Source organism: Streptomyces sp. NPDC052701, assembly GCF_040678355.1.
Lineage (GTDB): Bacteria > Actinomycetota > Actinomycetes > Streptomycetales > Streptomycetaceae > Streptomyces.
The window spans coordinates 59,504-115,538 of the sequence record NZ_JBFATO010000005.1; the positions used below are offsets into that span (position 1 = coordinate 59,504).

Here is a 56,035-nt window from a genome sequence, read left to right on the forward strand (position 1 = left end):
CCCCGCGCGCGGGCCGCGGCTGTAGGCCGCTCCACCTCCTCCCGGGGGGGCGCGGCGGGGGCCCTCCCCCCCCCCGGGCGGGGGGGGTGGCGCCGGGGCCGGCGCATCCCCCCTCGCACGTGCCCGGGCACCGGCCGGCGCGCGGTCCCGGCCGGTGCCCGGGTACCCGCGAGTCCGCCCTCCCGGCCGGAGGCGCTACGCTCGCGCGCCATGAGTGGACGCCCTGATTCCGACACGCACGCAGAAATACCCGGGGTCATGGACGCGGAGCCCACCGGGGCCGGGGAGGCCGAGGAGGCGGGGGCTGCCGGGGGCCCGGACGCGCGGGCCGACGCCCCGCGGGAGGCACGGGACGCGCGGGACGCTCAGGACGCGGAAGACGCACAGGACGCTCAGGACGCTCAGGACGCGGAAGACGCATACGAGGCGGAGGAGCTGGCGCGGGAGGCGCGGCGGGCCCGCTGGGCGGCGGTCGGAACCGGGGCCGTCCTGGCCCTCGCGGGCCTGGCCGCGGCGCTGCTCCGCCTCACCGGCTCCGCTCCCGCCCTCGTCCCGTTCGCGTACGCCGGCGGGGCCGCCGTCTGCGTGTTCGCCGCCGTCCTCGGCGCCCGGGGACGCACCCGGCGGGCGTTGTGGCTGCTGATCGCGGGGGTGATGGTGATGGCGCTGGGAGACCAGTTCGACTGAGGGAGGCCGAGGGGTTCCCGGCTCCGGACGCCGTCCGGTCGTCGTCCGGCCGTGGCTCCTCGTCTTCGCCGGGCTCGCCGTCGCATCCCCCGCCGGTTCCGCCCTCCCGCCGGTCCCGCCTGCTTTGCCGGTCCGACCGGCGCCTGCCGCGCACCGGCGGCGGGCCGCCCGGGTCCCGTGCCGCCCATGAGAGGCTGGCCGCCGCGACGGACGCCGGGACGGCGGACGTCCTGGCGGGAGAGGAGCACGAGCGGGATGTACGCGATATCCCTGGGTGACGACGGCGCGCAGTTGCGGCCCCTGGAGCCCTGGCACGCCGGGGAGTTCCTGGCGCACCTGGACCGGGGGAGGGAGTTCATCAACCGGTACGTCCCCTTCGGCTCCGCGGCCACCGACGAGGCCGGGGCGCGGGAGGTGCTCCAGCGGTACGCCGACTGGCGCGCCGCCGACACCGCCTCCCTGCACGGCCTGTGGCTGGAGGGGAAACTGGTGGGCGGGGTGCTCTTCCTGAACTTCGACGCGGCCAGAGGCACCTGCGAGGTCGGCTGCTGGCTGGAGCCCGCCGCCACCGGGCGCGGCCTCGTCACGCGTGCCATGCGGGTGCTGGTCGACTGGGCCGTCGAGGAGCGCGGCATCCACCGCGTGGAGTGGGTCGCCGCGTCGGGCAACCGGCCCAGCCTGAACGTCGCCCGGCGGCTCGGGATGACCCGGGACGGCGTACGGCGCGAGGCCCATCTCCACCACGGGGTACGGCACGACCTGGAGGTGTGGTCCGTACTGGCCCCCGAGTGGCGCGCGGCGGCTGCGGCGCACAGCGATCATTAAGCAACCTCTCAGACAGCGGCCGTACGGTGCGGGGCATGGCAACGAACGCAGTGGACGAGACCGAGGCCGCCGAGACCGGGACCGGCGGGGAGACGGTGGACACCGCCGGGTCCGACGCGGACACCGCCGGGTCCGACGACAGTCCCGCGACCGGGCCCACGACCGGGCAGGGCCCCTCCGGCACCGGGCAGGGCGCCGGTGCCGTCGTCTCCGTGGCGCTGGGCGTCGTCTCGCTGACCGGCAGCTGGGTCGGCACGGTGGCCGCCGCGCGCGAGACCCTTGTCGGCCAGTTGCGGACCGCGTCCTCCGCGGGCGTCGCCAAGCAGGTTGAGGAGGTGTACGGGGACGCCTGGCACACCAGCGCGCTGTGGGGCGGCCTGTTCGCGCTGGCCGCGCTGATCACCGGTGCCGTGGTGCTCGCCCGGCCCGCGTTCGGGACGCCCGGCCGGCCGCAGGCCCCGTGGATCAGGTCGGTCGCCTGGGGCGGCGTCTGGCTCGGCGTCATCGGCCTGTTCCTGGCCGTCCTCAAGTACACCGACGTCCTGCTCGGACTGCCCTCCACGGGCTGAGCCACCGCAGAACCCCGAGGGGTCTTAGATCCTCCGTGAGCACCTTACGGAGGACCTGGGACCCCTCACGCACGTCTAAGGCCCCGGCCACCGCCGAAGATGCGGAACTCTCCCGATGCGGCCGTCCCGCCTGGGAGACGAAGGTGGAGGCATCGCGGCGAGCGATGCCGGAAACCGACCTCTCACCACGGAGACGCCATGTTCGAGTACCAGCTCCACGCGTTCCGCCACGCCGACCTCGTCCGCCGGGCCGAGCGCGAGCGGCTGGCCCGCGAGGCCGTCCGGGCCCGTCGCGCCGCCCGCCGCGACGCGGCGCGGCGCGCCCCGGAGGCCGAGAGCCATACCCGCCGCTTCCGCAGGCACCGGTCCCCCCGGGCGGCGTGAACACCCGGGCGGGCAAGGGCGGCCGTACGGGGGGCGGCCGCCCTTGCGCGGGCGGTGCCCGCGCAGCCCGCAAGGACGCCGGGCACGCGCCGGAGGCGGTGCGTCCCGCGTACGCCCCGGCTGTGCCCGGCCTCCCCGCGGGCCCGGCCGCCGGCCCGCCGAAAACCGGTGCCGCGCCGTCGGCGCCGCGTGCGATGCTCGGGCCCGTGGAGACCAGGTCCGTCAGTCCCGTGTTCGTGGGCCGCGCCGACGAGTTGGGCACGCTGAACGACGCGCTCGCCCGCGCCGCCTCGGGCGAGCCGCAGGCACTGCTGATCGGCGGCGAGGCCGGCGTCGGCAAGACCCGCCTCGTCGAGGAGTTCGCCGGTGCCGCCCGCCGCGGGGGCGCGCTCGTGGCGCTCGGCGGCTGCGTCGAGATCGGCGCCGACGGGCTGCCCTTCGCCCCCTTCTCCACCGCCCTGCGCGCCCTGCGCCGTGAACTGCCCGACCAGCTCGCCGCCGCGGCCGCCGGCCAGGAGGAGGAACTCGCCCGGCTGCTGCCCGAACTCGGCACGGCCGCCGCCCGGGACGCGGCCCGGCACGGCGAGGAGGGCATGGCCCGCCTCTTCGAACTCACCGCCCGCCTGCTGGAGCGCGTCGCCGCCGACCGCACCGTCGTCCTCGTCCTGGAGGACCTGCACTGGGCCGACGCCTCCACCCGCCACCTGCTCGCCTACCTCCTGCGCACCCTGCGCACCGGCCGCCTCGTGGTCCTCGCCACCTACCGCTCCGACGACATCCACCGCCGCCACCCGCTGCGCCCCCTGCTCGCCGAACTCGACCGGCTGCGCACGGTCCGCCGCGTCGAACTCGGCCGTTTCACCCGCGACGAGGTGGGCCGCCAGATCGCCGGCATCCTCGCCCACGAACCCGACCCGGACCAGGTCGACGAGATCTTCGAACGGTCCGACGGCAACGCCTTCTTCGTCGAGGAACTCGCCGTCGCCGCCCACGAGGGCTGCCGCACCGGCCTCACCGACTCCCTGCGCGACCTGCTGCTGGTGCGCGTCGAGCGCCTGCCGGAGGGCGCCCAGCGGGTCGCCCGGATCGTCGCCGAGGGCGGTTCCACCGTGGAGTACCGGCTGCTGGCCGCCGTGGCCCGGCTCACCGAGGACGACCTCATCGAGGCGCTGCGGGCCGCCGTGAACGCCAACCTCCTCCTCGCGGCACCCTCCGGCGACGGCTACCGCTTCCGCCACTCGCTGGTGCGCGAGGCCGTCAGCGACGACCTGCTGCCCGGCGAACGCTCCCGTCTCAACCGCCGCTACGCCGAAGCCCTGGAGGCCGACCCGACGCTCGTGCCCCCGGACGAGCGGGTGATGCGCCTGGCCAGCTACTGGTACCACGCCCACGACGCCGCCAAGGCCCTGCCCGCCGTCCTGGACGCCTCCGTCGAGGCCCGCCGCCGCCACGCCTACGCCGAGCAACTGCGGCTGCTGGAGCGGGCGATGGAGCTGTGGGACGCCGCCCCCGACGAGGTGCGGCAGAACCTGCGCCCGGCCGACTACACCGAGATCTACCCTCCCCCGCCGCCCGCACGGCGCGGGGCGGCCCCCGGCGGCCGCGACCCGGCCACCGCCCCGCTGCGCTACCTCGACCTGATGGCCGAGGCCGCCGTCGCCGGACGGCTGTGCGGGGAGCGCGAACGCGCCAAGAAGATCACCCGGCGGGCGCTGCGCCTGCTGGAGGAGGACCCGGACCCGGTGCGCGCCGCCTGGTTCTGGGTCCAGCTCTCCCGGCTGACCCAGGCCCTGGCCCGCGGCGACGGCTGGACGGAGCTCGCCACCGCCCAGGAGCTGGTGCGCGGGCTGCCCCCGTCCGAGGTGCACGCCGAGGTGCTCGCCACGGCCGCGGGCTGGTCGATGCTGCACGAACCGGGGCCCGAGGCGATGGCCGCCGCCGAACGCGCCGTCGAGTACGCGCGCATGGTCGGCGCCGACGACATCGAACTCAACGCCCGGCTCACCCTCGGCGGCCTCATGGTCGACGCCGGCGACATCGAGACCGGGCTCGCCGCGATGTACCAGGTCCAGGAGCGGGCGGCGGAGCTGGGCGCGACCGGCGTGCTGAGCCGCAGCTACATCAACCTGCCCTCGGCGCTGGAGAGCGTGGGCCGCTCCAGGGAGGCGGTCGGCATCCTGCGGGAGGGCGTCCCGCTCACCCGTACCCTCGGCCTGCTGGACTCCGAGGGCTGGGTGTGGGGCAACCTCGCCGAGTCGCTCCACTCGCTCGGCCGCTGGGACGAGGCCGCCGAGGCCGCGGCCAACGCCCAGCGCCTGGAGCAGAGCGCCAAGCCGCGGACCGGCGGTCTGCTGCGCCTGGCCCACCTCGCCTTCGACCGGGGCGAGTCGGCCGAGGCCGCCCGCCTGCTGAGCGCCGCCCGCTCCTGCTTCGGCACCCACGACCTCATGCCGCAGTACGCCCTGCCGATGAGCTGCATCGCCATCGGCGTGGCCGCGTCCGAGGGCCGCCTGTCCGACGCCCGCGCCGAGCTGCGCACCGTCCTGGACGCCGGGTTCCCGCCCGGCACCCACCGCTACGGCTGGCCGCTGCTGCTCACCGCCGCGACCGCCGAGGCCGACGCCTTCGGGCTCCCGGCCGCCGAGCCGGGCCGCGCGGAGCTCCTCGAGCGCATCCGCGGGGCGGCGAAGACCCTGGCCGCCGCCGTGCCCGTGTGGCAGGCGCACGACCGGTGGCTGCGGGCCGAACTGCTGCGCGCCGAGGGCCGGGCGGCACCCGGGCCGTGGTGCGAGGCCGTCGCCGCCGTGGAGCCGCTGGAACGCCCCTACGATCTCGCGCGTGTCCGGTTCCGCCTGGCCGAGGCACTGCTGGCCTCCGGCGCGGGCGAGGACGAGCGGGCCCGGGCCGGGGAACTGCTGCGGCTGGCGCACGCCGTCGCCGGCCACCTCGGCGCCCGCCCGCTCGCCGACGCCGCCGCCCTGCTCGCCCAGCGCGCCCGCCTCCCGCTCGCCCGCGACCCCGAGCGGGCCCCCGTACCCGCCGACCCGGCCGGGGCCCTCGGCCTCACCAGCCGGGAACGCGACGTCCTGCGCCTGGTCACCGCCGGCCGCACCAACCGCCAGATAGCCGGGGAACTGTTCATCTCCCCGAAGACGGCGAGCGTCCACGTCAGCAACATCCTCGCCAAGCTCGGCGTCTCGGGCCGGGGCGAGGCGGCGGCGATGGCCCACCGGCTGGGCCTGTTCCCGTCCGGGACGCCCACCTCCCGGACGGCGGACTGAGGCTTACGCTGTGGGGGACGCCGCGGCCGAGGGAGGCCTTGTGTTCAACGTCTTCGAGGAACTGTTCGCACCCGGCCGCAAGCACACCCGCGACGAACAGAACCGGCTGGAGCTGACCCGCGAGGACACCGGGGACGGCGACCCCGGACGCGGGCCGATAGACCTCGCGTCCGGAAAGGTCGTCGTACGGCCCCCCGCCCAGCAGTCCGGGGAGCCCGACGGGGCCGCGGAGCCGGGCGGGGCCGCCGGGCCCGGGGCGGCGGCCGCCGCGGACTGACACCGGGCTGCCGCGTCACCGCCCCCGGACCCCCGGGCTACCGCACCCGCACCTCCAGGATCCGGTCGTCGCCGTCCCCCGGGTCGCCCCGGCCGTCCGTGTTGCTCGTCGTCAGCCACAGCCTGTCGCCGCCCGCCGGGACCACCGTGCGCAGCCGGCCGTACTCGCCCTCCAGGAAGGACTGCGGATCGGCCGAGGCCCGGGTGCCCTGGAGCGGGACGCGCCACAGGCGCTCGCCGCGCAGGCCCGCCATCCAGATCGAACCCTCGGCGTAGGCGATGCCGCTGGGGGAGGCCTCGTCCGTGCTCCACTGGGCGACCGGGTCGCGGAACCGCGCGTCGCCGGACCTGCCCTCGGCCTCGGGCCAGCCGTAGTTGCCGCCCGGCTCGACGGCGTTCAGCTCGTCCCAGGTGTTCTGGCCGAACTCCGCGGCGAACAGCCGCTGCCGGGTGTCCCAGGCCAGGCCCTGCACGTTGCGGTGGCCGTAGGAGTACACGGGGGAGCCGGGGAACGGGTTGCCGGGCGCCGGCTCGCCCTCCGGGGTCAGGCGCAGGATCTTGCCGCCCGTGGACTTCCGGTCCTGGGACAGACCGGTCTCGCCGCTCTCGCCCGTGCCCACGTACAGCATCCCGTCCGGGCCGAAGGCGATCCGGCCGCCGTTGTGGATCACGCCCTTGGGGATGCCCCTGAAGACCGTGTCGGGCGCGCCCAGCTGCTCGCCGGACGGCTTCTTCCCGTCGTACAGCATGCGCACGACGCGGTTGTCCGAGGCGGAGGTGAAGTACGCGTAGACCATGTGGTCGGAGGCGTAGTCGGGGGAGAGCGCGATGCCGAGCAGGCCGCCCTCGCCGGCCGGGGACACGCCCGGCACCTCGCCCAGCTCGGTCGTGCGGCCCGTGCGGTCGTCGACACGGACGACCGTGCCGTCGTCCCGGGAGGCGACGAGCAGGTCGCCGTCCGGCAGCGGGGCCAGGCCCCAGGGGGTGCTCAGGCCCGTGGCGACCGTGCGGACCACCTTCACCGACCCCTCGGCGGGCGGGGCCTGCTCGGCGGCCCGCCGGGTGGGCGAGGGCGACTGCGGTGCCGTACGGCCCGGGGAGGCGCTGTCGCCCCTGCCCGGCGATCCTCCTCCGTCGGAGGAGCAGCCGGCCGTCAGCAGGAGCGTGGCGGCGGCCAGTACGGCCGTCACGGCTCGACGTTGCACGATCGTGGTCCCTTCGACGTGGCGGGTCCTACCTGTCTTACACCGCTCGCGCCCTCCGGGTGCCCGGTCACCGGATCCCGGACCGCCCCCCGCCCCGGGACCTCAGTCCCACGACCCCTGCGCCGGCGGCAGTTCCGCCACCTCCTGCAGGTCCTCGGCCGTCAGGCGCAGCCCCGCCGCGCACGCGTTCTCCGTGACCCATCGCTCCTGCTTGGCGCCCGGCACCGGGATCACGTGGCGGCCCTGGGCCAGGACCCAGGCCAGTGCCACCTGGGCCGGGGTGACGTGCTCGCCGTGCCGGGACGCGATCCGGCGCAGTCCCACCACGATCGGCTGGTTCGCGGCCATCATCTCGGCCGTGAAGCGGGGGTGCCGGGCCCGCAGGTCGTCCGCCTCGAAGCCCTGGCCGGGCGTGAGCGTGCCGGTGAGGAAGCCGTTGCCGAGCGGCATCGCGGCCAGGAAGCCGATGCCGCGGGCCTCGCACCAGGGCAGCAGCGTCTCCAGGGCCTCCGGCGACCACACCGACAGCTCCGCCTGCACCGCGCTGACCGGGAAGACCTGCTGCACCCGCTCCAGCTGCCGGATCGTCGCGTCGTGCAGCCCCGCACCCGGCCGGCGCGCCGAGCGCGCGCCCACCGCGCACAGCCCCAGCGCCCGCACCTTCCCGGCCCGCACGAGCTCCGCCATAGCGCCCCAGGTCTCCTCGACCGGCACCTCCGGGTCCGCCCGGTGCAGCTGGTAGAGGTCGATGACGTCCGTCTGCAGCCGGCGCAGGGAGGCGTCGCAGGCCCGCCTGACGTACCCGGGGCGGCCGTTGGCCACGATGTGCTGGTCGCCCACCAGCAGACCGACCTTCGTCGACACGAAGGCGTCGGCCCGTCGCTCCTTCAGCACCCGCCCCAGCAGCAGCTCGTTGGTGAACGGGCCGTACATGTCGGCCGTGTCCAGCAGCGTCGAGCCCAGGTCGAGCGCCCGGTGCACCGCCCTGAGCGACTCCTCGCCGCGCTGCCGCGACGTGCTGTACGCCCAGCTCATCGGCATGCACCCGAGTCCGACGGCCCCCACCGCGAGTGCCGCCGCCCCGATCGTCCTGCGCTCCACCTGGTCGTGACCTTCCCCTGTTTCGGCCACCCCAACCTAACCTCTGCCGTCACACGCTCCTGACATAGCCTCCGACCATGACTGCTGACGTGTGGCTGCCCATACCGCCGGACGAGATCGAGGGCCTTCCCCGGGGACCTCGCTACCACTTCTGGGACGGCGCCGAGGAGTTCCCCGCGGACCCCGCCGACTGCGCCTTCTACGTCGTCCCCTACATGAAGCCCGGCCCGGTGTGCGTCCGCCCCCTGCCCGGGATGAGCTCCGTGCGGGTCGTGCAGACGCTGTCGGCCGGCACCGACCACGTGGAGCCCGGACTGCGGCACCTGCGTCCGGGCGTGGTGCTGTGCAACGCGCGCGGGGTGCACGAGGCCAGCACCGCGGAGCTCACGCTCGCGCTGATCCTGGCGTCGCTGCGCGGCATCCCGGACTTCGTCCGCGCCCAGGAACGGGGGGAGTGGCTGGGCGGGTTCCGGCCCGCGCTGGCCGACAGGAACGTGCTCATCGTGGGGTACGGCTCGATCGGCGCGGCGATCGAGGACCGGCTCGTACCCTTCGAGGTGGCGCAGGTGGCGCGCGTCGCGCGCTCCGAGCGCACCACGGCGCGCGGGCCGGTGCACCCGCTCACCGAACTGCCCTCCCTCCTCCCGGAGGCGGACGTCGTCGTCCTGTCCACACCGCTCACCGAGGACACGCGTGGCCTGGTGGACGCCGGCTTCCTGGCGCGGATGAAGGACGGCGCGCTGCTGGTGAACGTCGCCCGGGGCCCCGTCGTGGACACCAAGGCCCTGCTCACGGAGGTGGAGAGCGGCCGCATCACCGCGGCCCTGGACGTCACCGATCCGGAGCCGCTGCCGCGCGAACACCCCCTGTGGCGTGCGCCGGGCGTGCTCGTCAGTCCGCACGTCGGCGGACCCACCTCGGCCTTCCTGCCGCGCGCCAAGCGGCTGCTGGTCGGTCAGTTGAACCGTTTCGTGAACCGGGAGCCGCTGCGGAACGTGATCCTGACGACGGGCGCCACCAGCGCCTAGCCCGATGCGAGTACCGTCCGCGACCTTCCGGGCGCGGTGGGTACTCGCACACCAATTGATCGTTACGGAGAGTAGAGAACCTATGTCCCTGAGTGACGAGACTGGTGTATCGTCCCGACAGGGGCTGCGCCGTGCACCGTTCGGCGCCGGGGATGGACTTCAGACTGTGAGGGGGGCGACGGGCGATGCACGGTCTATGGACGAGCGATCCGACGCGGCGGAGCCACCGGCTGCGACCCTGGCGGACGGCCGCGCGCAGACGCGGTCGGCACGACGGCCACCACACCCATCACCGTGGCCGTCACACCGCCCACAGCCATCACCACCACAGGCCCGGCGACCGCGGGGGGCATGCCCGACCGGTGCACCGGGACCCACGGGACGTGGGAGCGACGCGGACCGGGAGGACACGGTGAGCGCCCCCTCTTCCACGCCGACCCTCGACGGAACGCTGCGACGACAGCCTTCGGCGGGGGCGTTGCTGCCTTGTCCGCCGGTCGCCGGCCACCGGCCGGGCCCGGTCCCCCAGCTCTTCCTGATCCTGGCCTGCGCGGCCTACGCCGTCGGTGCCGCGGTCGGCTGGGGCTCGGAGCGTCTCGCGCTGGTCATGGGCGACTTCGGACTGAGCGCCGCGGCGGGCGCCGCCGCGGTGTCCTGCTTCCTCTACGCCCGGAACCGCCGCGTCCGCTTCCGGTCCGCCTGGCTGCTGTTCGGGCTCTCCTCGACGATGGCGGCCCTGGGCAACCTGGTCTGGGGATGGTACGAGGTCGTCCTGGGACGGACCGTGCCCAGCCCCTCCTACGCCGACCTGTTCTTCCTGTGCTTCGCGCCGCCCGCCATCGTGGGGCTCCTGGTGCTCGCCAAGCGGCCCGTGAACAGGGCCGGCTGGGTGTGCCTGACACTGGACGCCTGGCTGATCGGCGGCTCGCTGCTCACCCTGGCGTGGAGCCTGGCGCTCGCCCAGGCCGCGAAGTCCGAGGGACCGGGCGTGGCGCACACCGCGCTGTCGCTGGCGTACCCGCTGCTCGACATCGCCCTGGTCAGCATGGTGCTCGCGCTGCACTTCCGGCGTTCGGCGGTGAACCGCTCCGCGGTCAACACCGCGATCGGCGCCCTCGCGCTGACCGTGATGTGCGACGCGCTGTTCACCTCGCCGCTGATGCACGACACCTACCGTTCCGGGCAGCTGCTGGACGCGGGCTGGTTCGCGGGCTCGCTGCTCCTGGCGTACGCCCCCTGGGCCGCGCCCCGGAGCGGGCAGCCGGAGGACGAGGGGCGCACGCGCGTGGTCCACGAGCACATCCCCGGGCAGCGCAGCGGACCTCACCCGCACCCGCCGGTGCCGGGAGGCGAGCAGAGCCGCTGCCCGACGACCCGGCCGATCGCGGGCTCCCTCGCCGCCCTCACGCCGTACCTCGCGGCCGCCGTGTGCACGCTGGGGATCCTCTACAACGTCCTCAACGGCCGCAGCGTCGACCGCGTGGTGCTGATCACCGGCGGCACGGTGGTGCTCGCGCTCGTCGTGCGGCAGGGGATCATGCTGCTCGACAACATCACCCTCACCCAGGAACTGGCGCAGAAGGAGAACCACTTCCGCTCCCTGGTGCAGGGCTCCAGCGACGTCATCATGATCGCGGCGCCCAGCGGCATCCTCCGGTACGTCTCCCCGGCCGCCGCCGGTGTGTACGGCCGCTCCGCGGAGGAGCTGGTGGGTACGGAACTGGCCCATCTCATCCACCCGGAGGACCTGGGCTGCGTCGTGCACGAGGTGCGCCGCTTCCTGGCCGCCGACCCGGCCGAGGAACCCACCACCCGCATCGAGTGCCGCTTCCGGTCCGGCAACGGCGGCTGGCTGAACGTCGAGTCGACCGTCAACCGCCACCACGGCGGCCTCATCTTCAACAGCCGGGACGTGACCGAAAGGGTGCGGTTGCAGGCACAGCTGCAGCACAACGCCGAGCACGACCCGCTCACCGACCTGCCCAACCGCGCCCTGTTCACCAAGCGCGTCCAGCAGGCGCTGTCCGGCCGGCGCGCCTCCGACCGGGGGCTCGCCCTGCGCAACACGGCCGTGCTCTTCATCGACCTCGACGGCTTCAAGGCCGTCAACGACACGATCGGGCACCAGGCCGGGGACGAACTGCTCGTCCAGGCCGCCCGCAGGCTCCAGGACGCGGTCCGGCAGGGCGACACCGCCTCCCGGCTGGGCGGCGACGAGTTCGCGGCCCTGATCGTCGGGGACAACACCCGCGACCGGTCCGCCCGCGAACGGCACATCCTGGAGCTCGCCGACCGCCTCAGGGCAACGCTGTCACAGCCGTACCTCATCGACGGCAACGATGTCCGCGTCAACGCCTCCATCGGCGTCGCCTTCGCCGAGCCGGGCCTCGGCGCGGGAGAACTGCTGCGCAACGCCGATCTCGCCATGTACCGCGCCAAGGCGGGCGGCAAGGGGCGCGTCGAGCTGTACAAGCCGCAGATGCAGCAGGACGTCGTACGCAAGGCGGAGCTGGCCACGCGCCTGCGGGCCGCGCTGCACGACGGCGAGTTCGCGCTGCTGCACCAGCCGGTGGTGTGCCTGGAGGACGGCCGGATCTCGTCGGTCTGCGCGCAGGCGCGCTGGCGCTCCTCGCAAGGGGTGCTCTTCACGCCGGCGGAGTTCCTGCGGGTGGCCGAGGGTGGCGACAAGACCGCCGAGCTGGGCCGGTGGGCGCTGGAGGAGGCCGTGGAGCAGGCCGCCGAGCGGCACGCGGCGGGCCTGTCCGTGCCGGTGGCCGTACGGACGAGCGCGCGCGGGCTGCTGGACCGGTCGATGCCGCTCGGCTCGATCGAGGCGCTGCTGACCCGGCACGGGCTGCCCCCCGGGTCACTGATCATCGAGCTGACCGACACCGACTCCCGGGCCGGCCTGGACGAGCTGGAGCGCCGCCTGAACGCCCTCAGGCGGGTCGGCGTCCGGATCGCGCTGGACGGGTTCGGCGGCGGCTGCGCGGCGATCGTCGCGCTGCGGCGGCTCCCCGTCGACGTGCTGAAACTGGACCGCAGCCTGGTCGAGGGCGTCGTCGAGTCCGCGCGGCTGCACAAGATCACCAGTGGGCTGCTGCGCATCGCCGCCGACCTGGGCCTGCAGTCCGTGGCCGACGGGGTGGACCAGCCCGAGCAGGTCGTCGCGCTGCGCGCGATGGGCTGCACGCACGGGCAGGGCATGGCCTTCTCCGGGCCGCTGGACGAGTACCGGCTGCGCCGGGTGCTCGGCACCGGCCGCTACCCGGTGCCGCACGGACCGGTCGCACCCGCGTTCGCCGGCGGCTCCCCGCGGGTGTACACCGGAGGCGTGACCGGCACGAACGTCTCCACCGTCTTCGGTGGTGGCACGGCCCTCCGCTCACATGATGAGACTCCCGTCCCACCCACTTGACAGTGAGTGCGTGCCGGGGGGAGGGTCAGTGCCATGCGCACCCGAATTCTCGTACTTGGAAAGCGCGTCGGCTGACGCTGAGCCCTCGATCGCTCAGCGACCCCACCCGGCGCGCTCCCCTCGCTTGCCCTACGGCACGAGGGGTTTTTTGTTGCACAGGCAGCAGCCGCACTTCGCCCGAACCTCGCAAAAACCCTCAGCATCGAGAAGAGAATGCCGATGACCGAGCAGGCCACCGGGGCCCATCACCCGCAGCCGCGGCCCCGATCCTCAGGACAGCACTCCGCCCCCGAGCAGGTCACGGGCGCGCAGTCCCTCATCCGCTCTCTCGAGGAGGTCGGCGCCGACACGGTATTCGGCATTCCCGGCGGTGCGATCCTCCCGGCGTACGACCCGCTGATGGACTCCACCAGGGTGCGCCACGTCCTGGTCCGCCACGAGCAGGGCGCCGGCCACGCGGCCGAGGGCTACGCCCTGGCCACCGGCAAGGTCGGGGTCTGCATGGCGACGTCCGGCCCCGGCGCGACCAACCTCGTCACACCGATCGCCAACGCCCACATGGACTCCGTGCCGCTGGTGGCGATCACCGGCCAGGTCGCCTCCGCGTCGATCGGCACGGACGCCTTCCAGGAGGCGGACATCGTCGGCATCACCATGCCGATCACCAAGCACAACTTCCTGGTCACCAAGGCCGAGGACATCCCGCGGGTGATCGCCGAGGCGTTCCACATCGCCTCCACCGGCCGCCCGGGCCCGGTCCTGGTCGACATCGCCAAGGACGCCCTGCAGGCGCGGACCACCTTCTCGTGGCCGCCCACCATGGACCTGCCCGGCTACCGCCCGGTGACCAAGCCGCACGCCAAGCAGATCCGCGAGGCCGCCAAGCTGATCACCTCCGCCCGGCGGCCCGTGCTGTACGTCGGCGGCGGTGTCCTGAAAGCCGGTGCCACCGCGGAGCTGAAGGTCCTCGCCGAGCTCACCGGAGCGCCCGTCACCACCACCCTGATGGCGCTCGGCGCGTTCCCCGACAGCCACCCGCTGCACGTGGGGATGCCGGGCATGCACGGGTCGGTCACCGCCGTCACCGCGCTGCAGAAGGCCGACCTGATCGTCGCCCTCGGAGCCCGCTTCGACGACCGCGTCACCGGCAAGCTGGACAGCTTCGCCCCCTACGCCAAGATCGTCCACGCCGACATCGACCCGGCCGAGATCGGCAAGAACCGCGCCGCCGACGTGCCGATCGTCGGGGACGCCCGCGAGGTCATCGCCGACCTGATCCAGGCCGTGCAGAAGGAGCACAGCGAGGGCCACCGGGGCGACTACACCGCCTGGTGGAACGACCTCAACCGCTGGCGCGACACCTACCCGCTCGGCTACGACCAGCCCGCGGACGGCTCCCTCTCCCCCCAGCAGGTCATCGAGCGCATCGGCCGGCTCGCCCCCGAGGGCACGGTCTTCGCCGCGGGCGTCGGCCAGCACCAGATGTGGGCCGCGCACTTCATCCAGTACGACAGGCCCGCCACCTGGCTCAACTCCGGCGGCGCGGGGACGATGGGCTACGCGGTCCCGGCCGCGATGGGGGCCAAGGCCGGCGCCCCGGACCGCACGGTCTGGGCGATCGACGGCGACGGCTGCTTCCAGATGACCAACCAGGAGCTCACCACCTGCGCCCTGAACAACATCCCGATCAAGGTCGCCGTCATCAACAACGGCGCCCTCGGGATGGTCCGCCAGTGGCAGACCCTCTTCTACAACCAGCGCTACTCCAACACCGTGCTGCACTCCGGCCCCGAGGCCGACGGCAGGTCGCCGAGCGCCGGCACCCGCGTCCCCGACTTCGTGAAGCTGTCGGAGGCCATGGGCTGCTACGCCATCCGCTGCGAGGACCCGGCCGACCTCGACAAGGTGATCGAGGAGGCGAACGCCGTCAACGACCGCCCGGTCGTCGTCGACTTCATCGTCCACGAGGACGCGATGGTCTGGCCGATGGTCGCCGCCGGCACCTCCAACGACGAGATCATGGCCGCCCGCGACGTCCGCCCCGACTTCGGCGACAACGAAGACGACTGAGAGCCGTAGGAAAAGGAACGAGACCCATGTCCAAGCACACGCTCTCCGTCCTGGTGGAGAACACGCCGGGCATCCTCGCCCGGATCGCCGCCCTGTTCTCCCGCCGCGGCTTCAACATCGACTCGCTCGCGGTCGGCGTCACCGAACACCCCGACATCTCCCGCATCACCATCGTGGTGAACGTCGAGGACCTGCCGCTGGAGCAGGTGACGAAGCAGCTCAACAAGCTCGTCAACGTGCTGAAGATCGTCGAGCTGGAGCCGTCGCAGGCCGTGCAGCGCGAACTCGTCCTGGTGAAGGTGCGCGCCGACAACGAGACGCGCGGCCAGATCGTCGAGATCGTCCAGCTGTTCCGCGCCAAGACGGTCGACGTCTCCCCGGAGGCCGTGACCATCGAGGCCACCGGCTCCGGCGACAAGCTGTCCGCGATGCTCAGGATGCTGGAGCCGTACGGCATCAAGGAACTCGTCCAGTCCGGCACGATCGCGATCGGCCGCGGCGCCCGCTCGATCACGGACCGGTCGCTGCGCGCCCTCGACCGGTCGGCGTGACGACGGATCCGGGCGGCCGGGCGACGCCGGCCGCCCGGATACCGAGACCCCGAACCCCGCCTTCCGCCCGCCGTCATACGGTGGGACGCAACACCTGCACCCAAGGAGAGAACCCAAAGTGGCCGAGCTGTTCTACGACGCCGACGCCGACCTGTCCATCATCCAGGGCCGCAAGGTCGCGGTCATCGGTTACGGCAGCCAGGGCCACGCCCACGCCCTGTCGCTGCGCGACTCGGGCGTCGACGTGCGCGTCGGCCTGCACGAGGGCTCCAAGTCCAAGGCCAAGGCCGAGGAGCAGGGCCTGCGCGTGGTGACCCCGTCCGAGGCCGCCGCCGAGGCCGACGTCATCATGATCCTCGTCCCGGACCCGATCCAGGCCCAGGTCTACGAGGAGCACATCGCCCCCCACCTGAACGACGGCGACGCCCTCTTCTTCGGCCACGGCTTCAACATCCGCTTCGGCTTCATCAAGCCCCCGGCCGGCGTGGACGTCTGCATGGTCGCCCCGAAGGGCCCGGGCCACCTGGTGCGCCGTCAGTACGAGGAGGGCCGCGGCGTGCCCTGCATCGCCGCCGTCGAGCAGGACGCCACCGGAAGCGCCTTCGCCCTGGCCCTGTCGTACGCCAAGGGCATCGGCGGCACCCGCGCCGGCGTCATCAGGACGACCTTCACCGAGGAGACCGAGACCGACCTCTTCGGCGAGCAGGCCGTGCTGTGCGGCGGCACGGCCGCGCTGGTCAAGGCGGGCTTCGAGACGCTGACCGAGGCCGGCTACCAGCCGGAGATCGCCTACTTCGAGTGCCTGCACGAGCTGAAGCTGATCGTGGACCTCATGTACGAGGGCGGCCTGGAGAAGATGCGCTGGTCGATCTCCGAGACCGCCGAGTGGGGCGACTACGTCACCGGCCCGCGGATCATCACCGACGCCACCAAGGCCGAGATGAAGAAGGTCCTCGCCGAGATCCAGGACGGCTCCTTCGCGCGGCAGTGGATGGACGAGTACCACGGCGGCCTGAAGAAGTACGAGGAGTACAAGCAGCAGGACTCCGAGCACCTGCTGGAGACCACCGGCAAGGAGCTGCGCAAGCTCATGAGCTGGGTCGACGAGGAGGCGTAGGCCTCCCGCCCGAAGGGGCCGGAGCGCACCGCTCCGGCCCCTTCGGCGAACCCCGGGTAACGCCTGGCAGGACGGCGTCGTCCACCCCGTCCGGCCACGGACGGGTGATCCTTCCGCGGAGGCGTGAGACGATCCGCGCCGCGCCACTACACTGCTGCACAACATACGCGTCAGGCCCACAGCGTCGTGCGTCTTCCACGCGGCCACCACCCCTGCACCGCCTGCGGCCGTCGGGACGGCCGTCCGCAACGGACATGCGAGGACTCACGTGAGCTCGAAACCCGTCGTACTCATCGCCGAAGAGCTGTCACCCGCCACCGTCGACGCACTCGGGCCGGACTTCGAGATCCGCCACTGCAACGGGGCGGACCGGGCCGAACTGCTCCCGGCCATCGCCGACGTGGACGCGATCCTGATCCGTTCGGCCACCAAGGTCGACGCCGAGGCGATCGCCGCCGCCAACAGGCTCAAGGTCGTCGCGCGAGCCGGCGTCGGCCTGGACAACGTCGACGTCTCCGCCGCCACCAAGGCCGGCGTGATGGTCGTCAACGCCCCCACCTCGAACATCGTGACCGCCGCCGAGCTCGCCTGCGGTCTGATCCTCGCCACCGCCCGCAACATCCCGCAGGCCAACGCGGCACTGAAGAACGGCGAGTGGAAGCGCAGCAAGTACACGGGCGTCGAACTGGCCGAGAAGACCCTGGGTGTCGTGGGTCTGGGCCGGATCGGCGCCCTCGTCGCACAGCGCATGTCCGCCTTCGGCATGAAGGTCGTCGCCTACGACCCCTACGTGCAGCCCGCGCGCGCCGCGCAGATGGGCGTGAAGGTGCTGTCGCTGGACGAGCTGCTGGAGGTCTCCGACTTCATCACCGTCCACCTGCCCAAGACCCCCGAGACGCTGGGCCTGATCGGCGAGGAGGCGCTGCGCAAGGTCAAGCCGAGCGTGCGCATCGTCAACGCCGCGCGCGGCGGCATCGTCGACGAGGAGGCGCTGTACTCCGCCCTCAAGGAGGGCCGGGTGGCCGGCGCCGGTCTCGACGTGTACGCCAAGGAGCCGTGCACGGACTCGCCGCTGTTCGAGTTCGACCAGGTGGTGTGCACCCCGCACCTCGGCGCCTCCACCGACGAGGCGCAGGAGAAGGCCGGCATCGCCGTCGCCAGGTCGGTGCGGCTCGCCCTCGCCGGTGAGCTCGTGCCGGACGCGGTCAACGTCCAGGGCGGTGTCATCGCCGAGGACGTCAAGCCGGGCCTGCCGCTGGCCGAGCGCCTCGGCCGGATCTTCACCGCGCTCGCCGGCGAGGTCGCGGTCCGCCTCGACGTCGAGGTGTACGGCGAGATCACCCAGCACGACGTGAAGGTGCTGGAGCTGTCCGCCCTCAAGGGCGTCTTCGAGGACGTCGTCGACGAGACGGTGTCGTACGTCAACGCCCCGCTGTTCGCCCAGGAGCGCGGTGTCGAGGTGCGGCTGACCACCAGCTCGGAGTCGCCCGACCACCGCAACGTCGTCACCGTGCGCGGCACGCTCGCGGACGGCGAGGAGGTGTCGGTCTCCGGCACGCTCGCCGGCCCCAAGCACCTGCAGAAGATCGTCGCGGTCGGCGACTACGACGTCGACCTCGCGCTCGCCGACCACATGGTGGTGCTGAAGTACGAGGACCGGCCGGGTGTCGTCGGCACCGTCGGCCGCATCCTCGGCGAGGCGGGCATCAACATCGCCGGCATGCAGGTCGCCCGCGCGACGGTGGGCGGCGAGGCGCTGGCCGTGCTGACCGTGGACGACACGGTGGCCTCCGGGGTGCTGGCCGAGCTCGCCGCGGAGATCGGGGCCACTTCCGCCCGCTCGGTGAACCTGGTCTGACCCGTCCGACGCGAACGCCGGGCGAGCCGAGGCGATCGGCTCGCCCGGCGTTCGCGCGGGCGCGCCCGCCGCACGGGACGCGTGCGGACCGGGGCGGCGAGACCGGGGAACACCGGCGGCGGCAGGCGCCACAGCGCCGCATCGAGGGGACTTCGGCCGAGGACGGACTGCGGGTGCCACCCGGTGGAGCGGGCCGGTCCCGTCGTCCCGGACGCGGTGACGAGGGCGAGGACGACGGCGGGGCCGGCCGCCTCGCGCTGCTCGGCGAGGCCCCGCGGCACCTGGTCACGCGGTCCTCGTCGAGCGCGGTGGCGGGTTCGCCGACGGCCACGGTCCCGGTTCGCCTGCCGTCGCCACGGCGGTCGAGGACAGGCCGCGCACGGCCTCGGTCCCGCCGGAGGCGACACACGGGTCGCGTGCCGACGGCAGGACGTGCCGGGTGAGGTCCACCAGGCGGTCGCGCCCATGGCCCGCTGGGCGGCCGGGCCGGCGGCGACCGTCCCGAACCGCGGCACCGGCGGCGGCAGGACCCGCCGTGGCCCCCGGCCCCGGCGGCGGCAGGACCCACCGTGACCCCCCGGCCCCGGCGACAGGGTCACAGCGCGCGGGCCTTGAGCGCCATGTGCAGCAACAGCCGGTCCTCCCCGTCGTCCAGGTCCAGGCCGGTGAGCTTCTCCACGCGGGAGAGGCGGTAGTAGAGGGTCTGGCGGTGGATGCCCAGCTCGGCGGCGGTGCGGGCGGCCTGCCCGGCGCAGTCCAGGTAGACCTCGGCGGTGCGGGCGAGTTCGCGGTGGGCGGGGGACAGGAGGGGGCCCACGGCCGGGTCGTGGGCGGCGCCCGGGGGAAGGGCGGTGAGCAGGCGGAACGGGCCGATCGACGTCCACTGGGCGACCGGGCCGAGGCGCGGCTCGGCCCGTGCCGCGCGGGCCGCCGCCGAGGCCTCCCGCCAGGCCGCGCCCAGCTCCGCGAGCCCGGTGCGCGGGGCGGCGATCCCGGCGGCCGGGCCGGGCGGCGCGGCGGTGCCCGCGGCTCCCCCGGCGCGGGACCCGGGGCCGGCGGCAAAGGCCGTCCCCGTCCCGCGGGCCCGCTCCAGCAGCCGCGCGGCCGCCGTCGTCGCCGGTGTCAGGACGTCCGCCGAACGCAGCCGCAGCAGCAGGGCCAGACACTGCTCGGTGGTGCCCCAGGGCACCGTGCACAGCGCCGTCGCCCCCGGCACCGTGCGGACCGAGGGGGCGTCGTCGGGGTCGGCCGAGGGCCAGGGGGCCACGCACACCACCGTGTGGAGGACGTCGGCGCGCGCGCCCAGCGCCGTACGCAGCTCCGCCACCGCCATGTCGTGCCGCCAGTCCCGCTCGGCGGTCAGGACCGCCCGCAGCTCCCTGCTGAGGTCGGCGCCGTGCTGTGCCTCGTTCGCCAGCAGCGCGCCGATCCGGGCCGTGACCCGCATGGCGGCGGCCAGCTGCGGCTCGCCCGGCCCCGGGTCGCTCTCCAGCAGCCAGACGTAGCCGAGGACGACGCCCCGGTGGCGCACCGGCAGGCAGACGCGGCCCCGGTACACCCCGGCCTCCGGCGAGGGCGGGATGCGGACCGGGCCGGTGGCCCGGGTGATCCCGAAGCCCTCGAACCAGGCCCGGACGGCCGCCGTCGAGCGGCGGGTGAGGATCGAGCGGGTGCGCACCGGGTCCAGCGCGGACGGGTCGAGGTCGCCCTCGCTGTCGTACGCGCCGAAGGCGATCAGCTCGAAGTCGCGGTTCTCCAGGGTCGCGGGCGCGCCGAGCAGCGCCGAGATCTCGTCGACCAGCTCCTGGTAGTCACCCGCGTAGTTGAAAGGCGCAGCGTCCGGCGTCACCCCGGCATTGTCCCGCACCACCGCACGGCCTTCATACACCTGTCTGAGATCGGTGGCACGGATGCGTGACAGCTGTCGATGGCCGACGATCGGAGGGATCCTTAAGTTTCACGGTGGTTCTCCGTGCCGTACCCGAACGGTCGGGTGTCGGCCTTCTGGTGCTTGTGTCTGTGGAGGTGCCCCGTGCTGGGTCCCGTGATTCTCGCCGCGTCGCGCAGCGACCGGATGCGTCGTCTGATCTCGGCGGCCCCGGGGACCAGGCAGGTCGTCGACCGCTTCATCCCCGGCGAGACGGTCGACGAGGTCCTGCCGATCATCCAGGACCTCACCGGCAAGGGCCTGGAGCTGACGATGGACGTCGTCGGCGAGGACATCACCACCCCCGAGCAGGCCGCCGCCGCCCGCGACGCCTACCTGGAGCTGATCGACCGGCTCAAGCCGCTTCAGCTCGGCACCCGCGCCGAGATGTCGGTGAAACTGTCGATGTTCGGGCAGGCCCTGGCCGGCGGCCACGAGCTGGCCCTCGCCAACGTCCGCCCGGTCGTCGAGGCCGCCGCGGAGATCGGCACCACGGTCACCCTCGACGCGGAGGACCACACCACCCTCGACTCGATGTTCGCCATCCACGAGGAGCTGCGGAAGGACTTCCCGCAGACCGGCTGCGTCATCCAGGCCTACCTCTTCCGCACCGAGGCCGACGCCCGCCGCCTCGCCGACAGCGGCAGCCGCGTCCGCCTGGTCAAGGGCGCCTACAAGGAGCCCGCGTCCGTCGCGTACCAGGACAAGCACGAGATCGACAAGGCGTACGTCCGCATCCTGAGGACCCTGATGGACGGCGAGGGCTACCCGATGATCGGGTCCCACGACCCGCGCCTGATCGCCGTCGCCCAGGAGCTCGCCCACCGCGCGGGGCGCAAGCTCGACGAGTACGAGTTCCAGATGCTGTACGGCATCCGGTCCGAGGAGCACCTGCGGCTGGCCGCCGAGGGCCACCGCATGCGCGTCTACACCGCCTACGGCACCGACTGGTACGGCTACTTCATGCGCCGCCTCGCGGAGAAGCCCGCCAACCTGCGCTTCTTCGCCCGCTCGATCCTCACCAAGGGCTGAGCCCGAACCACCGCTCACTAAGGAGTTACGGACACCATGGACGCTGTGACCCAGGTCCCCACCCCCGTCAACGAGCCGGTGCACGGCTACGCCCCCGGCTCGCCCGAGCGCGCCCGGCTGGAGGCCAGGCTCAAGGAGCTGGCCGACAACCCGATCGACCTGCCCTGCACGATCGGCGGCGAGAAGCGGATGGGCGGCGGCGAGGCCTTCCAGGTCGTCCAGCCGCACAACCACAAGGCCGTGCTCGGCACCTACCGCAACGCCACCCGGCAGGACGCCCAGGACGCCATCGACGCGGCCCTGGCCGCCGCGCCCGCCTGGCGCGCGCTGTCCTTCGACGACCGTGCCGCGGTCTTCCTGCGCGCCGCCGAGCTGCTGGCCGGCCCCTGGCGCGAGACGATGGCCGCCTCCACCATGCTCGGCCAGTCCAAGACCGCCCAGCAGGCCGAGATCGACACCCCCTGCGAGCTCGTCGACTTCTGGCGCTTCAACGTGCACTACGCCCGCCAGATCCTGGCCGAGCAGCCCCCGGCCAACTCCCCGGGCGTGTGGAACCGCCTCGACCACCGCCCGCTGGAGGGCTTCGTCTACGCGATCACCCCGTTCAACTTCACGGCGATCGCGGGCAACCTGCCGACCGCGCCCGCCCTCATGGGCAACGTCGTGGTGTGGAAGCCGTCCCCGACGCAGACCCACGCCGCCGTGCTGCTGATGCAGCTGCTGGAGGAGGCCGGTCTGCCCAAGGGCGTCATCAACCTCGTCACCGGCGACGGCATCGAGGTCTCCGAGGTCGCCCTGAACCACCGGGAGCTGGCCGGCATCCACTTCACCGGTTCGACCAAGACCTTCCAGTACCTGTGGAAGACGGTCGGCGCCAACATCGAGAAGTACCGCGCCTACCCGCGCCTGGTCGGCGAGACCGGCGGCAAGGACTTCGTCGTCGCCCACCCGTCGGCCGACCGCGCGGTGCTGAAGACCGCCCTGACCCGCGGTGCCTTCGAGTACCAGGGCCAGAAGTGCTCGGCGACCTCCCGGGCGTACATCCCGGCCTCCATCTGGAACTCCGGCTTCAAGGAGGAGTTCGCCGCCGAGGTCGACGGCATCAAGATGGGCGACGTCACCGACCTGTCCAACTTCATCGGCGCCGTCATCGACGAGCGCGCCTTCGCCAAGAACAAGGCCGCCATCGACCGCGCCCGGCAGGACCCGGCCTGCACGATCGTCGCGGGCGGCACCTACGACGACTCGGTCGGCTGGTTCGTGCGCCCGACCGTCATCGAGTGCACCGACCCGGAGAACGAGGTGTTCCGCACCGAGTACTTCGGCCCGATCCTCGCGGTGCACGTCTACGAGGACGACAAGTACGACGAGATGCTGACCCAGATGGAGTCGGTCTCGGACTACGCCCTGACCGGCTCGGTCATCGCCAACGACCGCGCCGCCGCCGCCCACACGGCCGACAGGCTGCGCTACGCGGCCGGCAACTTCTACATCAACGACAAGTCGACCGGCGCGGTGGTCGGCCAGCAGCCCTTCGGCGGCGGCCGTGCCTCCGGCACCAACGACAAGGCCGGTGCCCCGCAGAACCTGCAGCGCTGGACCCTGACCCGCGCGATCAAGGAGACGCTGGTCCCGCCGACGGACTACACGTACCCGCACATGGGCTGAGCCCTCGCGACGCCGACGGGCCGGGCCGCGCAGGCCCGGCCCGTCGGCGTGTCCGGGGCCCGGTCGCCGGGCGGGCTCCCCGCGGTGGCCGCGGCGAGTTCGCCGAAGGCGCGCGCACGCGGCCGGGGCCGGTCAGTTGGCCGGGACGAGCACGACGGCGCCCCGCGCGCGTCCCGTCTCGCCCAGCTCGTGGGCCCTGGCGGCGTCCGTGAACGGCGGCGTCGCCGCCACGTGGACGCGGATCCGCTGGTCGGCGAGGAGGCCGGCGACCCGTGTCAGGCGCTCGTCCGGGGCGTCCGCCTCCACGACCGCGCACCGTACGCCGCGGGCCTCCGCGTCCTCGGGCGCCAGGCCCGGGTCGGCCGGTACGGCGCAGAGCAGCAGGCCGCCCGGGTGCAGGGTGCCGAGGGCGCGGGGACCGTGGTCGCCGCCGACCAGGTCGAGGGCCGCGTCGAGGCCGTGGACGGTCCCGGCGAGGTCGGCGGCCGTGTCGTCGACGAACGCGTCGGCGCCCAGGTCCCGCACGAAGCCGTGGTCGTCGGCACGGGCGGTCCCGACGACGTACGCGCCCTGCGCCTTGGCCAGCTGGACCGCCACGTGCCCCGCGCCGCCCGCCGCCGCGTCGATCAGGACGCGGCTGCCCGGGCCGACCCGGGCGGTCTCGACCAGGGCCTGCCAGGCGAGCAGCGCCGCGGTCGGCGCGGCGGCGGCGTGCACGTGGTCCAGCCCGTGCGGCTTGGCGGCGAAGCGCCCGGCGGGCGCCGCGACGTACGTGGCGTGGCCGCCGCCGTCGATCCGGCCGAAGACCTCGTCGCCGGGCCGGAACCGGGTGACGCCCGCCCCGGCCTCCACCACCTCCCCGGACACGTCCTGCCCGGCCGTGAACGGCGGCTCCCCGTACCGCGGCACCGCCCCCGAACGCGCCAGCCAGTCCGCCGGGTTGACGCTCGCCGCGCGGACCCGGACCAGGACCTCGCCGGCAGCGGGCCCGGGGCACGGGCGCTCCTCGGTCTCCAGCACGTCCGGTCCGCCGAAACGGTGCTGGGTGATCACCTGCACGCGGGGCCGCTGCGCCGACATCGGGTCTCCCTCCGAAAGCCGGACCTTTCCATCCTGCTCGCATACTGGGGCGATGACCACCCGACTGCGCACGGCCCACACCGCGGACCTCACCCCGGCGGAACTCCGCGCCGTCCGCGGCCTGTTGCACGACGCCTTCGACGGCGACTTCTCCGACGACGACTGGGACCACACCCTGGGCGGCGTGCACGCCCTGGTGGACGACGGACGCGGGCTCGCCGCGCACGGCGCCGTGGTCATGCGGCGCGTACGGCACGGGGGCCGCTGGCTGCGGACCGGATACGTCGAGGGCGTCGCCGTCCGGCTCGACGCGCGGCGCACCGGGCTGGGCGGCCGGGTCATGGACGCCCTGGAAGGGATCATCACCCGGGCCTACGCGTTCGGGGCGCTCTCCGCGAGCGACGAGGGCGCCCGGCTGTACGAGGCGCGGGGCTGGCGGGCGTGGGACGGGCGCGTCCTCGCGCTCGGCCCGGACGGGGTGGTGCGGCTGCCGGAGGAGGAGGGCTCCACCTACCTGTGGCCCGCGCCCCCCGGAGCCGGCGACGAGCTGGTCTTCGACTGGCGGGACGGCGACGTGCTCTAGGCGTCACCGCAGGCCAGGCCGGTGGGGGCCACCGCGCCGTCTCAGATAGTAGGAAGTCCGAGTAATTGTGGAGACAGATGCCTTCTCCTCGCCTACGTTTGTAGGAGCCGAACGTCTCGCCGACCCAGCGACTGGCGGTCGTGAGCCGGGCCCCGTGCAGGCAACCCCTGCGGCACCGCTCCCCGCCCCATCTGGGGGCCCCGCCCACGCCCATGAGGCGGTGGGGGAGTCTCGCACCTCCCTTTCCTCGAAGGAGCCGATCTCCCATGGCCGAGACGACCGTCCGCCGCCGCGTGCGCCACGCCTCCCGTACGAGTGAGTCCGACCGCAAGAACGCCGCCGCCGCCCTCCAGCGCGCCCTCGACCGCCGGGACAACGGCGGCTCGACCGGCCACTGAGCCGCCCCGTACCGGGAGCCGCACCCGCGCTTCGGGGTGCGGCCCGGCCTCACCCGCCGCGCCGCACCTCGAAGTGGTCGATCCGCTCGCCGCTCTGCGCCAGCGCCGACACCTCCAGCCGCGGAGCCGCACCGCTCACCGCCTCCACCGCGAGGAACGAGAAGCCGGTGTAGCGCACCCGCGACCACCCCACGGTCTCGTCCCTGCGGTCCCTGGACCGCGTCCACCGGAAGGACGCGACCGACTCGCGGTCCCTGACGTGTCCCTCGTAGCTGTCCCGCACGCCCGCGGGGAAGCCGTAGAGGGTCTTGCCGCCCCCGCCGGCGGTGACGTACACGATCCCGTCCCGCCGCGGGTCCGTCGACCCGCCGATCGGCACCGGCCTGCCGACCTCGCCGTTCCTGACGGCGTCGGTCCGCTCGTAGACGTGGTTGTGCCCGTTGATCACCAGGTCCACCTGGTGCCGGGCGAACAGCGGCACCCACTCGGCGCGCACCCCGCCGTCGGAGGCGTGCGTCGACGTGGAGTACGCGCAGTGGTGGAAGAAGACGACCACGAAGTCGACGTCCCGCGCCGCCCGCAGCTCGCCGAGCGTGCGGTCCAGCCACCGGGTCTGCCTCCCCTGCGTGTAGCCGAAGTTGGCGGGGATCTCGTACGACACGTCGTTGGCGTCCAGCGCGACCACGCCGACGTTGCCGTACGTGAACGCGTACACGCCCGGTGCCGTGCGCGGGTCGAAGCCGCTGTCCGGGAGCGAGAAGCGGGCCAGCTGGCCGCCGTAGCCGTCCGGCGAGTACCAGGCCTCCATGTCGTGGTTGCCGGTCGTCACCATCCACGGCACCGACCCGGCCACCGGTTCGGTCTGCTTCAGGAACAGGTCCCACTGCGTGGCGTCGAACGCGTCCGAGTCCTTGCCCCGGCCCGTCGGGTTCGCGTAGCAGATGTCGCCGGCGTGGAGGTGGAAGGCGGGGTTCTGGCGCAGCAGCACGGGGTTGTTGGCCGCCGCGTCCCCGCTGACTCCCTGGTCGCCGAAGGCGGTGAACACGAACCGCTCCGGCGGCGCCGCGGGTGCCGTGCGGAAGGAGTGCACCGTCGGCCGGCGCCCGGGCGAGGCCGGGTCGAAACCCTCGTGGCCGACGCCGTAGTAGTAGGTCGTGCCCGGCCGCAGGCCGTCCAGGGCCGCGTGCAGGTAGTACTGCTCGACCGCCGGCCGCACCCCCCGCACCCCCGGCGTGTGCAGGTCGCGCAGCTCCGCCGCCACCTTGGCCCCCAGGTCGTCGGGGCGCAGGCCGACCCGCACGAACGGCGCGCGCACCGCGAGCGGCACCTGCCAGGAGACGCGCATCTGCGTCTTCGGGTCGGCGCCGAAGGCGAGATGGCGTCCGAAGGGGATGACGGCCGAGCCCGGGGCCTTCGAGGTGGCCGGTGCGGGCCGGTCCGCACCGGCCGCTCCCGAACACCCGGTGAGCAGTCCGCCCGCCACCGCCCCCGCCGTCACCAGCGCGCGGCGCCGGGACAGTCGCGTCCGCAGGTACTCGTGCTGCTCCGCCATGCTCATCCGCTGCGCGAGCCGGGGCGGGATGCCGAAGTCGGGGATCTCCATGGCAGGGAACTTCCCAGCACAGGCCAACAGCCGCCCCACCCACGGGTGAACGGCAGCCGACGCCCCGGCGCGCCGCCCTGTCACCGCATGTCCGCATCGCGGACAGTGTGTGTCATTCCATGGGACGAGGAGTAGGGTGCCCGGCATGTCTCGCAGCCTCAATCTCGCAGTGATCCCCGGTGACGGCATCGGCCAGGAGGTCGTGGCCGAAGGCCTGAAGGTCCTCTCCGCCGTCCTCCCGCAGGATGTGAAGCTGGAGACCAAGGAGTACGACTTCGGCGCCCGGCGCTACCACGCCACCGGCGAGACCCTCACCGACGCCGACCTCGACGCCCTGAAGCGGCACGACGCCATCCTGCTCGGCGCGATCGGCGACCCGAGCGTCCCCTCCGGCGTCCTGGAGCGCGGCTTCCTGCTCAAGCTCCGCTTCGCCTTCGACCACCACGTCAACCTGCGCCCGTCCAAGCTCCTGCCGGGGGTGGACACGCCGTTGAAGGGTGCGCCGTCCATCGACTTCGTGGTGGTCCGCGAGGGCACCGAGGGCCCGTACACCGGCAACGGCGGCACCATCCGCAAGGGCACGCCCCACGAGGTCGCCACCGAGGTCTCGGTCAACACGGCCTTCGGCGTCGAGCGCGTGGTCCGCGACGCCTTCGCCCGCGCCCAGGCCCGCCCGCGCAAGAAGCTGGCGCTGATCCACAAGAACAACGTGCTGACCTTCGCGGGCCACCTGTGGACGAACGTCTTCGCCAGGGTCGCCGAGGAGTACCCGGAGGTCACCACCGAGTACATGCACGTGGACGCGGCGACCATCTACCTCGTCACCCAGCCCGAGCGCTTCGACGTGATCGTCACCGACAACCTCTTCGGCGACATCATCACCGACCTCGCCGCGGCCGTCTCCGGCGGCATCGGCGTCGCCGCGAGCGGGAACATCAACCCGTCCGGCGAGTTCCCCTCGATGTTCGAGCCCGTCCACGGCTCGGCCCCCGACATCGCCGGCCAGGGCAAGGCCGACCCCACCGCCACGGTCCTGTCCGTCGCCCTGCTGCTGCGCCACCTCGGCCACGAGGCCGAGGCCGCCCGGATCGAGGACGCGGTCGCCGCCGACCTCGCCGAGCGGGTCGGCCGGCCCGCCCGCAGCACCTCCGAGATCGGCGACGCGCTCGCCGTACGAGTAGCCGGCTGACCCGCCGCGCTTCTCCTGTCACCCACGAAGCCGCCGGGCCCCTTCCGCGCCCGGCGGCTTCCCCCTGTCCCCGCCGGGTGCCACCATCGACCCCCGGGCCGCATTCACCCCGATTTCTTCCACGGCCTCCGCTTGCGATAATCGAACGCGGAGCCGCCGACAGAGGGAATGCTCGGACGTCCCAGCACCGGCCACCGGCCGTACGGGCGTGAACGCGGCCCGTCACTACAACCGGTGAAGGACATCAACCCATGACGACGCCCACGATCGAGCTCAAGCCCTCCGCCAGCCCGCTCGCCGACGCCGAGCGCGAGGCGATCCTGGCCAACCCCGGGTTCGGCCGCCACTTCACCGACCACATGGTGACGATCAGGTGGACCGAGGGCCGCGGCTGGCACGACGGCCAGCTCGTGCCGTACGCGCCGCTCTCCCTCGACCCGGCCACCACGGTCCTGCACTACGCGCAGGAGATCTTCGAGGGCCTCAAGGCCTACCGCCAGCCCGACGGCTCGGTCGCCATCTTCCGCCCGGAGAAGAACGCCGAGCGCTTCCGGAGCTCCGCCCGCCGCCTGGCGATGCCCGAGCTGCCGGTCGAGACGTTCATCGAGGCGTGCGGCGCGCTGGTGCGGCAGGACAAGGCGTGGGTGCCGGCGCACGGCGGCGAGGAGTCCCTCTACCTGCGCCCCTTCATGATCGCCACCGAGGTCGGACTGGGCGTGAAGCCCGCCAACGAGTACCTCTTCGTGGTCATCGCCTCCCCGGCCGGCGCCTACTTCCCCGGCGGCGTCAAGCCGGTCTCCATCTGGGTCTCCGAGGACCGCGTGCGCGCCGTCCCCGGCGGCATGGGCGACGCCAAGACGGGCGGCAACTACGCGGCCTCCCTGCTCGCCCAGGCCGAGGCCGCCAGGCAGGGCTGCGACCAGGTCTGCTACCTCGACGCCGTGGAGCACCGGTGGGTCGAGGAGCTCGGCGGCATGAACCTGTACTTCGTGTACGGCGACAGGATCGTCACGCCGACGCTCACCGGATCCATCCTGGAGGGCGTCACCCGCGACTCCCTGCTGACCGTCGCCCGCGACCTCGGCTACCGGGCCGAGGAGGGCCGGATCTCCGCCGACCAGTGGCAGCGCGACTCGCAGGACGGCACCCTGACCGAGGTCTTCGCCTGCGGCACGGCGGCCGTCATCACGCCGGTCGGCACGGTCAAGCGCGCGGGCGCCCAGTGGCGGCAGTCGGGCGGCGAGCCCGGCGAGGTCACCCTGAAGCTCCGCCAGGCCCTCCTCGACATCCAGCGCGGCACGGCCGAGGACAAGCACGGCTGGATGCACCGCCTGGGCTGAACCGTGCCCGGCGGTCCGCCGCCGGGCACCGGCCGTGCCCGGCGGCGGGCCCGGGCCGGACCGCCGCCCGCGCCCGGCCCCGCGCCGGCCGGCGCACCGCTCGCATCCTGAGACGGACGGCGAGCACGGGGACAACGTGTGCCAGACTGCCCCCGTGCTCTCGTTCGCCACGATTATTGGCAGCAGGCGCGCCGGTCCGCAGTGACCGCACGTACGACCAGGTACGGGCGGCCACCGTCGTCCTCGACCCGCGCGCAGACCTCTCGCACCCGCGAGGGGTTTTTCGCTTTTCTGGCCCATCCGCAGCCGGGAGCGAAAGCGCGAGGGGCCATGGGGACGGTGGAGCCGGTCATTCCGGTAGACCGAGATCCCTCACAGGAGCCTTCAGACCATGACCGCAACCAGCGAGCTCGACGATTCCTTCCACGTCTTCGACACCACCCTGCGCGACGGCGCGCAGCGCGAGGGCATCAACCTCACCGTCGCGGACAAGCTGACCATCGCCCGGCACCTGGACGACTTCGGCGTGGGCTTCATCGAGGGCGGCTGGCCCGGCGCGAACCCGCGGGACACCGAGTTCTTCGCCCGGGCGCGGCAGGAGATCGACTTCCGGCACGCCCGACTCGTCGCCTTCGGCGCCACCCGCCGGGCCGGCGCGACCGCCGCCGAGGACCCGCAGGTCAGGGCACTCCTGGAGTCGGGCGCGCAGGTCATCACGCTGGTCGCCAAGGCGCACGACCGGCACGTCGAGCTCGCCCTGCGCACCACCCTGGAGGAGAACCTGGAGATGGTCCGCGACACGGTGTCCCACCTGTGCTCCCAGGGCCGCCGGGTCTTCGTCGACTGCGAGCACTTCTTCGACGGCTACCGCGCCAACCCCGAGTACGCCAAGGCCGTCGTACGGACCGCCGCGCAGGCCGGCGCCGACGTCGTCGTGCTGTGCGACACCAACGGCGGCATGCTCCCGGCGCAGATCCAGGCCGTGGTCTCCACGGTCCTCGCCGACACCGGCGCCCGGCTCGGCATCCACGCCCAGGACGACACCGGCTGCGCGGTCGCCAACACCCTCGCCGCCGTGGACGCGGGCGCGACCCACGTGCAGTGCACCGCGAACGGCTACGGCGAGCGCGTCGGCAACGCCAACCTCTTCCCGGTCGTGGCGGCCCTGGAACTGAAGTACGGCAAGAGGGTCCTGCCACAGGGGCACCTGCGCGAGACGACCCGCATCTCGCACGCCATCGCCGAGGTCGTCAACCTCACCCCCTCCACCCACCAGCCCTACGTCGGCGTCTCCGCCTTCGCGCACAAGGCGGGCCTGCACGCCTCCGCGATCAAGGTCGACCCGGACCTGTACCAGCACATCGACCCCGAGCTGGTCGGCAACACCATGCGGATGCTGGTCTCCGACATGGCCGGCCGCGCCTCCATCGAGCTCAAGGGCAAGGAGCTCGGCATCGACCTCGGCGGCGACCGGGAGCTCGTCGGCCGGGTCGTGGAGCGGGTGAAGGAGCGCGAGCTCAAGGGCTACACGTACGAGGCCGCCGACGCCTCCTTCGAGCTGCTGCTGCGCGCCGAGGCCGAGGGCCGGCCGCTGAAGTACTTCGAGGTGGAGTCCTGGCGCGCGATCGTCGAGGACCGCCCCGACGGCACCCACGCCAACGAGGCCACCGTCAAGCTGTGGGCCAAGGGCGAGCGCATCGTCGCCACCGCGGAGGGCAACGGTCCGGTCAACGCCCTGGACCGCGCCCTGCGCGTCGCGCTGGAGAGGATCTACCCGCAGCTCGCCCGGCTGGAGCTGGTCGACTACAAGGTCCGCATCCTGGAGGGCAAGCACGGCACCCGGTCCACGACCCGCGTCCTGATCTCCACCTCCGACGGGGCGGGGGAGTGGTCGACGGTGGGCGTCGCGGAGAACGTCATCGCGGCGTCCTGGCAGGCCCTGGAGGACGCCTGCACCTACGGCCTGCTGCGGGCGGGGGTGGAGCCGGCCGCGTAGGCCGGGCTCACCGCAGTCTCCACTTCTGGTTGGCGGCGCCCGTGCAGCTCCAGATCTGTGCGCGGGCGCCGTTCGCCGAGGAGTTGTCCGTCACGTCCAGGCACTTGTCCGCGGCCGTGTTCACCACGTCGTTGGCGGCCGCGTCGTAGGACCACCGCTGCGCGCCGGTGCCGTTGCAGTCGTACAGCTGCACCTTCGCGCCGTCGGCGGTCGATCCCGAGGCCACGTCCAGGCACTTGCCGAGGGCCTGGAGCGAACCGTCCGCCTGCACGGTCCAGCGCTGGGCCGCCGAGCCGTTGCAGTCGTGCAGCTGCACCGGGGTGCCGTTGGCATCCGAACCGCCCGCCACGTCCAGGCACTTGTCCGCGAGCCCGACGAACGCGCCCGACGGGGCGCCGCCGCCGGACTGCGTCCCCGACCAGGCGAAGGTGGCCGAGGTCTTGCCCGGGAGGGTGTAAGTGGCGTGTTGCGAGCCCCAGTTGATGGTCACCGTGCGCGCCGACGAGGAGCCGTTGTAGGCGATCAGCGCCTTGGAGCCGTCCGGGTTGCGCCACGCCACGTTGGGGACGGCGGACGAGGCCGTCGACGCGATCCGGTGGGCGCCCGGACGGACGAACTTCGTCAGGTGGCCCATCGTGTAGTACTCGACGGTGTAGTCGACCTGCCCGTGCCGCGCGTCCCCGTTGTGCACGGTGATCAGTCCACTGCACGTGCCGCACCCGCCGTTGTGCGGCCCCCGGTTCTGGTCCACCGCCAGCGACCACTTCGTCACCGACTTCGCCCAGTTGCGCGTGTAGTCGATGATGTTCATCATGTCCTCGCGCTGCTGGTCGGCGATCCAGGTGCCGCCCGAGTGCTCGGTGCCGAAGGCGTCCAGCTGCGGGTACCGGTCGTGCACGGCCGTCTGCTTGGCGACGTCCCCGCCGTAGCCGTGCCAGGCGATCCCGCCGAAGTTGGGGTGCGCGCGGACCGCCGCGTCGTCCACCGTCTGCGCCGCGTAGGCGTCGTAGGTGTCCCAGTTCCAGTCGTGCGCCAGCACCTTGGTCGAAAGGCCCGCCGCCTGGAGCTTGGGCAGCAGCTCGTTCTTGGTGAAGTAGGCCAGTCCGGAGGCGTTCCAGCTCATCGACGGGTAGCCCGCGCAGCACGTCGGCTCGTTCTGCGCGGTGACGTACGCGATCGGGATGCCCTGGTCCCGGTAGGCCTGGACGTACTTCACGAAGTACGAGGCGTACGTCCCGTAGTGCTCCGCCTTCAGCCAGCCGCCGTTGAGCTGCCCGCTGTCCTTCATCCAGGCCGGTGCCGTCCACGGCGAGGCCATCACGGTCAGCGCCGGGTTCAGCTGCCGTGCCTGGCGGGTCAGCGGCACCACGTCCGCCAGGTCGTGCGCGATCGAGAACCGCGCCAGTGCGGGGTCCGTCTGGCCGGCGGGCAGGTCGTCGTAGGTGTAGCCGAAGCGGGCCAGGTCCGAGCCGCCCATCGGGTTGCGCAGGAAGGACAGGCCGATGCCGTCCGTCGGGGAGAACAGCCTGCGCATGGTCTCGTCGCGGGTGGCCTGGCCGAGCGCCCCGCTGCCGTTCATCAGCCAGGCGGCGGTGTCCGTGAAGGACGCGCCGCCGCCGGTGAAGGTCTGGTAGCGGGTGTTCTCGTCGACGGTGATGTTCTCGCCGCTGCCGCCGGTGCCGGCCTGGAAGGCGAACGGGGCCTGCGCCTGGAGCCCGCGCACCACGTGGCGCCCGGCGGCGTCGTCGGTCGTGGTGAGCCAGGCGGTGACCTGTTCGCCCGCGGCCCGCGCGGGGGTGGCGGCGGTGAACCCGGCGGTGGTGAGCAGCCCGGCGACGAGCAGGCCGAGAGTCCGCGCCGGTCTCCTTGTCGATCGCCTCATGGAGCGCCGCCCTTCTGGAGGTGGGGGATGGAGGGGGGCGTGCGAGGCGTGAGTAAATGACGGCTCCGTGGACGCGTCAAGGGGTCGCGCGTTCACCTTCCGAAAGAACGACGGCCGTGAGGGGAAAGCGGGTTGCGCGGGTGCGGTTCCTGACGTGATGTCTTGACGGCCTGAAATCAAGCCAGTTAACTCACGGCGTGAGCTAAGTCGTAAGTGAATTACGAGAGTAGAGGGACGTTCCATGCGAAGAACCGCCCTGCTCGCCTGCGCCACCCTCCTCACCGGACTGCTCCCGCTGGCCTCCGCGGGCGCCGCCGCGGCCGACGACCCCGCCCCCGTCCCCCTCGACCGCTTCGAGGGCGAGGTGCCCTTCGCGAACCCGCCCGCCGAGGGCATCTTCACGTGGGGCTCCGACAACGACGACCCGCCCGCCCTGCGCCTGGCCGGCCGCACCGACGCCCCCGAGGGCGACAAGGTCCTCGCCGGCACCTACGACATCAGCGGCTACGGCGGCTTCACGCACGAGTTCGCCTCCACCGAGCCGCCCCGCGACTGGTCCGCCCACCGCGGCGTCCGCTTCTGGTGGCACGGCGGGAACAACGGCAGGAAGATCGCCTTCGAGATCAAGGACGGCGGCGCGAACGGCGGGGCCTCCGAACTGTGGACGGCCTCCTTCACCGACGACTTCACCGGCTGGAAACGGGTCGAGATCCCGTTCACCGACTTCGCCTACCGCACCGACCACCAGCCCGTCGGCGGCATCGACCAGGTCCTCGGCCTGACGCGGATGTGGGGGTACGCCGTCACGCTCCCGGCCGGCACCCAGGGCGACTTCGCCATGGACGGCGTCGAGCTGTACGGCAGGGCCGACCAGTCCCTGCGCGCCTCCCTCACCACGGACGCCGCCGTGTACCCGGTGACGGAGGGCGGCACGGCCACCGTGCGGCTCACCGTCGCCACCACCGGCGCCGCCCCGCTCGCCGAGCCCGTGACCGTCAGGTACGACACCTCTGGCGGCACCGCCGAGCCGGGCAGGGACTACACCCCGGCCGCGGGAGAGATCACCTTCCCGGCGGGCACGGCCTCCGGCACCACCCGCACCCTGCGCGTCCCCACGCTGAAGGACCGCTCCGCCGAGGCGGCCGAGACCGTCCCGGTGAAACTGGCCGTCACCGGCGCCGAACCCCCCGCCGACACCCCGCAGGTCGTCGTCGACGCGCACGGCCTGCCGTACCTGGACAGCCGGCTGCCGGTCGGCAAGCGCGTCGAGGACCTGCTGGGACGCCTCTCCCTGGAGGAGAAGGCCGGCCAGATGACCCAGGCCGAGCGCGCCGCGCTCACCGAACCCGGCGACGTCGCCGCGTACGCCCTCGGCTCGCTGCTGTCCGGCGGCGGCTCGACCCCGACGCCCAACACCCCCGAGGCGTGGGCGAAGATGATCGACGCCTTCCAGCTCCGGGCCCGGGCCACCCGCTTCCAGATCCCGCTGGTCTACGGCGTCGACGCGGTGCACGGCCACAACAACCTGGCCGGCGCGACGATCATGCCGCACAACATCGGCCTGGGCGCCACCCGCGACCCCGCCGTCGCCTACCGGGCGGGCGCGGTGACCGCCGCCGAGACCCGGGCCACCGGCATCCCCTGGGACTTCGCCCCCTGCCTGTGCGTGACCCGGGACGACCGGTGGGGCAGGGCGTACGAGGCCTTCGGCGAGGACCCGGCCCTCGTCGAGTCCATGGCGACGATGATCCAGGGCCTGCAGGGCAGGGCCGACGGCCGGGACCTGGACCGGCCCGACAAGGTCCTCGCCACCGCCAAGCACTTCGTCGGCGACGGCGGCACCTCCTACGGCTCCTCCACCACCGGCACGTACCCCATCGACCAGGGCGTCACCAAGGTCACCCGGCAGGAGCTGGAGGCCGTGCACCTGGCGCCCTACACCGACGCCGTCGACCGGGGCGTGGGCACCGTCATGCCCTCCTACTCCTCCCTCGACCTGATCGGCGACGGCCGGGGCCCGGTGAAGATGCACGCCCGCGCCGACATGATCAACGGCGTGCTGAAGGACCGCATGGGCTTCGACGGCTTCGTCATCAGCGACTGGCAGGCCATCGACCAGATCCCCGGCGACCACGCCTCGGACGTCCGCACCTCCGTCAACGCGGGCCTCGACATGATCATGGTGCCGTACGCCTACAAGGACTTCCGCGCGACCCTGGTCGACGAGGTACGGGCGGGCCGGATCAGCGAGCGGCGGATCGACGACGCGGTGGCGCGCATCCTCACCCAGAAGTTCCGGCTGGGCCTGTTCGAACGGCCCTACGCCGACACCCGCAACGCCTCGAAGATCGGCTCCGCCGCGCACCGGGCCGTGGCCCGCGAGGCCGTCGCCGCCTCGCAGGTGCTGCTGAAGAACGACCGGGGCCTGCTGCCGCTGAAGAAGGACCAGAAGGTGTACGTCGCCGGTTCCAACGCCGACGACATCGGCAACCAGAGCGGCGGCTGGACCATCACCTGGCAGGGCTCGTCCGGCGACATCACCCCGGGCACCACCGTCCTGGAGGGAATGCGCGGGGCCGGCGGCGACATCACCTACTCCAAGGACGCCTCCGCACCGCTGACCGGTCACGACGTCGGCGTGGTCGTCGTCGGCGAGACCCCGTACGCCGAGGGCGTCGGAGACGTCGGCAACGGCCACGACCTGGAGCTGTCCGCGGCCGACCGGGCGGCCGTCGACAAGGTGTGCGGCGCGATGAGGTGCGCGGTGCTGATCGTCTCCGGGCGCCCGCAGCTCCTCGGCGACCGGCTCGGCGACATCGACGCTCTGGTGGCGTCCTGGCTGCCGGGCACGGAGGGCGACGGCGTGGCCGACGTGCTCTACGGCCGGCGGCCCTTCACCGGGCAGCTCCCCGTGACCTGGCCCAGGTCCGAGGCGCAACTGCCGATCAACGTCGGGGACGCCTCGTACGACCCGCAGTATCCGTACGGCTGGGGCCTCACCACCCTGACCGAGGTGCCCGAGGGCGGCGCGGCGACGCTGAAGGCGCTCGGACTCGCGGCCGCGGCGGCGGAACGGGCGGGCGCGGACCGGGCGGGCCGCGCGCTGGTCACCAAGGCCCGGCTGCTCGTCCAGCGGAAGGCCGGACAGGACCTCACGGCGGCGGTCGCGAAACCGTTCGCCGACGCGGACCACCTGCTGCTGACGGGACGCTACGCGAAGGCGGTGGCGAAGCTGACGGAGGCCTACCGGGCCGCCTGAGGCGGCCGGACACGGACATCGGCCCCGACCCTGGAAAGTCCCGGTCGGGGTCGATGTCCCCTTTGTGTTCCGTTTCGGGTAGCTTCGAACATATGAAGGCCGCATGGACGCGTACCTTCGTACGCCTGCTGATCGTGCCGGTCGCCGCCGTGCTGGCGGTGCTGACGGCCGGTGCGCCCGCGGCGCACGCGGCCACGGACCTCTCGGCGGTCGCCCGGGCGCTGCGCGAGAGTCCCGTCTACGTGGACCCGGCCGCCTCCGCGCAGCTGTCGCAGGCGGACGCGGAGGCGCTCGCCGACAAGATCGAGGACGCCGGCAAGCCCGTCTTCGTGGCGGTCCTGCCCGCCGACTACCCGACGCGGAACCTCTTCCGGGACCTGCGCACCGAGACCGGTGTCACCGGCCTGTACGGCATCCGTCTCGGCGACCGCTTCGACGCGCGCGCCGACAGCGCGGTGCTGGGCAACCAGGCGGTGCGGAACCTGGTCTCGTCCGTGCAGGGCGCGGGCGACGCCAAGGCCCAGCTGAACGACTTCGTGGACAGCGCGCTGCGCAACATGGGCGGCTCCGCGCCGAACACCTGGAGCGAGGGCTCCGGCGGCCAGGGCGTGCCCACCGGGGCGCTGATCACCGCCGGCGCGCTGCTGGCCGCCGGCGGCACGGGCGCGTACGCGCTGGCGCGCCGCAACCGGCGCCGGCACGAGGAGGAGCAGCGGGCCGCGCTGGAGAAGCTGCGGGTCGTGGTCGACGAGGACATCACCGCCTTCGGCGAGGAACTGGACCGCCTCGACTTCCACCCCGGCGAACCCGGCGCCGACGACGCGATGCACGCGGACTACGAGCGCGCCCTGGACGCCTACGAGCGGGCGAAGTCGCTGATGGCGTCCGCCGTGCGCCCGGAGGACGTCAAGGCCGTCACCGAGACCGTGGAGGACGGCCGCTTCGCCCTCGCGCAGCTCGCCGCCCGCCGCGCGGGCCGTCCGCTGCCCGAGCGCCGCCCGCCCTGCTTCTTCGACCCCCGCCACGGGCCCTCGGTCGCCGACGCCGCCTGGACCCCGCCCGACGGTGCCCCGCGCGAGGTCCCGGTCTGCGCGGCCGACGCCACGCGCCTGGCCGAGGGCCGCGACCCGGTGATCCGCGAGGTCGACACCGAGTACGGCCGCCGCCCCTACTGGGAGGCGGGCCCCGCCTACGGCCCCTGGGCCGGCGGTTACTTCGGCGGCGGCATCCTGCCCGGCCTCCTCATCGGCACGATGCTCGGCGGCATGATGGCCGGCCCGGCCTACGCGGCCGACTACGGCGCCGGGTACGGCGACTTCGGCGGCTACGAGGGCGGTGACGTCTCGGGAGCCGACTTCAACACCGACGACTTCGCGGGCGGCTTCGGCGGAGGCGACTTCGGTGGCGGCGGTGACTTCGGCGGCGGGGGCGGGGACTTCGGGGGCGGCGGCGGCTTCTGACCGCCGCGGGCGTCCGCGCGAGTGTGCCGTACGGGCCGGCGGTCCTGGGGCCAGGGCCGCCGGCCGGTGCGCGCGGGGAGCGGCACGGTGCGGCGCGGCCGGCGGGCGGCGCCGGGGGCCGGTGGAGTCCCGGGTCCCGGGTCCGGTGGAATCCGGGGCCCGGTGGAGTCCGGGGTCCGGCCGGGTGCCGCCGGTGCCGGGGGCGGTTCAGGCCGCGTTCCGGACCGCCGAGACGTCGAAGTTCAGCTTGATCTTGTCCGACACCAGGAAGCCGCCCGTCTCCAGCGCGGCGTTCCAGGTCAGGCCCCACTCGGAGCGCAGGATGGCCGCCCTGCCCTCGAAGCCGACGCGCTCGTTGCCGAAGGGGTCCTTCGCGGCGCCGTTGAACTCCAGGTCGATCGTGATCGGCCTGGTGACGCCGAGGAGGGACAGGTCGCCGGTGAGGCGGTACTCGTCGCCGCCCAGGGCCTCGACCCCGGTCGAGCGGAAGGTCATCGTCGGGAACGCGTCGGTCCTGAAGAAGTCCGCGCTCCTGAGGTGGCCGTCGCGGTCGGCGTTGCCGGTGTCGATGCTGTCCATCACGACGTCGAGGACTGCGGTGGAGCGGGACGGGTCGGTGCCGTCCAGGTGCAGCGAGCCGGTGAAGTCGAGGAACTTGCCCTTGACGTTGGTGACCATGGCGTGGCGCGCGGTGAAGCCGATCGTGGTGTGCGCGGGGTCGATCGTGTAGTCGCCGGTCAGGGTGGCCAGGTCCGCGGTGGTGGTCATGGGTGCCTCCCGGAGGGGTGTCCGTTTAAGATTCAACTAACTGAACAAGGTCTACCGTAGACCTATTCCGTTCAACCTTCAACATTTCCGGCCGGATGGCGCGACCGGAACACCGGACCGGGCGGTACCCGGGGGCGCGGCCTCCGTCGCGGTCCCGGCCGGCCCGTGCCGCGTGCCGGACGTACCGCCGCCTGGCGGCACCGGGCGGCCCGCGGGAGTGGTCCTGCCGCGCCGGGCACCGGACCGGCACGGCGCCCGCTCCCGCGGACCGGTGCGGGAAGGGCGCGTGCCGGTCCGGGTGAGCCGGGCCGGGGCGAACGGCCGCAGCGGTGGCGCGGGGGACCGAGGTGGCGGTGTCCTGGAAGCCGGGGATCCGCGCCGACGGGGGTCCCCTCGGACGGGGATCCACGCCTTCGGGCATCCGCCCGGACCGGGATCCGCGCCCTCGGGCATCCGCCCGGACCGGGATCCGCGCCCTCGGGCGTCCGCCCGGGCGGGGATCCGCGTCGACGGACATCCGCGTCGACGGGCATCCGCATCGCGGAAGAAGAGACCACGGCGGACCTACGCGCAGGGAGACCGACTCGTGACGCACACCGGCTCCGGTTCCACCCACGACCCCCGGGCGGGCCTCGCACGCCGCCGTCTCGCGGACGCCGCCCCCGCCACGGCCCGGGAGCACGGGCCGCCCCCGCGGGCGGACCGGCCCGTGGCCCTCGTCACCGGAGCGTCCTCGGGCATCGGCGCCGCCACCGCGCGGCGCTTCGCCGAGGACGGCTGGCAGCTGCTCCTCAACGGGCGGGACCGGCGCAGCCTGGAGGAGACGGCCGCCGGCACCTCCGCCGTCCTGCTGCCCGCCGACCTCGGTGCCCCGGAGGGCCCGCGCCTGCTGGCCGAGTCCGCGCTGCGCGCCACCGGTCGCATCGACGTCCTGGTCGCCGGGGCGGGCATCGGCTGGTCGGGGCCGTTCACGGCCATGCCGCACACCGACATCGACCGGGTGCTGTCCCTGAACCTCAACGCCACGCTCCACCTCGTCCGCGAGGTCCTGCCGTCCATGGCGGCGGCCGGCCGGGGCCGGGTGGTGCTCCTCGGCCCGGTCGTCGGCACCGCGGGCGTGCGGGAGGAGGCGGTGCACTTCGCCGCCAAGGCCGGGCTGGCCGCGTTCGCCACGGCGCTCCGCCAGGAGCTGCGCGGTACGGGCGTGGGCGTGACGCTCGTCGTGTCCGGGCCCGGGAACACGGCCTTCCCCGCACGGCGCGGCAGGCCCGGCCGGCGCTCCCGCCCCCGTCCCGCCCCGGCCGCCCGCGTCGCGGGCGCCATCCGGGACGCCGTGCGGCACGGCCGGGACGAGACCCGCGTACCCGGCCGGCTGATCCCGCCGGACCGGACGCGCGGCACCGCTCCCGGGCCGTACCGGCGTCTGCTCGACCGGTTCGGCTGACACCGGCCCCCGCCGCTGTACGCCCCGCCGGTCCCGTGGTAAGGGCATGAACATGACCCACGAGCGCCCCGCCGGGAGCCTGCCCCGCCGCACCCTCCTGCTCGCCGCGGCGGCCCTGACGGCGACCGGCGGCACCACGGCGGCGACCGGGAGCACCACGGCGGCGACCGAGGACGCCCCGGGTGCGGGCGGCGGCGCCCCGCCCGCACCCGGCGCCGCCGACCCCTACGCCACCCTCCGCCGCCGCTGGCTCGACATCGCCCTCGGCACCGGCTACGACCCCGCGGCCGAGCCGTACGCCTCCCGCCTCGCCGACATCGGGGAACGCGCCCGCGGACACCGCGCCACCATGGCTCCGGCCGCCACCTCCCTCTGGCCCGACCAGCCCTTCGACCCCCCGTCCGGCATCACCCGCGGCTACCACCGCCTGTGGACCATGACCCAGGCCTACGTCCAGCGGGGCACCGGCTCCACCGGCGACCCGGACCTCCTCGCGGCCGTCCTGCGCGGCCTCGACCACCTCTCCGCCACGGTCTACCACCCCGCCACCACCCGGTACGGCAACTGGTGGGAGTGGCAGATCGGCAGCCCCCGCCTGCTGACGGACATCACCGCCGCCCTCCACGACCGCCTCGGCGCCGCCCGCGTCACCGCCGCCTGCGCGGCCGTCGACCACTTCGTCCCCGGCTCCGCCCTCGCCGACTACTCCGGCACCTCGACCGGTGCCAACCGCGTCGACCTGTGCCGCTCCGTCGCCCTGCGCGGCGTCCTCGGTCGCGACCCCGCCAAGCTCGCCCTCGCCCGCGACGCCCTCTCGCCGGTCTTCCCGTACGTCACCCGGGGCGACGGCCTCTACGCCGACGGGTCCTTCGTCCAGCACACCCGGGTCGCCTACACGGGCACCTACGGCCAGGTCCTGCTCGACGGCCTCGGCCGGCTGCTCGTCCTGCTCGCCGGGTCCGACTGGGAGGTCACGGACCCGAACCGGCAGCTGGTCCTCGACGGCGTCGAGCACGCCTTCCTGCCGCTCGTCCACGACGGGCTGGTCATGGACGCCGTCAACGGCCGCGCGATCAGCCGCGGTCTCCTCCGGGACGACGACCGGCGCGTGATGCGCGGCGACCACTTCCACGGACAGCAGCTCATCGCCGCCGTCGCGCTCCTCGCCGCCGCCGCGAGCCCGGCCGAACGCGACCGCTGGCACGCGCGGATCAAGGGCTGGATCGAACGGAACACCGTCTCCCCGATCCTGGCGGCCCGGCAGTACGAGGTGGCGGACCTCGCCCGGCTGCACGCGATCGCCGCCGCGCCGGCGCCGGCCGCCCCCGACCCCGTCGGGCACCGGCTGTTCCCGGCCATGGACCGCGCGGTGCACCGCCGCCCCGGCTTCACCGCCTGCATCGCCATGGCCAGCGACCGCATCGCCCACTACGAGTGCGGCAACGGCGAGAACCCGCGCGGCTGGCACACCGGCGCCGGAATGCTCTCCTGGTGGGCCGGCCGGAGCGACCAGTACACGGACTGGTTCTGGCCGACCGTCGACTGGTACCGCCTGCCCGGCACCACCGTCTCCACGCGCCGCCTGCCCGACCGGGCCGGCGGCGAGTGGGGCGAGCCCGCACCGGACGTGCGCTGGGTCGGCGGCACGACCGACGGCGAGTACGCGGCCCTCGGCCAGCACCTGAAGGGCCTCGGCTCGACCCTGAGGGCCCGCAAGTCCTGGTTCTGCGTCGCGGACGCGGTGATCTGCCTGGGCGCCGGGATCACCTGCCGCGACGGCGTCCCGGTCGAGACGATCGTCGACAACCGCAACCTGGGGGACTCCGGCGACCAGGCTTTCGTACGCGGGCCCGGCTGGGCCCACCTGGAGGACCACGGCGGCTGGATCCTCCCCGGCGGGAACCCGCGCGCGCTGCGCGAGGACCGCACCGGAGCCTGGGCGGACATCAACGCCGCCGGCACCACCGAACGCCGCACCCGCCGCTGGCAGACCCTCTGGCTGGACCACGGCACCGACCCGACGGACGCCACGTACGTCTACGTCCTCATGCCCGGCGCCTCGCGCCCCGCGGTCGCCCGCCGCGCCGCCGACCGCCGGTGGCTGACGGTCCTCGCCAACGACGCCGCACGCCAGGCGGTCGCCGTCCCCTCCCTCGGCCTGACGGCCGCCACCTTCTGGCGGGCCGGTACGGCGGGCCCGCTGACCGCCTCGGCCGGAGCGAGCGCGCTGCTCTGCCGCCGGGGCCGTACGGCTACCCTCTGTGTGAGCGAACCACCCCGAACGGGCGAACCCCTGGAGATCACCTGGGACCACCCGGTCTCCGCGGTGCGGCGGGCGGACGAGACGGTGGAAATCCTGGCGACAGGCCGCCGTCTGCGCGTCCGCGTCACCCCGGGGGAGGCATGTGCCACCCACCGTTGTGAGGTCGCTCTCAGCTGACGGCTTTATAGGAACCCTACAACGTACGGGCCCTCTGAGCAGTCGGAAGGGCTGCATGCCGCCGTGGTTCTGTTCGGTGCTACCAGGAAAACACCCCCGAGACTGTGAGGAGTCGACGGCTGGCATTCCTCGCTCGGCTTCGTAAGGTCGCTACATGACCGTTTTGGATGATGCGCCGGGTGAGGCACAGGGCGAGGCACCGGGTGAGCCCGCGGACGCGCGCGGACGTGTGGCCGAACTGCACGAGATCCGTGCGCAGGCGCTGGCCGGCCCGAGCGAGAAGGCGACCCAGGCACAGCACGCCAAGGGCAAGCTGACCGCGCGGGAGCGCATCGAGCTCCTGCTCGACCCGGGCACCTTCCAGGAGGTCGAACAGCTGCGGCGGCACCGGGCCACCGGCTTCGGCCTGGAGACCAAGAAGCCCTACACCGACGGTGTGATCACCGGCTGGGGCACGGTGGAAGGCCGTACGGTCTTCGTCTACGCCCACGACTTCCGGATCTTCGGCGGCGCGCTGGGCGAGGCCCACGCCAAGAAGATCCACAAGATCATGGACATGGCCATCGCGGCCGGCGCTCCGCTGGTGTCGCTGAACGACGGCGCCGGCGCCCGCATCCAGGAGGGCGTGGTCGCCCTCGCCGGCTACGGCGGCATCTTCCAGCGCAACACCAAGGCGAGCGGGGTCATCCCGCAGATCTCGGTGATGCTCGGCCCGTGCGCGGGCGGCGCGGCCTACAGCCCCGCCCTGACGGACTTCGTCTTCATGGTCCGCGAGACCTCCCAGATGTTCATCACCGGCCCGGACGTGGTCAAGGCGGTGACGGGCGAGGAGATCACCCAGAACGGCCTGGGCGGCGCGGACGTCCACGCGGAGACCTCCGGCGTCTGCCACTTCGCCTACGACGACGAGGAGACCTGCATCGCGGAGGTCCGCTACCTGCTGTCCCTCCTCCCGCAGAACAACCGCGAGAACCCGCCGCGGCACGAGTGCTCGGACCCGGTGGACCGCCGCTCCGACGTCCTGCTGGACCTGGTCCCGGCGGACGGCAACCGGCCGTACGACATGACCAAGGTCATCGAGGAGATCGTCGACGACGGCGAGTACCTGGAGGTCCACGAGCGCTGGGCGCGCAACATCATCTGCGCGCTGGCCCGCATGGACGGCCAGGTCGTCGGCATCGTCGCCAACCAGCCGCAGGTGCTGGCCGGCGTCCTGGACATCGAGGCGTCCGAGAAGGCCGCCCGCTTCGTCCAGATGTGCGACGCCTTCAACATCCCGATCGTCACCTTCCTGGACGTCCCCGGCTTCCTCCCGGGCGTCGACCAGGAGCACGGCGGCATCATCCGCCACGGCGCGAAGCTCCTGTACGCCTACTGCAACGCCACCGTGCCGCGCATCTCGCTGATCCTGCGCAAGGCGTACGGCGGTGCCTACATCGTCATGGACAGCCAGTCCATCGGCGCCGACCTCACCTACGCCTGGCCGACCAACGAGATCGCCGTGATGGGCGCGGAGGGCGCGGCCAACGTCATCTTCCGCCGTCAGATCGCCGAGGCCGAGGACCCCGAGGCCATGCGGGCGCGCATGGTCAAGGAGTACAAGTCCGAGCTGATGCACCCGTACTACGCGGCGGAGCGCGGCCTGGTCGACGACGTCATCGACCCCGCCGAGACCCGCGAGGTGCTCATCAAGTCCCTCGCGATGCTCCAGACCAAGCACGCCGACCTGCCCTCCCGCAAGCACGGCAACCCGCCGCAGTGACCCGGCGGCATCCCCCTCTCACGGAGACCGACATCCCCATGGACACTCCTGACATCCGCGTCGAGAAGGGCCACGCCGGGCCCGAGGAGGTCGCCGCGATCACGGCGATCCTCCTGGCCCGCGCCGCCGCCCGCCCCGCCGGCACCGCCCCGGCCCACCGCGGCCGCGTGAAGGCCGGCTGGCGCCGCCTGGAGCGCGAGCCCGGCTTCCGGGCACCGCACAGCTGGCGCTGACCCACCACGCGAAGAGGCCCCTCCGTCACGGAGGGGCCTCTTCGCGTGCGCCCCGGCGGGGGCGCGGCGCCGTGCCGGCGTACGGCTTCGCCGCGTGCGCGCGACGGGCAGCGGACCGTCCGCATCCCGGCACGCGGCAGCCCCCGGCGGCCCGGTGGCCGTCGGGGGCTGCCGCGCACGGGCGGACCGCTAGCGCAGCCGCGCCATCAGCGCGTGCTCCACCAGCGTGATCAGCGCCGACTTCGCGTCCGCGCGGTGGCGGGCGTCGGTCGTGATGATCGGGGTGTCGGGGCCGATCTGGAGCGCTTCGCGCACCTCGTCCGGCGTGTACGGCTGCTGGCCGTCGAAGCCGTTGAGGGCGATGACGAACGGCAGGCCGCTGTTCTCGAAGTAGTCGACGGCGGGGAAGCAGTCGGCGAGCCGCCTCGTGTCGACCAGCACGATCGCACCGATGGCGCCGCGCACCAGGTCGTCCCACATGAACCAGAAGCGGTCCTGGCCCGGCGTACCGAACAGGTACAGGATCAGGTCCTGGTCCAGGGTGATGCGTCCGAAGTCCATGGCGACCGTCGTGGTCGTCTTGTCCCCGGTGTGGGTGAGGTCGTCGATGCCCGCCGAAGCAGACGTCATGACGGCCTCCGTGCGCAGCGGGTTGATCTCCGAGACGGCGCCGACGAACGTGGTCTTGCCCACGCCGAAGCCGCCCGCCACCACGATCTTCGCGGAGGTGGTGGAGCGGGAAGGACCGCCGCTAGAGCTTGCGAAGTCCACTGAGCACCCTTTCGAGCAGTGTCACGTCTGGCTGGCCACCGGCGTTCTCGTCGCCGCCGGGCTGATGGATGGCGACCAGTCCCGCCTCCGCCAAGTCGGCGACGAGGATCCTGGCCACGCCGAGAGGGATCGTGAGCAGCGCCGAGATCTCGGCTACCGACTTGATCTCCCGGCAGAGGTTGCAGATCCGCTGATGCTCGGGCAACTGGCCCTGCATCTGGTGCGGCTGCGCGGTGGTGTGCACCAGTGCCTCGATGGCGAGCTGGTAGCGCGGCCTGGTACGACCGCCCGTCATGGCGTACGGGCGCACCAGGGGATTGTGATGGTTCGACGCCCCGGAGGGCGCCGGCTCGGGGGTGCGGCGCTGCGGCTGCACGGGCTGGATGCGCGGCGCGGCCGGCTGGTCGTACGGCGACGGGCCGGGGCCCTGCGGCGCGTACGGCTGCTGGTGGCCGGGGGCGGAGGGAAAGCCGTACCGGTTCTGGGAACCGTCGTTCGGGCCCTGGACAGGACCGTACGACCAGTTGCCCGAAGGTGAACCGCCTGGGGGTGTTGCCACTTTCTCCTCCTCCGACTGTGCCTGGCCTCCATCGCTGTGGAGCCGCGTCCCGAAACCCTACGGCCACGGGACGCCAAAACGCACCGTCCGCCCGTTAGTTGAGAAGGCTCCCTTGGAGCTCCGCACGAAGGTCCGGTGTCAGGACCGTACCTGCTCGGTCCACCAGAAGGGCCATCTCGTACCCGATGAGGCCGATGTCCGCCTCGGGGTGGGCGAGCACCGCCAGCGAGGAACCGTCGGAGATGGACATGATGAAGAGGAATCCCCGCTCCATCTCCACGACCGTCTGGTTGACGCTCCCGCCCTCGAAGATCCGGGAGGCGCCTGCCGTCAGAGACGTCAGACCGGAGGCGACGGCCGCGAGCTGGTCGGCGCGGTCGCGGGGGAAGCCTTCGGACATCGCCAGAAGGAGTCCGTCGGCGGAGACCACCACCGTGTGGGACACCCCCGGGGTGTTGTCCACGAAGTTGGTGATCAACCAGTTCAGGTTCTGTGCCGCCTGGCTCATCGGGCTCACACTAACGCTCCTGGTTGTAGGTGCTGTCAGGACCGAAGCCCTGGCCGTTCGTTTCACTGCCTGCGTTGCGGCCCCGTTGGACGCCGCGCCGCAGGTTGCTCAGCCTGCCCCGGACGTCCTCCGGGGCGCGGGAGACCTGTGGGCCTCCCTGGGGGGTGCTTTCGGCGGAACCCTCGATCAGGTTGGCCTTGGGTACCCGCCGCGGCAGGCCGGAGGAGGTCACCCCGCCCGCCTTGGGCTTCCGGAGCTGCGAGGCCTGCTGCCAGCGCTCGTCGTTCGCCGAGCGCCAGTTGCTGTCGCCGTTGCCCTCCGGCGCGGAGGCCGGCGGCTCCTGGTTCGCGTGCCGCGCGCCGCCCGAGCCGTTCGCGCCGCTCGCGGTGGATCCGCGGCGGGGAAGCCCGGCGTCGGTCAGCTCGTGGACGGCGGAGTGGGCCGGTCCCGGACGGTCGAAGCCTACGCGGTCCGCCTCGCTCGCGTCAGCGGCCTGCGCAGATTCCGTTTCCGCAGCATCCGCAGGGTACTGGGACGGGTAGCCGTTCTGGTAGCCGTCCTGCTGAGGCCAGTCGTCCTGGTGGCGGCGCTGCTCGAAGGCAGGGAAGGTCCCCTGGGCGGAACCGCCCGCCGTCGCGTGCTCCTCCTGGACCGGCTCCGCATAGGACGACTCCGGGTAACCGCCGTTGGCGGAGTAGGCGTCGTTCTGCGGCAGACCGCCGTTCGGCGCGTAGTACTGCCCCTCGTACGAAGGCTGGTGCTGCTCCTCGTACGGCGCCTGCTGCTGCTCCTCGTACGCCGGCCGGCCGTCGTACGAGGCGGACTGGTCCTGGTAGCCGTCCTGGCCGTGGTCGTAGCCCTGCTGCCCGGCGTACTGGTCGCCGTAGCCGGGCGCCTCGGGGGCGTCCTGCGGGGCCGGCTGGCCCTGCGTCTGGGCCTCCAGGGCCGCACGGCGCTCCTCGCGCATCAGGGAGCGGCCGACCGGGTCGAGCTCGCGTATGTCGTCGGGGACGTCGGCGTAGCGGCTGTCGTCGAAGCCGAGCTCCGCGGCCGTGCGCATCGGCTGGCTGAAGCTCTCGCCCTGGAAGTCCTGCTCGGGGATGATCTGCGAGACGGTGAACTCGTCGCGCTCCACGTGCTGCTCGCCGCCACCGCCGTGCGTGATGGCGTCGGGGAGCATGACCAGCGAGGTGGTGCCGGCCTGCTCGCCCGAGGGGCGCAGCTGGACGCGGATGCCGTGCCGGTCGGACAGCCGGCCGACCACGAACAGGCCCATGCGCTGCGAGATCGCGGCGTCCACGGTCGGCGGGTTGGCCAGCTTGTGGTTGATGTCCGCGAAGTCCTCGGCGGTCAGGCCGATGCCCTTGTCGTGGATCTCGATCATCACGCGGCCGTCGGGCAGCCGGGTCGCGGTGACGCGGACCTTGGTCTGCGGGGAGGAGAACGTGGTGGCGTTCTCCAGCAGCTCGGCGAGCAGGTGCACGAGGTCGGTCACGGCCCGGCCGTGGATCTCGGCGTCGGGGACGCCGGACAGCTCGATGCGCTCGTACTGCTCCACCTCGGAGGAGGCGGCGCGCAGCACGTCGATCAGCGGCACCGGCTGGTCCCAGCGGCGGCCGGGCTCCTCGCCGGCGAGGACGAGGAGGTTCTCGCCGTTGCGGCGCATACGGGTCGCCAGGTGGTCCAGCTTGAAGAGGTTCTCCAGCTGGTCCGGGTCGGCCTCGTTGTTCTCCAGGTCGGTGATCAGGCTCAGCTGGCCCTCGATCAGCGACTGGTTGCGGCGCGAGAGGTTGGTGAAGATCGCGTTGATGTTGCCCCGCAGCAGGGCCTGCTCGGAGGCGAGCCGGACGGCCTCGCGGTGGACCTGGTCGAAGGCGCGGGCGACCTCGCCGATCTCGTCGGTGGAGGTGATCGGGATCGGGGCGACCCGGGTGTCGACGCGGCCGGGGTCGGTGCGGGAGAGCTGGTCGACCAGCATCGGCAGGCGCTGCTCGGCGATGCCGAAGGCGGCGTTGCGCAGCCGGCGCATCGAGCGGCTCATCTGGCGGGCCACCATGCCGGCCAGGACGAACGCGGCGAGCAGCGCGATCACGACGGCGGCGCCGGTGATGTAGGCGTCGCGCTGGGCGTCGTCGGCTATCTGGGACGCCTCGGCCACCGCCTTGTCGGCCATGTCCGCCTCGATCTGGCGGTAGGCGTCGAACTTGAGGGTGTTGACCGCCCACCAGTTCTGCGGGGTGATGCCCTGCTGGGCGAGCGCGGCGCGCTCAGCGGGGTCCGTGGAGCGCAGCTGCGACAGCTCCGAGACCATCGTGGTGGGGTTGGCCGGCGGGGCGACGTAGGTGTCGCCGTTGGCGGCGGCCTCCCGCCTGGCCTCGGCGGCCAGCTCGGCGCCCTTGGCCTGGATGTCCTTCGTGGCCTGCTGGAGCTTGGCCGCGTCCTCCTCGGTACCGCCGCCGAGGTACTCCTCGCGGGCGATGCCCTCCAGGTACGCGTACGAGGAGAGGGCGACGCGCTGGCTGGCGAGGCTGCCGTCGCCGGGGCCGGGCTTGATCAGCATGTGCGTGCCGATGGAGCGCTGCAGCGACAGCGCCGCCTTGGTCAGCGAGATCGCGTAGACGGTCCGGCCGTAGGAGGTGATGTTGCCGGTGCCCAGGCCGAGCTCGTTGGCGAACTCCATCAGGGGGTGGGCGACCTCGACGTAGCCCTCCTCGGTCTGTACCCCGGTGCGCTTGGCGGTGTACGCCGTCGCGCGCAGCGACGCCAGATCGGGCTCGACCTCGCGGAACTGCTTCAGGCGGCGCTCCAGGCCGGGCTTGGCCGGCATGCTCCGGGCGGCCTCGTCGAAGGCGTCGGCGGCCTCGTCCGTCTTCTTGCGGGCGGCGGTGACGGCCGCCTTGTCCTGGGCGGTCTGGCCCTTGCCCTTCAGCAGCGGGGCGGCGGTGCTGTCCCGCTCGTTGTAGAGGGCGTCGGCGTAGGTCAGCGAGGCCCGCACCAGGCGCGCGGTGTTCTCCGCGTCCTCGGCCTCCTGCCAGGTGTCGATCGAGCCCTTCACCTGGAAGCCGCCCATGACGAGGCCGACCAGCACGGGTATGAGCAGGATCGCGTTGAGCCGGGTGGCCACCCGCCAGTTGCGCGGGGAGAGACGGCCGCCGCTCGGGGCGGGGGCGGCGGACGGCTCCGAACCGGGCACGGGGGCGGGCGCCGCTGTGCGCGGCGGCGGGGTGAAGTTGCCCCGGGCCGACGGCTCGGGACTGTTCTTGCTTCGCCTCACTCGACCAACAACCTCTCGGCGGTCGGCACCAACGTTGTGCCGCAGTGTCTCAGAGCCCAGTACGCCATCGACACTTGAGTACGTCTTTGACTATTGGGCAGTTCAGGCATTCCAGCATGTCGACCTGTGCTCTTCCAAACAGTGGAGGGCGGGGAACCGACGTGACGCAAGCCCCAGATAAAACGGTCATAAAGAGCGAGCCCCGCCAAAAGGCGGGGCGATCGTGCGCGCAGCGAGACCGGATGTGCGCCAAGCGTGGCCGTACCACCGGATTCCTCTGCCGAAACGTTATGAACGCCGGGGCCGGCCGTGTCAAAGGACACAGCCGGCCCGGGGAGATCCGCGACAACTGCCGGGCGGAGCTTCCGATTTGGCCGCTACCGCAGCCGTGCCATCAGCGCGTGCTCCACCAGCGTGATCAGGGCGCTCTTCGCTTCGGAGCGGTGGCGGGCGTCGGTGGTGATGATCGGGGTGTCGGGACCGATCTGCAGGGCCTCGCGCACCTCCTCGGGAGCGTACGGCTGCTGGCCGTCGAAGCCGTTCAGGGCGACGACGAACGGCAGGCCGCTGTTCTCGAAGTAGTCCACCGCCGGGAAGCAGTCGGCCAGGCGCCGGGTGTCCACCAGCACCACCGCGCCGATCGCGCCGCGCACCAGGTCGTCCCACATGAACCAGAAGCGGTCCTGGCCCGGCGTGCCGAACAGGTACAGGATCAGGTCCTGGTCGAGCGTGATGCGGCCGAAGTCCATGGCCACCGTGGTGGTGGTCTTGTCCCCGGTGTGCGTGAGGTCGTCGATGCCCGCGCTGGCGGACGTCATGACGGCCTCGGTGCGCAGCGGGTTGATCTCGGAGACGGCGCCGACGAACGTGGTCTTGCCCACGCCGAAGCCGCCGGCCACCACGATCTTCGCCGAGGTGGTGGCCCGGCCTCCGTCAGAGCTTGCGAAGTCCACTGAGCACCCTTTCGAGCAGTGTCACGTCCGGCGCGCCGGTCGTCTCGTCGCCGCCCGGCTGGTGGATCGCGACGAGACCGGCCTCCGCCAGGTCCGCGACGAGGATCCGGGCCACGCCCAGCGGCATGTTGAGCAGGGCCGACACCTCGGCCACCGACTTCACCTCGCGGCACAGGTGGCAGATGCGCTGGTGCTCGGGAAGGAGCCCCATGAGCGCTGCCGGGTCGGCCGTCGTGCTGATCAGGGCCTCGATGGCGAGCTGGTAACGGGGCCTCGTCCGGCCGCCGGTCATCGCGTACGGCCGTACCAGCGGCTGGTCGCCCTCGTCCTCGTACGGCTCCGCGTACGGATCATGAGAGGCGGTGGGCGGGGTCATGAATCCTCCGGGCGGGACAGCAAGTGGGTCAGTCAAGCCGTCTGACGGGGCCGGTGGGGGGATTGTGGCGGCCGGACGGTGATTTGGTGAGACGGGTGGTGCCGGGGCCGATCAGTGAAGCAGACTGCCCTGGAGTTCGGCGCGCAGGTCGGGCGTGAGCACCGCGCCCGCGCGGTCGACCAGGAGGGCCATCTCGTAGCCGATGAGGCCGATGTCGCACTCCGGGTGGGAGAGCACGGCCAGCGACGAGCCGTCGGAGATGGACATGAGGAACAGGAACCCGCGTTCCATCTCGACGACCGTCTGGGCCACGGTGCCGCCCTCGAAGATCCGGGAGGCCCCGGCGGTCAGCGAGGTCAGGCCCGAGGCGACGGCCGCGAGCTGGTCGGCGCGGTCGCGCGGAAAGCCTTCGGACATCGCCAGAAGGAGTCCGTCGGCGGACACGACGACGGTGTGGGACACCCCCGGGGTGTTGTCCACGAAATTCGTGATCAACCAGTTCAGGTTCTGTGCCGCCTGGCTCATCGGGCTCAACTAACGCTCCTGCTGGTGAGTGGGCCGCGGGAAGCTGCCGGTCTGGCCGCTTCCCGCCTGACGGCCCTGTGCGATACCCCGACGCAGATTGGTCAGACGGCCGCGCACGTCGTCGGGCGCGCGCGAGACCTGCGGACCGCTCTGGTGGGTTTGCTGCTGAGCCGTGCCCGGGACGAGGTTGGCCCGGGGCACCCGGCGCGGCAGGCCGGAGGTGGTGACGCCGCCCGCGGCCGGCTGCCGGACGCGTTCGGCCTGCCGGACGAGCTCGTCGTTGGGCGAGCTGCGCCAGGTGGTGGAAGGGGACGCGGCGGACCGCTGCGGCCCCGTGGGGGTCTGCGACTGCTGCGGAGCCGCGGCCGGGGGGTTGCCCCGCTCCTGCTCCTGCCGCCCGCCGCGGAACCAGTTGGTCTCCAGGGTGTCGTACAGCGGCGTACGCCCGTCGCCGGGACCGGACGCGGGCGGCAGCTCCCACCCGTCACCCGGCCGCTGCTGCGGCGTCTGCGGACGCGGGGCGCCGAAGTCGGCTCCGCCGCGCGCGCCGTTGGCCTGCGGACGCTCGAACTGACCGGTGGCCGCCGGGTCGGGGCGGCCCGGCAGGGCGTGCCGGCCCGTGGAGCCGTTGTCCTGCCCCTGCGCCGGGAACTGGCCCGTGGACCCGTTGTCCTGTCCCTGCGCCGGGAACTGGCCCGTGGACCCGTTGTCGTACCCCTGCGGGGCCGCGAACTGGCCCGTCGCGGACGGGTCGGCCGAGGTGCCGAAGACGTCCGGGCGCACGAACTGGCCCGGGTCCTGCGGCGCGTGCGCGCCGGGACCGCCGAACTGGCCCGCGTGCTCTGGGTCGGCGGCGCCGAAGCCGGCCGGCGAACCGGGGCCCTGGCGGTCGTCGACGCGCGGGATCTCCGCTGTGGAGCCCGGACCCTGGCGGTCGTCGACGCGCGGCAGGGGGGCCGTGCGGGGGCCGTCCGGCTCCTCGTGGCCGCGCGGGGCGTCCAGCGAGGCACGCGACGCCGGCGGCCGGGCGTTGTCGTCGCTCCAGCTGGGCACGCGGGGCTGGGCGCTGCCGCCCGGCAGCTCGGCCCGCGGGCCGCCGCGCGGCGGCAGCTGCGGCTGCTGCGGCTGCTGCGGCTGTTCGGCGTTGCCGCCGGAGCGCTGCGGCGGCACCGGGCCCCGGCCGCCGCCGAAGGCGCCCTGGCCCTGCGGCCCGTTCGGGCGCGCGGTCTGCAGTCCCTGCGGGTTGCCGGGCGCCTGGCCGAAGCCGGCACCCGCGCCGGACGGAGCCGGGCGGCCCTGCGGGGGCGCGGAAGGCGCGCCCTGCTCGAACGAGGCCGGCGGCTTGCCGGACGGGCCCTGCGGCCCGCGCGCGCCACCCGGCGCGCCCGGACGAGAGCCCGCGTCCCGTCCCGGCAGCGCGGCCCGCGACCCCGGGCCGGCACCGCGCCGGCCGGCGCCGAGGGGACCGCCACCCGGCTGGCCGCCGGCGGCCTGGCGCCGCGCGGCGGCCGCGCCCGCGGCGGCCTGGGCGGCGGCCGGACCGCCGCCCACGCCCGCCTGACCCGGCTTGGGCTGGGGCTTCCTGCCGCCCTGGGCGACGTCCACGGGCAGCATGACCAGCGCGGTCGTGCCGCCGGAGTCGGACGGGCGCAGCTGGATGCGGATGCCGTGCCGCTGCGACAGACGGCCGACCACGAACAGACCCATGCGGCGGGAGACGGAGACGTCCACCGTCGGGGGAGAGGCGAGCCGCTCGTTGATCGCGGCGAGGTCCTCGGGGGAGAGGCCGATACCGGTGTCGTGGATCTCGATCAGCACCCGGCCGTCGGGCAGCGCGTGACCGGTGACCTTGACCTTGGTCTGCGGCGAGGAGAACGAGGTCGCGTTCTCCAGCAGCTCGGCGAGCAGGTGCACGAGGTCGTTGACGACCCGGCCGGCCACCTCGGTGGTCGGCACGGACGCCAGCTCGATGCGCTCGTACTGCTCCACCTCGGAGGCGGCGGCACGCAGCACGTCGACCAGCGGGACCGGTCGGGTCCAGCGGCGGCCGGGCTCCTCGCCCGCGAGGACGAGGAGGTTCTCGCCGTTACGGCGCATGCGGGTGGCGAGGTGGTCGAGCTTGAACAGCGAGGAGAGCTGGTCCGGGTCGGCCTCGCGGGACTCCAGCTCGGAGATGAGCGACAGCTGGCGCTGGATCAGACCCTGGGAGCGGCGCGAGAGGTTGGTGAACATCGCGTTGACGTTGCCCCGCAGCAGGGCCTGCTCGGCGGCGAGGCGGACCGCCTCGCGGTGCACGTCGTCGAAGGCCGCGGCCACCCGGCCGATCTCGTCCCGGGAGTGCACACCGACCGACTCCACGGACGTGTCCACGTCCTGCGGGTCGGACTCGGACAGCTGCTTGACCAGCTCGGGCAGACGCTCGGAGGCGACCCTGGTCGCGGTCTCCTCCAGGCGGCGCAGCGAGCGGATCATCGAGCGGGCCACGACGAAGGCGCCGACCAGCGACACACCCAGCACCAGCAGGATCAGCGCACCGGAGATGATCGCGTCGCGCTCGGTGGCGCTGCGCAGCTCGCGGGCCTTCTGCTCCATGTCCTCGAGCAGCGTGTGCTCGATCTTCTTCATCTGCTGGATCTTGGTGGAGCTGTCGTCCAGCCAGTCCTGGTACGAGACCTTGTTCAGGTCCTTGAGCGCGTCCTCCTTGCCCAGGACGCGGCTGGCGTACTTGTCGGTGGCCTCGATGGTCGGGTTGTTCTGCTCGATGGGCTCGAGCAGTTCCTCGGAGCTGTCGCCGTAGATGCTGCCGAAGCTGCGCAGCTCGGACTTCTGGCTCTCCAGCGCCGACTCGGCGTACAGCCGGTCGTTCTCGGAGAGGTCGCCGGTGGTGGTGTTGTTGGCGGGCAGTGCCGCCGCGATGACCGCGCGCTGGACCGACGCGTACTCCTTGGCGGCGGAGAAGGCCGCCAGGGCGCGCGTGCGCTGGATCATCTCGGGGTTGCTGGTGGCCTCCGCCATGTCCTGCGAGAGGTCCAGCAGGTTGGTGATCAGACGGTGGTAGGCCTCGACCGTCTGGGTGGAGTTGTCCTCGGCCTGGTAGGCGGTGGAGCGGATCTTGTTGAGGCCGCTGAGGTCCCGGGCCAGGCCGACGATGCTGTCCCGGACACCGCGGAGGTTGCCGTCCTTGGCCGTCTCGTCGATCTGCTCGGAACTGTCGAGGAAGTTCCGCATGGCCCGGTCGGTCTTGTCCCGGTAGCCCTTGACCGTGTAGCCGCCGGCCGCCCTGGAGCCGTGTGCCAGCGGACCGGCCGACTGGTCGCGCTCCTCCTGGAGCGCGGCGGCCAGTTCGGTGGCCTGCTTGGTCATGTCCGTCAGCAGCTTCATGTTGTCGAGCTGCTGGATGTCCTCCATGGACTCGCTGATGCGCAGCGCGCCCAGCGAGGTCGCCGCGACCACGGGGAGCGCGAGCAGCGACACCAGACGCGTGGAGATGCGCCAGTTGCGCAGGGCTATTCGCGAGCCGGGGCCGGCCGGGTCGTTCGCCGGCTTCGCGGCCGGTGCCGGGCCCGCCGGGCCGGAAGGTGCCGACGCGCCGGGGCGCCCGGAACGCTCGCCGCCGTGGCCGGGAGCGGCCGGGCCCGGGTTCTGGGCGTGCTGGGGCGAGGAGCTGACGGCCATGGGGCCAGTCCCGCCGTGCGGCTCCGGCTCCGCCGAAGCGCTGCCATCCCTCTTGAAACGTCCCTGCACTAGCGTCGCAACCTCTGGACCAGGCACCCCTCCGCGTGAACGGCGGGGCACGGTGTCGGCGTCATAGGGGCGCCCTGAATACGCCCCCGTGGTGGTCGTGAGTGACCGGCGCTGGCTCCCCCTTCTCGCCGCCACTCGGCGCTTCTGTGCGCCCCCTGTGCGCCGGCTCGATCCTGCGGCGGTCCGTGGAATTCCAGCACAGCACAGGATCTCCAACAAGGCCCGTTGGCCAGGCCGTGACATACGTGACAGCACGTGAGGGGCAAGTCACCGGACGTAGAAAGTGTTCTCCTTCAAAACGGGCGTATGCCCGCGAGTCGCCCACGGATCGCAGGTGTCCCAGTCGCCATGATCAGGAGCGGAATGATGGCTTCAGGGGGGCAATGTCCGTTTCGCTGGAGTGAAGTGGATGTCCGGATTGACTGATTTGACCGTCACTCCGTGAGCAAACTCACATGCGGAACGTGGTCTTCTCCCGTCATCGACGGGGAATCGCATGTTTAGCCTGACGCTTTACAGAGATGGCAAAACCGACAACCCGCGCTCGGGCGGGGGTCCTTCGGATCCTCCCGGCGCCCGGACACGACAGGGTCTCCTGCAACCGTGAAGACGACGACGATGTTCCACAAGATCGCCAACCCGCGGCGCACGACGCTGGCGCACCTGAAGGACGCCGACGGACTGCAGACGCCGGAACAGCCGGAGCACGCCGTCGAGCTCCCCGCCCGGACCGCCAACCCCAGGCGCACCATCCTGCAGGAGGTCCCCGCCGCGGCCGCCGCCGCGGAGTAGTCACGGGGTGGTACGCGCGGCGGCCGCCCTCCGCTCGACGCGGCGGTCCGTGCATGCCGAGGGGCGCCCCCTCCACGGCGGGGGCGCCCCTCGGCATGC

Annotated in this window: 41 protein-coding genes; 26 read left to right on the forward strand and 15 right to left on the reverse strand. The window is 73.1% G+C overall.

The features are described from left to right. The first annotated feature begins 258 nt into the window (after positions 1-258). The 6 genes from AB0L29_RS08645 (at position 259) to AB0L29_RS08670 (ending at position 6,023) form a co-directional block, all read left to right on the forward strand. Positions 259-687, forward strand: a complete 429-nt coding sequence (locus AB0L29_RS08645; RefSeq protein ID WP_365824779.1) for a hypothetical protein — start codon at positions 259-261, stop codon at positions 685-687. Between the two features lie 255 nt (positions 688-942). Beyond that, positions 943-1,512 (forward strand): GNAT family protein, encoded by a 570-nt coding sequence (locus AB0L29_RS08650; RefSeq protein ID WP_365824781.1) that lies wholly within the window; start codon positions 943-945, stop codon positions 1,510-1,512. Positions 1,513-1,547: 35 nt separating this feature from the next. Continuing rightward, complete coding sequence (locus tag AB0L29_RS08655; RefSeq protein ID WP_365824783.1) at positions 1,548-2,081, forward strand: hypothetical protein; 534 nt, start codon at positions 1,548-1,550, stop codon at positions 2,079-2,081. Positions 2,082-2,279: 198 nt separating this feature from the next. Further along, positions 2,280-2,465, forward strand: a complete 186-nt coding sequence (locus AB0L29_RS08660; protein WP_365824785.1) for a hypothetical protein — start codon at positions 2,280-2,282, stop codon at positions 2,463-2,465. 194 nt (positions 2,466-2,659) lie between these two features. Then, entirely contained in the window at positions 2,660-5,746 is a 3,087-nt protein-coding gene (locus AB0L29_RS08665; RefSeq protein WP_365824787.1) for an AAA family ATPase, read from the forward strand. A gap of 40 nt (positions 5,747-5,786) precedes the next feature. Beyond that, positions 5,787-6,023 (forward strand): DUF6191 domain-containing protein, encoded by a 237-nt coding sequence (locus AB0L29_RS08670; RefSeq protein WP_365824789.1) that lies wholly within the window; start codon positions 5,787-5,789, stop codon positions 6,021-6,023. Positions 6,024-6,060: 37 nt separating this feature from the next. Here AB0L29_RS08670 and AB0L29_RS08675 read toward each other — a convergent pair whose 3' ends face one another. Together AB0L29_RS08675 and AB0L29_RS08680 are read right to left on the reverse strand one after the other, a co-directional pair. Further along, on the reverse strand, positions 6,061-7,227 hold the full coding sequence (locus AB0L29_RS08675; protein WP_365824791.1) for a PQQ-dependent sugar dehydrogenase: 1,167 nt from the start codon (positions 7,225-7,227) through the stop codon (positions 6,061-6,063). Positions 7,228-7,329: 102 nt separating this feature from the next. Next, the gene (locus AB0L29_RS08680) at positions 7,330-8,328 is read right to left on the reverse strand and encodes an aldo/keto reductase (protein ID WP_365825151.1); all 999 of its coding nucleotides are present in this window, start codon (positions 8,326-8,328) and stop codon (positions 7,330-7,332) included. A 77-nt stretch (positions 8,329-8,405) separates the two neighbouring features. On the opposite strand from AB0L29_RS08680, the gene AB0L29_RS08685 reads away from it, so the two are divergent. The 6 genes from AB0L29_RS08685 to serA all read left to right on the forward strand — a co-directional run bounded on the left by AB0L29_RS08685 (position 8,406) and on the right by serA (position 18,370). Then, the gene (locus tag AB0L29_RS08685) at positions 8,406-9,356 is read left to right on the forward strand and encodes a 2-hydroxyacid dehydrogenase (protein ID WP_365824793.1); all 951 of its coding nucleotides are present in this window, start codon (positions 8,406-8,408) and stop codon (positions 9,354-9,356) included. Positions 9,357-9,768: 412 nt separating this feature from the next. Next, positions 9,769-12,774: an EAL domain-containing protein gene (locus tag AB0L29_RS08690; protein WP_365824795.1), complete on the forward strand. Its 3,006-nt coding sequence runs from the start codon at positions 9,769-9,771 to the stop codon at positions 12,772-12,774. A gap of 219 nt (positions 12,775-12,993) precedes the next feature. Beyond that, positions 12,994-14,844 (forward strand): acetolactate synthase large subunit, encoded by a 1,851-nt coding sequence (locus AB0L29_RS08695; protein WP_365824797.1) that lies wholly within the window; start codon positions 12,994-12,996, stop codon positions 14,842-14,844. A gap of 26 nt (positions 14,845-14,870) precedes the next feature. Further along, the gene (gene ilvN, locus AB0L29_RS08700; protein ID WP_365824799.1) at positions 14,871-15,395 is read left to right on the forward strand and encodes an acetolactate synthase small subunit; all 525 of its coding nucleotides are present in this window, start codon (positions 14,871-14,873) and stop codon (positions 15,393-15,395) included. A gap of 118 nt (positions 15,396-15,513) precedes the next feature. Beyond that, positions 15,514-16,512, forward strand: a complete 999-nt coding sequence (gene ilvC / locus AB0L29_RS08705) for a ketol-acid reductoisomerase (protein WP_365824801.1) — start codon at positions 15,514-15,516, stop codon at positions 16,510-16,512. Between the two features lie 268 nt (positions 16,513-16,780). Further along, positions 16,781-18,370 (forward strand): phosphoglycerate dehydrogenase, encoded by a 1,590-nt coding sequence (gene serA, locus AB0L29_RS08710; RefSeq protein WP_365824803.1) that lies wholly within the window; start codon positions 16,781-16,783, stop codon positions 18,368-18,370. A 595-nt stretch (positions 18,371-18,965) separates the two neighbouring features. On the opposite strand, the gene AB0L29_RS08715 is transcribed toward serA, so the two are convergent. Next, positions 18,966-20,237 (reverse strand): helix-turn-helix domain-containing protein, encoded by a 1,272-nt coding sequence (locus AB0L29_RS08715; protein WP_365825153.1) that lies wholly within the window; start codon positions 20,235-20,237, stop codon positions 18,966-18,968. A gap of 165 nt (positions 20,238-20,402) precedes the next feature. On the opposite strand from AB0L29_RS08715, the gene AB0L29_RS08720 reads away from it, so the two are divergent. Continuing rightward, positions 20,403-21,329 (forward strand): proline dehydrogenase family protein, encoded by a 927-nt coding sequence (locus tag AB0L29_RS08720; RefSeq protein WP_365824805.1) that lies wholly within the window; start codon positions 20,403-20,405, stop codon positions 21,327-21,329. Between the two features lie 36 nt (positions 21,330-21,365). Beyond that, entirely contained in the window at positions 21,366-22,997 is a 1,632-nt protein-coding gene (gene pruA, locus AB0L29_RS08725) for an L-glutamate gamma-semialdehyde dehydrogenase (RefSeq protein WP_365824807.1), read from the forward strand. A gap of 132 nt (positions 22,998-23,129) precedes the next feature. Here the strand turns inward: pruA and AB0L29_RS08730 are convergent, their stop codons facing one another. Then, entirely contained in the window at positions 23,130-24,077 is a 948-nt protein-coding gene (locus AB0L29_RS08730; protein ID WP_365824809.1) for an NADP-dependent oxidoreductase, read from the reverse strand. Between the two features lie 52 nt (positions 24,078-24,129). On the opposite strand from AB0L29_RS08730, the gene AB0L29_RS08735 reads away from it, so the two are divergent. Then, complete coding sequence (locus tag AB0L29_RS08735) at positions 24,130-24,660, forward strand: GNAT family N-acetyltransferase (protein WP_365824811.1); 531 nt, start codon at positions 24,130-24,132, stop codon at positions 24,658-24,660. 266 nt (positions 24,661-24,926) lie between these two features. Continuing rightward, entirely contained in the window at positions 24,927-25,058 is a 132-nt protein-coding gene (locus AB0L29_RS08740) for a hypothetical protein (protein ID WP_095534071.1), read from the forward strand. Between the two features lie 49 nt (positions 25,059-25,107). Here the strand turns inward: AB0L29_RS08740 and AB0L29_RS08745 are convergent, their stop codons facing one another. Continuing rightward, positions 25,108-26,661 (reverse strand): metallophosphoesterase family protein, encoded by a 1,554-nt coding sequence (locus AB0L29_RS08745; RefSeq protein ID WP_365824813.1) that lies wholly within the window; start codon positions 26,659-26,661, stop codon positions 25,108-25,110. A 145-nt stretch (positions 26,662-26,806) separates the two neighbouring features. Here AB0L29_RS08745 and AB0L29_RS08750 point away from each other — a divergent pair, with 145 nt between their 5' ends. From AB0L29_RS08750 to cimA, 3 genes are all read left to right on the forward strand, one after another. Further along, the gene (locus AB0L29_RS08750; protein ID WP_365824815.1) at positions 26,807-27,850 is read left to right on the forward strand and encodes a 3-isopropylmalate dehydrogenase; all 1,044 of its coding nucleotides are present in this window, start codon (positions 26,807-26,809) and stop codon (positions 27,848-27,850) included. Between the two features lie 251 nt (positions 27,851-28,101). Next, complete coding sequence (locus tag AB0L29_RS08755; protein ID WP_365824817.1) at positions 28,102-29,190, forward strand: branched-chain amino acid aminotransferase; 1,089 nt, start codon at positions 28,102-28,104, stop codon at positions 29,188-29,190. A gap of 391 nt (positions 29,191-29,581) precedes the next feature. Then, positions 29,582-31,186, forward strand: coding sequence for a citramalate synthase (gene cimA / locus AB0L29_RS08760; protein ID WP_365824819.1), 1,605 nt, complete (start codon positions 29,582-29,584; stop codon positions 31,184-31,186). Between the two features lie 7 nt (positions 31,187-31,193). Here the strand turns inward: cimA and AB0L29_RS08765 are convergent, their stop codons facing one another. Continuing rightward, positions 31,194-33,068: a ricin-type beta-trefoil lectin domain protein gene (locus AB0L29_RS08765; RefSeq protein WP_365824821.1), complete on the reverse strand. Its 1,875-nt coding sequence runs from the start codon at positions 33,066-33,068 to the stop codon at positions 31,194-31,196. Positions 33,069-33,309: 241 nt separating this feature from the next. Here AB0L29_RS08765 and AB0L29_RS08770 point away from each other — a divergent pair, with 241 nt between their 5' ends. Together AB0L29_RS08770 and AB0L29_RS08775 are read left to right on the forward strand one after the other, a co-directional pair. Then, positions 33,310-36,327, forward strand: a complete 3,018-nt coding sequence (locus tag AB0L29_RS08770; protein ID WP_365824823.1) for a glycoside hydrolase family 3 N-terminal domain-containing protein — start codon at positions 33,310-33,312, stop codon at positions 36,325-36,327. 92 nt (positions 36,328-36,419) lie between these two features. Next, positions 36,420-37,787 carry a hypothetical protein gene (locus AB0L29_RS08775; protein WP_365824825.1) on the forward strand — a complete coding sequence of 456 codons (1,368 nt, stop codon included), beginning with the start codon at positions 36,420-36,422 and terminating at the stop codon, positions 37,785-37,787. Positions 37,788-37,994: 207 nt separating this feature from the next. On the opposite strand, the gene AB0L29_RS08780 is transcribed toward AB0L29_RS08775, so the two are convergent. Beyond that, positions 37,995-38,555 carry a YceI family protein gene (locus tag AB0L29_RS08780; protein WP_365824826.1) on the reverse strand — a complete coding sequence of 187 codons (561 nt, stop codon included), beginning with the start codon at positions 38,553-38,555 and terminating at the stop codon, positions 37,995-37,997. Positions 38,556-39,141: 586 nt separating this feature from the next. On the opposite strand from AB0L29_RS08780, the gene AB0L29_RS08785 reads away from it, so the two are divergent. The 4 genes from AB0L29_RS08785 to AB0L29_RS08800 all read left to right on the forward strand — a co-directional run bounded on the left by AB0L29_RS08785 (position 39,142) and on the right by AB0L29_RS08800 (position 44,434). Beyond that, a complete protein-coding gene (locus AB0L29_RS08785; protein WP_365824827.1) occupies positions 39,142-39,999 on the forward strand; it encodes an SDR family oxidoreductase in 858 nt (285 codons plus the stop codon). Positions 40,000-40,045: 46 nt separating this feature from the next. Beyond that, the gene (locus tag AB0L29_RS08790; protein ID WP_365824829.1) at positions 40,046-42,439 is read left to right on the forward strand and encodes a polysaccharide lyase 8 family protein; all 2,394 of its coding nucleotides are present in this window, start codon (positions 40,046-40,048) and stop codon (positions 42,437-42,439) included. Between the two features lie 154 nt (positions 42,440-42,593). Then, positions 42,594-44,201: an acyl-CoA carboxylase subunit beta gene (locus AB0L29_RS08795; protein ID WP_365824831.1), complete on the forward strand. Its 1,608-nt coding sequence runs from the start codon at positions 42,594-42,596 to the stop codon at positions 44,199-44,201. A gap of 38 nt (positions 44,202-44,239) precedes the next feature. Beyond that, positions 44,240-44,434 (forward strand): acyl-CoA carboxylase subunit epsilon, encoded by a 195-nt coding sequence (locus tag AB0L29_RS08800; RefSeq protein WP_365824833.1) that lies wholly within the window; start codon positions 44,240-44,242, stop codon positions 44,432-44,434. 189 nt (positions 44,435-44,623) lie between these two features. Here the strand turns inward: AB0L29_RS08800 and AB0L29_RS08805 are convergent, their stop codons facing one another. From AB0L29_RS08805 to AB0L29_RS08840, 8 genes are all read right to left on the reverse strand, one after another. Then, positions 44,624-45,205, reverse strand: a complete 582-nt coding sequence (locus AB0L29_RS08805) for an ATP/GTP-binding protein (RefSeq protein ID WP_014675207.1) — start codon at positions 45,203-45,205, stop codon at positions 44,624-44,626. Further along, positions 45,186-45,764 carry a DUF742 domain-containing protein gene (locus AB0L29_RS08810; RefSeq protein ID WP_365824835.1) on the reverse strand — a complete coding sequence of 193 codons (579 nt, stop codon included), beginning with the start codon at positions 45,762-45,764 and terminating at the stop codon, positions 45,186-45,188. Before AB0L29_RS08810 ends, AB0L29_RS08805 begins: the two co-directional genes overlap by 20 nt. Positions 45,765-45,858: 94 nt before the next feature. Beyond that, positions 45,859-46,272 carry a roadblock/LC7 domain-containing protein gene (locus tag AB0L29_RS08815; RefSeq protein ID WP_004983065.1) on the reverse strand — a complete coding sequence of 138 codons (414 nt, stop codon included), beginning with the start codon at positions 46,270-46,272 and terminating at the stop codon, positions 45,859-45,861. A 10-nt stretch (positions 46,273-46,282) separates the two neighbouring features. Next, positions 46,283-49,546 (reverse strand): nitrate- and nitrite sensing domain-containing protein, encoded by a 3,264-nt coding sequence (locus AB0L29_RS08820; RefSeq protein ID WP_365824837.1) that lies wholly within the window; start codon positions 49,544-49,546, stop codon positions 46,283-46,285. A gap of 377 nt (positions 49,547-49,923) precedes the next feature. Beyond that, on the reverse strand, positions 49,924-50,499 hold the full coding sequence (locus AB0L29_RS08825) for an ATP/GTP-binding protein (protein ID WP_365824839.1): 576 nt from the start codon (positions 50,497-50,499) through the stop codon (positions 49,924-49,926). Continuing rightward, complete coding sequence (locus tag AB0L29_RS08830; protein WP_159535968.1) at positions 50,480-50,875, reverse strand: DUF742 domain-containing protein; 396 nt, start codon at positions 50,873-50,875, stop codon at positions 50,480-50,482. Before AB0L29_RS08830 ends, AB0L29_RS08825 begins: the two co-directional genes overlap by 20 nt. A gap of 111 nt (positions 50,876-50,986) precedes the next feature. Then, positions 50,987-51,400, reverse strand: coding sequence for a roadblock/LC7 domain-containing protein (locus AB0L29_RS08835; RefSeq protein ID WP_365825155.1), 414 nt, complete (start codon positions 51,398-51,400; stop codon positions 50,987-50,989). Between the two features lie 9 nt (positions 51,401-51,409). Then, positions 51,410-55,144, reverse strand: a complete 3,735-nt coding sequence (locus tag AB0L29_RS08840) for a nitrate- and nitrite sensing domain-containing protein (RefSeq protein ID WP_365824841.1) — start codon at positions 55,142-55,144, stop codon at positions 51,410-51,412. Positions 55,145-55,747: 603 nt separating this feature from the next. Here AB0L29_RS08840 and AB0L29_RS08845 point away from each other — a divergent pair. Continuing rightward, a complete protein-coding gene (locus tag AB0L29_RS08845; RefSeq protein WP_365824843.1) occupies positions 55,748-55,936 on the forward strand; it encodes a hypothetical protein in 189 nt (62 codons plus the stop codon). Positions 55,937-56,035 lie beyond the last annotated feature (99 nt).

Excerpts from the sequence above, each read along its gene's own strand:
- AB0L29_RS08775 (WP_365824825.1), top strand. The coding sequence starts at position 36,420 with ATGAAGGCCGCATGGACGCGTACCTTCGTACGCCTGCTGATCGTGCCG.
- AB0L29_RS08740 (WP_095534071.1), top strand. The coding sequence starts at position 24,927 with ATGGCCGAGACGACCGTCCGCCGCCGCGTGCGCCACGCCTCCCGTACG.
- AB0L29_RS08650 (WP_365824781.1), top strand. The coding sequence starts at position 943 with ATGTACGCGATATCCCTGGGTGACGACGGCGCGCAGTTGCGGCCCCTG.
- AB0L29_RS08800 (WP_365824833.1), top strand. The coding sequence starts at position 44,240 with ATGGACACTCCTGACATCCGCGTCGAGAAGGGCCACGCCGGGCCCGAG.
- AB0L29_RS08745 (WP_365824813.1), bottom strand. The coding sequence starts at position 26,661 with ATGGAGATCCCCGACTTCGGCATCCCGCCCCGGCTCGCGCAGCGGATG.
- AB0L29_RS08665 (WP_365824787.1), top strand. The coding sequence starts at position 2,660 with ATGCTCGGGCCCGTGGAGACCAGGTCCGTCAGTCCCGTGTTCGTGGGC.
- AB0L29_RS08830 (WP_159535968.1), bottom strand. The coding sequence starts at position 50,875 with ATGACCCCGCCCACCGCCTCTCATGATCCGTACGCGGAGCCGTACGAG.
- AB0L29_RS08645 (WP_365824779.1), top strand. The coding sequence starts at position 259 with ATGGACGCGGAGCCCACCGGGGCCGGGGAGGCCGAGGAGGCGGGGGCT.
- ilvN (WP_365824799.1), top strand. The coding sequence starts at position 14,871 with ATGTCCAAGCACACGCTCTCCGTCCTGGTGGAGAACACGCCGGGCATC.
- AB0L29_RS08735 (WP_365824811.1), top strand. The coding sequence starts at position 24,130 with ATGACCACCCGACTGCGCACGGCCCACACCGCGGACCTCACCCCGGCG.
- AB0L29_RS08695 (WP_365824797.1), top strand. The coding sequence starts at position 12,994 with ATGACCGAGCAGGCCACCGGGGCCCATCACCCGCAGCCGCGGCCCCGA.
- AB0L29_RS08685 (WP_365824793.1), top strand. The coding sequence starts at position 8,406 with ATGACTGCTGACGTGTGGCTGCCCATACCGCCGGACGAGATCGAGGGC.
- AB0L29_RS08750 (WP_365824815.1), top strand. The coding sequence starts at position 26,807 with ATGTCTCGCAGCCTCAATCTCGCAGTGATCCCCGGTGACGGCATCGGC.
- AB0L29_RS08765 (WP_365824821.1), bottom strand. The coding sequence starts at position 33,068 with ATGAGGCGATCGACAAGGAGACCGGCGCGGACTCTCGGCCTGCTCGTC.
- AB0L29_RS08660 (WP_365824785.1), top strand. The coding sequence starts at position 2,280 with ATGTTCGAGTACCAGCTCCACGCGTTCCGCCACGCCGACCTCGTCCGC.
- AB0L29_RS08815 (WP_004983065.1), bottom strand. The coding sequence starts at position 46,272 with ATGAGCCAGGCGGCACAGAACCTGAACTGGTTGATCACCAACTTCGTG.
- AB0L29_RS08755 (WP_365824817.1), top strand. The coding sequence starts at position 28,102 with ATGACGACGCCCACGATCGAGCTCAAGCCCTCCGCCAGCCCGCTCGCC.
- cimA (WP_365824819.1), top strand. The coding sequence starts at position 29,582 with ATGACCGCAACCAGCGAGCTCGACGATTCCTTCCACGTCTTCGACACC.
- AB0L29_RS08790 (WP_365824829.1), top strand. The coding sequence starts at position 40,046 with ATGAACATGACCCACGAGCGCCCCGCCGGGAGCCTGCCCCGCCGCACC.
- AB0L29_RS08795 (WP_365824831.1), top strand. The coding sequence starts at position 42,594 with ATGACCGTTTTGGATGATGCGCCGGGTGAGGCACAGGGCGAGGCACCG.
- AB0L29_RS08835 (WP_365825155.1), bottom strand. The coding sequence starts at position 51,400 with ATGAGCCAGGCGGCACAGAACCTGAACTGGTTGATCACGAATTTCGTG.
- AB0L29_RS08780 (WP_365824826.1), bottom strand. The coding sequence starts at position 38,555 with ATGACCACCACCGCGGACCTGGCCACCCTGACCGGCGACTACACGATC.
- pruA (WP_365824807.1), top strand. The coding sequence starts at position 21,366 with ATGGACGCTGTGACCCAGGTCCCCACCCCCGTCAACGAGCCGGTGCAC.
- AB0L29_RS08730 (WP_365824809.1), bottom strand. The coding sequence starts at position 24,077 with ATGTCGGCGCAGCGGCCCCGCGTGCAGGTGATCACCCAGCACCGTTTC.
- AB0L29_RS08655 (WP_365824783.1), top strand. The coding sequence starts at position 1,548 with ATGGCAACGAACGCAGTGGACGAGACCGAGGCCGCCGAGACCGGGACC.
- AB0L29_RS08770 (WP_365824823.1), top strand. The coding sequence starts at position 33,310 with ATGCGAAGAACCGCCCTGCTCGCCTGCGCCACCCTCCTCACCGGACTG.